Genomic DNA, 53,149 nt, shown 5'->3' on the forward strand with positions numbered 1-53,149 from the left:
CACCAGCCGGAAGGTCTGGAAGGCGTCGGCGCCAAGGTCCATCGACGCCTCGATCAGCGAGGGCGAAAGCCGGCGCAGGCGCGCCACCGCGTTGTTGTAGACGACGACGATGCAGAAGGTCGCGTGGCCGAGCACGATGGTCCAGAACGAGAAGGGAATCTCCATGAGGCCGAAGGCCTGGCGCAGCGCGATGCCGGTGACGATGCCGGGCAGCGCGATGGGCAGCACGAAGAGCAGCGAAATCGGCTCGCGCCCAAAGAACCTCGCCCGCGCCAGCGCGCCGGCCGCCAGCGTGCCGAGAACCAGGGCTAGAAGGGTGGCGATGGTCGCGACCTTCAGCGACAGCCCGACCGCCGCCCAGATGTCCGCCCGCTCCCACACCACGCCGAACCATTTCAGCGTGAAGCCCCGCGGGGGGAAGGCGTAGCTCTTCTCTTCCGTGGTGAAGCAGTAGAGCAGGATGAACAGCAGCGGCACATGCAGGAAGGCAAGCCCGCCAAGCGCTGCGACCTTGAGGGAGAGCGGCGCGCGGGTCATGGGGCGTGGCTCCCGTGTGGGAGAGAGGCAGATGACACCTTCGGCGGAGGCTCCCCTGGATCCCGGATCGGCGCCGCGCTGCGCGCAGCTTGTCCGGGAAACAGCGTGTCCCGGACAAGCGACACCGCAGGTGGAGCGCCGATCCGGGATCCAGCAACGACTCTTTTGCCGAATTCTTCCATCTCACAGCGCATCGAACGCCCCCGTCCGCTTGGCGAGCGTGAGGAACACCGCCATGACCAGGATCGGCACCAGCGAGAAGGCGGCGGCGAGCGGGATGTTACCGGCCGTGCCCTGCAGCGTGTAGACCGCCTGTCCCAGCACCAGCGCCGAGGTGCCGATGATCTGCGGCACGATGTAGTCGCCCAGCGTCAGCGAGAAGGTGAAGATCGCCCCCGCCACCACGCCCGGCATGGCGAGCGGCAGGATGATCGTGCGGAAGACGAGGCCGGGCGCGGCGCCCAGATCGCCCGCCGCCTCGATGAGATGCGGCGGCACCCGCTCCAGCGCCGCCTGGACGGGGAGGATCATGAAGGGCAGCCAGAGATAGGTGAAGGTCAGCACCATGCCGGTATAGCTGACCGAGAGCGAGGGGCCGCCCACCACCGGCAGGTCCAACCAGGCCTGCAGCACGCTGCCGAGGCCGAGCCTGTCGGCGAACCAGCCGATGGCGCCCTCCCGGGCGAGCAGCAGCTTCCAGCCATAGACCTTGACGAGGTAGCTCGACCACAGCGGCATCATCACCGCAAGGTAGAAGGCCGCCTTCACCTTCGGCCCGGCATAGCGGGCGGCGTAATAGGCGATGGGAAAGGCAAGGATGGCACAGAGCGCCGTCACCGCCGCCGCCACCCCGACCGTGCGCAGCACGATGTCGTAATTGGCCGGGCGGAACAGCTCCAGCAGCGTCGCGGTCGTCGGCTCGCGCACGATCGTGCCGGAGAACTCGTCGATCGAGAAGATCGACTGGCCGAGGAAGACGAACAGGCTGCCGAGATAGACGAGGCCGATCCACAGCAGCGGCGGCACCAGAAGCAGCAGCGTCAGCAGCCGCGCCCGCCGCACCAGAACGTCCGAGATCCGGCGCAGCACGCCCTCGCGTGGGGCGGGAAGGTCGAGCGTGGCGAGGCTCATCCCTCGCCCTCCATCGGCCGCACGGCGCCGCGCGGCACGGCGAGGCGCACGCTCTCGCCCGTGGCCACGGCACTGGCGCTGGCCGGCACCGCCACCGTGAGCTGGAGCCCGTCGGCCATCCGCGCAAAGATGCGGCGCACCGGCCCCTGATAGGACACCTCGGCGACGCTCGCCTCGACGACGATGCTGCCGTCCGGCGCCGGCCCGCTGGGCGGGAGCAGGAGGATCTTCTCCGGCCGCAGGCTCGAGGGCCGCACATCCCCGCCGAGGGCCGCCGCCTGGGCGGCGTCGAGCACATTGGCCGAGCCGACGAAGCGGGCGACGAAGCGCGTCGCGGGACGCTCATAGACGTCCTCGGGCGGCCCGACCTGCACGATCCGCCCGTCATTGAACACCGCCACCCGGTCGGCCATCGACAGCGCCTCGCCCTGGTCGTGGGTGACGAAGACGAAGGTGAGGCCGAGCGATCGCTGGAGCCCTTTCAGCTCGCTCTGCATCTCCTCGCGCAGCTTGAGGTCGAGCGCGCCGAGCGGCTCGTCGAGCAGCAGCACCTTGGGGCGCACCACCAGCGCGCGGGCGAGCGCCACGCGCTGGCGCTGGCCGCCGGAAAGCTGCGCCGGACGGCGCGTCTCCATGCCGGCAAGCTTGACCATGGCAAGCGCCTCGCGGGCCAGCCGGTCGCGCTCAGCGCGCCCCACGCCGCGCACCTTGAGGCCATAGGCGACATTGTCGCCGACCGAGAGATGGGGAAACAGCGCGTAGTCCTGGAAAACCGTGTTCACCGCCCGGCGATAGGGCGGCAGCCCTTCCACCGCCTCGCCGAAGATCTCGATGTGCCCGGCATCGGGCTGCTCGAAGCCGGCGATGAGGCGCAGGCAGGTCGTCTTGCCCGAGCCGGAGGGCCCCAGCATGGCGAAGAACTCGCCCGGCGCGATGGCGAGGTCGACGCCGTCCACCGCCCGCACCGCGCCGAAATGCCGGACAACACCGGCAAAGCGGACGGCGGGGGTGGCGGGCGGGGAAGCGGAGGCATGCATGAAACATCAATCCGAGGAAGGCGGCTTGAAAAGCGCAGGAATGAAGGACGCTGCGCGGAGTCGGCGCCGGGTCACTGATCGGCGCTGCGTTTCACGCAGCTTGTCCGGGAAACAGCGGGACTTAGTATCCCGGACAAGCGACGCCGCAGGCGGAGCGCCGATCCGGGACCCAGCGAACAGGTGCCGCCGAAGGCGGCGCAAAACCTCCCCCTCACTCAGGGAGGGGGAGGCGAGACGCCAGCCCTACCGCCCGCCGAGCACGGCGATGTAGTCGGACACCCAGCGGTAATAAGGCACGCAGCCTTCGGCCTGCGTGGCGCATTTGGCGACCGGCGTGCGCCAGAAATGGATCCGCTCGAACTCTTCCATGCCGTTGGTCTTGCAGCCCTCCGCGCCGAGCAGTTCATTGCCCTTGCAGGCTGCGGGCACCGCCGGAACCGAGCCGAACCAGGAAGCGAGATCGCCCTGCACCTTCGGGCTGATCGAATGCTCCATCCACATATAGGCGCAGTTCGGGTGAGCGGCGTCGACATGCATCATGGTAGTGTCGGCCCAGCCGGTGGCGCCCTCGGAAGGGATGGTCGAGGCGATCGGCTTCTTCTGGCTCTGCAGCAGGTTGACCTGGAACGGCCAGGAGGAGGAGGCGACGACGCCCTCATTGGTGAAGTCGTCGATCTGGATCATCGCGTCGTGCCAGTAGCGCTGGACGATCTTGCGCTGCTGGCGCAGCAGGTCGAGCGCTGCCTTGTACTGCGTCTCGGTCAGCTCATAGGGGTCCTTGATGCCGAGCTCGGGCTTGTGCGCCATCAGGTAGAGCGCGGCGTCGGCGATGTAGATCGGGCCGTCGAAAGCCTGGATGCGGCCCTTGTTCGACTTGCCGTCGGGCAGCGTCTGCTCCTCGAACACCACGTTCCAGCTCTTGGGCGTCTCGCCCTTGAAGGCTTCCGTGTTGTACATCAGCACGTTGGAGCCCCACTGGTAGGGCACGCCGTAATGCACGCCGTTCACCGTGTGCCACGGCGCGTTCTGCAGCCGCTCGTCCACCGTGCCCCAGCTCGGGATCAGCTTGGTGTTGACCGGGGCGACCTTCTTGCCGGCGATGAGGCGCAGCGAGGCGTCGCCGGAAGCGGTGACGAGGTCGAAGCCGCCCTCGTTCATCAGCGCGACCATCTCGTCCGACGTGCCGGCGGTCTTCACATTGACCTTGCAGCCGGTCTTCTTCTCGAAATCGCTGACCCAGTCATAGGCCTTGTCGGTATCGCCGCGCTCGATATAGCCGGCCCAGGCGACGATATCGACCTGACCCTCGCCCCTGCCGACCGCCGTCATCTCGGCGGCGAAGACCGGCTGGAAGGCGAGCGAGGCGCTGGCGGCGAGCGCCGGCAGACGCAGATAACGGGAAATGCGCGGCATGGTCTGTCCCTCTGTTCTGCGGGCGCTGTCGGCCCTTTGAGGGAAGTGTGCCGTTGCGTCGGGTCCCGCGCCACACCAAAGATCAGAAGTGAGATATCGGAAAAACCGATGAGTATCCGGTAGGCAGCGAGGTCAGCGCCCGCGTGGGCCGTGGCGGGTCGCGGCGATCGAGACGAAGCCGGCGGCGGCGGGCGACAGGGGCGAGCCGCGCCGCCAGGCGGTCGCGACCTCCACCGCCGGCACGTCGTCGATCAGCGTGCGCGCCTCGATCTTGTCGCCTTCCAGCGACCAGGGGCGATAGGTGAGGTCCGGCAGCACGGCGACCCCGGCCCCGGTGGCGACGAGCGAGCGCACCGCCTCGACCGAGCGGGTGCGGAACGCCACCGGCGGGCGGATGCCGAGCCGGCGCCAGACGATCTCGGAGGCCTCGGCGATCTCGTCGATGGTGAGCAGCACATGTGGCTCGCCGCTGAAATCGCGCAGGGAGACGCGCTCCTCCGCCAGCGCCGGATGGCCGAGCGGCATCCACACCCGATAGGGCGAGATTTCAACCGCTTCGGTCTGCAGCGCCGCCGATTGCCGGCCGGGCGGCAGCACCATGACGGCGACATCCAGTTCGCCGCCGACGAGAAGATGCTCGAGATAGTCGGCGGCGTCCTCCACCGCCTCGACCGCGATGCCGGGAAAGGCGCGGCGAAAGCGGGCGATGAGGTCGGAATAGATGTAGCCGGCGACCAGCGGCGTCACCCCGACCGCGAGCCTCCCCGTGAGCGCCGCCGTCTCCGGTCCCGCCAGGGCGCGCCGGGCATCGGCGACATCGCCGAGGATTTTTCGCGCGTGACGCAGGAAATGATGGCCCTTGAGCGTCAGGTCGGCGCCGCGCGCGTGCCGTTCCAGCAGCTTGAAGCCGAGATCGAGTTCCAGCTCGCGCAAAGCTTCGGTGACGGTCGACTGCGAGATGGACAGCGTATGCGCGGCCGAGGAGACGGAGCCGTTCTCCGCCACCGCGACGAAATACTGGAGCTGGCGCAGCGAGAAGGCCATCGGATTATCCGCGGTAAAGAGGATTTTCCGATGATAGCAGAAGTGGCGGCGCCGCGACATGGCGCGCGCGTCCGTCGTCGTCATCCCGGACGGTGCGCAGGCCCATCCGGGATCGCTCGACACGGACACGTGACCCCGGCTCTCCGCTGCGCCACGGCCGGGATGCTGACGAAGAACGCGGCGGCTCTACCGGCCCAGCAGGCTCTTCAGCTCGAAGCCTTCGTCGCCCGCCTGCTCCGGGGTCAGCGTCGGCGTGCCGGCGAGCAGCCGGCGGCCGAGCATGTGGTCGGCCGGGCGGTTGACGCTCTCGATGGCGGTCAGCACGCCGTCGCGGAAACGGAAGACCGAGAAGCGGCGCGAGGCCGGATCGCCGCGCAGCACGGCGTCGTCCGTCGGCCCGGCGAGACCGACCATCTGCAGCTTCAGGTCGGCCTGATCGCTCCAGAACCACGGCACCGCCTCGAAGGGCGCGACCTTGCCCGTCAGGCGATGGGCGAGGCAGCGCGCCTGGTCAGCGGCGTTCTGCACCGATTCGAGCCGCACCATCCCGCCGGCGAAGCGGCTGGGATAGGCCACCGCATCGCCGAGCCCCGAGATCGAAGGATCACGGGTCGCCAGGTGCGCGTCGACGACGATGCCGTTCGCCACCTCAAGCCCGGCTTCAGCGGCGAGTTCGACATTGGGCACCACGCCGATGCCGACGAGCACGAAATCGGCCGGGTGCACCGCCCCGTCCGTCGTCTCGACGCCGCTGACATGGCCGTCCTCGCCCGTGAGGCCGATGACGCCGGCCCCGAGCAGCAGCGTCGTGCCCATCGCCGCGTGCGCCTGCGTGAAAAAGGCCGACATTTCCGGCGAGACGGCACGGCCGAGCGGGCGGGCGGCAGCCTCGATCACCGTCACCTCATGGCCGAGCGCACGGGCGACCGCGGCGAATTCCAGCCCGATGAAGCCGGCGCCGATCACCACCACGCGGCGGGCCTCGGCAAGCCGCCCCTTCAGCGCGTCGGCGTCCGCGCGGGTGCGCAGGTAGAACACGCCGGCCAAATCGGCGCCCGGCACCGGCAGCGGCCGGTTGCGCGCTCCGGTGGCGAGGATGAGATGGCCATAGGGCAGCGCCGCGCCGTTCTCCAGCCGCAGCAGCTGCGCCGCGCGGTCTATGGCGACGGCGCGGCCGTTGATCAGTTCGATGCGGTGATCGGCATAGAAGGCGCCCGCGCGCAGTTCGATCTGCTCGACGCCGGCCTCGCCCTTCATATAGGCCTTGGAGAGCGGGGGGCGCTGATAGGGCAGGCCCGGCTCGTCGCCGACCAGCACCAGCCGGCCCTCATACCCCGCCTCGCGCAGTGACGCGGCGGCCTGGAAGCCGCCCTGCCCCGCACCGACGATCACGATGCCGGCGTCGCTTCCTGCGCTCATGCCGTGCTCTCCGCTTCGGCGACCAGACGGTCGCGCTCGTCATAGATCGCGTCGCTGATCCGCCGCATGAATTCAGCATCCGGCAGGCCGGCGGGAATGGGCGGCAGATAGGAGACGGTGATGGTGCCCGGACGGATGGCGAAGCTGCGCGCGGGCCAGAACAGGCCGGCATTGTTCACCATCGGCACCACCGGCAGGTTCAGCGCCTTGTAGAGCAGCAGCACGCCGCGATGGAAATCGGCGCGCTCGTCCACCGCCCGGCGGGTGCCTTCGGGAAAGATCAGCAGGTTGCGGCCCTGCGCGCTCGCCTCGCGCCCCTCGCGGAACATCTTCTTCATCGAAGAGGCGCCGCCGGCGCGGTCGATGGCGATCATCGGCGAGTTGCGCAGGAACCAGCCGAACACCGGGATGCGGTAGAGCTCTTCCTTGAGCACGATCGCCACGTCCGGCAGCAGCGCCGCCGCGGCGATGGTCTCGAAGGCGGACTGGTGATTGCCGACATAGAGCGCCGGCGCGGGCGGCCGGTTGGCCATGCCGACGGTGCGGTAGGAGAGGCCCACCAGCCGCAGGATGGCCAGCACGCCCCGCACCCAGAAGCGCGAGAAACGGCGGGTCGCCGGCGGCGCGCGGCGAAGCGCGTAATAGGGAATGGTCACGGCAAGCAGCAGCGTCCAGAAGACGAGCAGCAGCAGGAAGACGGACGAGCGCAGACGGGGCATCGGCGGCGAAATCTCGAAATGGGCGGGCCGGGTCTAGCAGATCGCGCCGGGCAAAGGGAGGGCCAGTCGCCGGCGGGCCGTCGTCCTCCCGGCCGAGCGCCGCAAGAGCCGGCACGACGATGGCGGCCTACCCCTCGATCAGCATGAAGGTGTTGACGTCGAACATGCCGAAATCGGTGATCTTCAGATGCGGGATCACCGGCAGCGGCAGGAAGGCGACCTGCAGGAACGGCTCGGGCAGGACGACGCCGAGCGCCTTCGCCGCCGCCCGCAGCGGGATCAGCGCGTCGTGCACCTCCTCGAAGGAGGTCGTCGCCATCAGCCCGGCGACCGGCAGCGCCAGCTCGGCCCGCACCTCGCCGCCCTGCACGACGACGAAGCCGCCCTTCAGCTCGACCAGCCGGTTCACCGCCACGGCCATGTCGGCGTCGTCCGCCCCGACGACGCAGATATTGTGGCTGTCATGGCCGACCGAGGAGGCGATGGCGCCGCGCTTCATGCCGAAGCCGTGCACGAAGCCGCGGCCGATATTGTCGTTGCGGCCATGACGGGCGACGACGCAGACCTTCACCGCGTCCTTGTCGAGATCGACCAGCTTCTCGCCGTCGACGACCGGCAGGTCGAGCGCCACGTCCTCGGTGATGATGCGCCCGGGCACCACGCCGATGACCCGCGTGGCGCTGCCGGTGGCGGGGATGCGGAAATCGGCGGCGGAGACCGTCGCGGCCTTCACCGAATCGAGCCCGACCGGCTCGACATGGCCGCGCGTGGCGAACAGTTCGGGCGTCACCAGCCGGCCGGCGCTGATGACGTGGCGCACCGAGCAGGCCTCGAGGTCGTCCAGCAGCACGATGTCGGCGCGCCGGCCCGGCGCGACGAGGCCGCGATCCCTCAGCCCGAAGGCGTTGGCCGCCGACCAGCTCGCCACCCGGTAGACATGGTGCAGCGGCGCGCCGCCGGCGATCGCCTCGCGGATCATGTAGTCGAGATGGCCCTGCTCGGCGATGTCGAGCGGGTTGCGGTCGTCGGTGCAGAAGGCGAGGAAGGCGGAGGTGTCGGCGGAAATCAGCGGGATCAGCGCGTGCAGGTCCTTCGACACCGACCCCTCGCGGATCAGCACCGTCATGCCCTTCATCAGCTTCTCGCGCGCCTCGGCGAGCGAGGTCGCCTCGTGCTCGGTGCGGATGCCGGCGGCAATGTAGCCGTTGAGGTCGCGCCCGCGCAGCAGCGGCGCGTGGCCGTCGATGTGACCGTCCGAGAACAGCGAGAGCTTGGCCAGGCATCCCTCGTCGCGGAACAGCACGCCGGGAAAATTCATGAACTCGGCGAGCCCGATGCCGCTGGCATGGCCGCGCAGCAGTGCGAGGTCCGCGGCGACGAGCTCGGCGCCGGCGGTCTCGAAGGTGGTCGCCGGCACGCAGGAGGAGAGCTGCACGCGCAGGTCCATGATGGTCCGCTCGGCGCAGAGCTGGAAATAGGCGATGCCCTCGGCGCCCAGCACGTTGGCGATCTCGTGCGGGTCGCAGATCGCCGTGGTCACGCCGTGCGGCAGCACGCAGCGGTCGAATTCGAGCGGCGTGACGAGGGAGGATTCGACATGCAGATGCGTGTCGATGAAGCCCGGCACCGCAAACAGGTCCGTGCCGTCGATCTCATGAGCGCCGTCATAGCTGTCATAGACGCCGACGATGCGGTCGCCGACGATCGCGATGTCGGTCTGCGTGATGGCGCCGGTGATCACGTCGAGCAGGCGGACGCCCTTGACGACGAGATCGGCCGGCGTGACGCCGCGCCCTGCATCGATGAAGCCGCCGATCTCGGCCGGTCCCCGCGTGATCATGGTCTCATTCCTTCCAGGCGCTGGCCTGATCGAGCCGGGCGATCTCCGCCCCGGTGAGCCGGAGCGCGGCGCTGGCGAGCAGTTCGCCGAGCTGCTCCACCTTCGAGGCGCTGGCGATGGGCGCGGTGACGCTGGGCCGCGCCATGATCCAGGCGAGCGCCACCTGGGTCGGGCTGGCGCCATGGGCGTCCGCCACCTGGTCGAGCGCGGCGAGAATGCGCAGGCCCCTGTCGTTGAGATATTTGTCGACCGCCCCGCGCCCCCGCACGCTCTTCTGCGCGTCGCCGGCACTGCGGTACTTGCCGGTGAGGAAGCCGGCGGCGAGCGCGAAATAGGTGATGACGCCGAGCCCGTTGGCGGCGCAGATCGGCTCCAGCTCGGCCTCGTAGCCGGCGCGCGCGCATAGATTGTATTCCGGCTGCAGGGTCTCGTAGCGCGGCAGTTTCTCGCGGCTCGCCACCGCCAGCGCCTCGAACAGCCGCGCCGGCGACAGGTTGGAGGCGCCGATGAGGCGCACCTTGCCGGCCTTGATCAGCTCCTCATAGGCGCCGAGCACATCCTCGAACGGCGTGTCGGGATCATCGTAATGCGACTGGCAGAGGTCCACATGGTCGGTCTGCAGTCGCGCCAGCGAGGCCTCGACGGCACTTTTGATGTAGTCCGGCCGCAGGCACACCTTGCCCAGGCCCATGTCGGCGCCGACCTTGGTGGCGATGACGAGCTTCGTGCGATTGCCGCGTGCCTTCATCCACTTGCCGATGATGGTCTCGGACTCGCCGCCGACATGCCCGTTCACCCAACGCGAATAGACATCGGCGGTGTCGATGAAGCCGAAGCCGGCGTCGAACAGCTGGTCCAGCAGGCGGAACGAGGTGGCTTCATCGGCGGTCCAGCCGAACACGTTGCCGCCCAGGCAGAGCGGCGGGACCAGAATGTCGGAGCGGCCGAGGCGGCGCAGTTCCATTCGTCTGTCCTCCGGCTTGTTCGCGGACGGCGAGTTTAGGGCAGGAGCGCGCGGGTGCTAAGCACCCCTGTGTTGCAATGGCGAGGCGTCAGAAAACGTCCTCGTCGAGGCTGCCGACCTCGATGAGTTCCACCTGGTCGCGCTGGCACACGGTACGCAGCTCGGGCGACGACACCGTGTCGGTGACGAAGGTGTCGACCTCCGACATGGCGCCGATACGCACCGGGGCGGTGCGCTCCAGCTTGGAGCGGTCGGCGACAAGGATGATCTGCCGGGCATTGTCGATGATGGCGCGGGCGACCTGCACCTCGCGATAGTCGAAGTCGAGCAGCGTGCCGTCCTCCTCGATGGCGGAGGCGCCGATCACGGCGTAGTCGACGCGGAACTGACGCACGAAATCGACCGCCGAGGAGCCGATCACCGCGCCGTCGGCGTGGCGCACCGGCCCGCCGGCCATGATCAGCTCGATCTTGGGGTGGCGGTAGAGCAGCGTCGCGACGTTGAGGTTGTTGGTGATGACCAGCAGGTCCTCATGGTCGGCCAGCGCCCGGGCGACCTCCTCGGTGGTGGTGCCGATATTGATGAACAGCGAGGCACGGTTGGGCACGATGGCCGCCGCCGCCTCGGCTATGGCGCGCTTGGCGCCCTGCGCCATGGCGCGGCGCGCCTCATAGGCGAGGTTCTCGACCCCGGAGGCGACCACGGCGCCGCCATGCACGCGCGACATCAGCCGGCGCACGCACAGATCGTTGAGATCCTTGCGTATGGTCTGCGGCGACACGACGAAGCGCGAAGCGAGGTCCTCGACGCTCACTCGCCCCTGCGCGCGCGCCAGCACGAGAATGTCCTGCTGGCGAGAGGAGATCGCGTTCATGCGGCCAAGCTGGTCCTGTCTCCCGGGAACGGACGCTCGTCTTCGAGGGACGATTCGTCACGCATCCTGCACAAAGCAGGGGGGCGCGGCAAACGGCGGATTAGACGCGTTGCAACATGAGCGCGCTGCCGAGCCCGCCGGCCGCCGCGATGGCCGCGAGGCCGCGCGCACCCGGCGCCCGCCCCTTCAGCTCGTGGAACAGCCGCACCGCGAGGATCGCTCCCGACGCGCCGATCGGGTGGCCGCGCGCCAGCGCCCCGCCGCCGACATTCACCCGCGCCGGGTCGAGGCCGAGCGCCGCGATATTGGCAAGCGCCTGCGCGGCGAAGGATTCCATCAACTCGACGCAGGCGAGATCGCGCCCATGGCGCTCCAGCAACCCCGCCGCCGCCGGCTCCAGCGCCCGGGCCGGCCGCTCCGGCGCGGCCCCGGCCGAGGCGCCGTCGAGAAAGGCGATGCCGCCCGCGCCGATGCAGGCAAGGCGCTCCGCCGAGACCACCAGCACCGCCGCCGCCGCATCCGCCTCCACCGCGACGCCGGCGGCATTGAGGGCGAACGCGCCCTCCCCGGCCAGAACCGGCGCGCGGGCGCAGAGCTTCGATGTCAGCGCGCGGGCGTAGGCGTCGTGCGCGAGGCCGGCGAGGGGAACGATCTCGGCGCCCGGTCGCCCGCGCGCCGCCCGCGCATGGCTCCCGACCGCGAAGGCGTCCTGCGCGGCGCGGGAAATCCCTGCCTCGCGGGCCAGCCCGGCCATGGCCGCGAGCAGGTCCGGGTCGCGCACCGGCCATGGCGCGAAGGGCGGACGCTCATAGAAGGCCGGCTCCTCGCCGGGCCCGGCCGGGCGGCGGGCGCGCAGCGGCGCGCGGCTCCAGCTCTCCACCCCGCCGGCGAGCACCGCCCCGGCCGCGCCGGCCGCGACCAGCCGCGCGGCGAGGATGACGGCGTCGAGGCCGGAACAGCATTGCGTGTCGAGCGTCATCGCCGGCACGCCGTCCGGCAGGCCGGCGGCGAGCGCGGCGAGGCGGGCGACATTGCCACCGCCGGAGAGCGCATTGCCGAGAATGACGTGATCGACCTCTGCGAGCGCGAGGCCGGCATCCGCCAGGCATGCCCGCAGCACCGGCGCGGCAAGGTCGTGCGCCTCCACCGCCTCGAAGGCGCCGCGGCGCGGCGCCACGGCGGTACGCCGCGCGGCAATGATGAAGGCCCCGCTCATCGCGCCAATCTCTCGGCGACGAGCGCTTGCAGCGCGCGCAGATCGGCCTTGCCGCCCGAGGTGCGCGGCCAGTCCTCCAGCACGAGGAAGCGGCGCGGCAGCTTGGCGGCCGGCAGCAGCGCCCGGCAGGCGGCGCGCAGGGCGGGCTCGTCGAAGGGCGCGTTCGTCCGAGGGCGCAGCATGGCGACCAGCTCGACGCCGCGCAGCGGGTCCGGCAGGCCGAACACCGCCGCCTCCTCGATGCCGGACAGGCTGGCCAGCACGGCTTCCACTTCCTCCGGGTAGACGTTGAGCCCGGAGGTGACGAGCATGCGCTTCTCGCGCCCGTGCAGATAGAGGAAGCCGGCCGCGTCGAGCCGGCCATGATCGCCTATGGTGAGAAAGCCGCCCTCGCGGCGCGTCTCGGGCGCGCTGCCGCAGGCATAGCCGTCGAACAGCATCGAGCTGCCGACCCAGATCGCCCCGGCCTCGCCCGCCGGCAGGGCGCGGCCGGCGGCGTCGCGGATGCGCAGGGCGACACCATGGGCGGCGCGGCCGACCGAGCCGGCCGGCACCGGCTCGAGAGGGTGGCCGATGGTGACGAAGCTCAGTTCCGAGGCGCCGTAGAACTCGGCGATGCCCGCCTTGGGGAACAGCGCCCGCGTCGCCGCGCGCGTCTCCGGCCGCCATTTGGCGCCGCTGATCATCAGGATGCGCAGCGTCGGAAAGCTCCCCCCCGCGCCCGCCTCCACCAGCATCTGCAACTGGGTGGGCGTGGCGTAGAGCGCGGTGACGCCATGCCGGGCGATGAGCCGCAGGGCGCGGCGCGGGTGGAACTGGCGCATCATCACCGCGGTGGCGCCGACATGCAGCGCATGGACGACACCGTAGAGGTGCAGCGAGGCGGCGAGCCCGCCCGGCGCCATGATCACGTCGCCCGCGCCGAGGCCGAACTCGGCGGCGCTCACCTCGAAGCTGTCGATCCAGGAGCGGTGATGGCGCCGATAGCCCTTGGGCACGCCGGTCGAACCGGAGGTGAAGCCGACATAGAAGGCCGACTGCGGCGCGGGCGGCGGGGGAAAGGGCGCCGGCGCGGCGAGCGGGGCTTCCTCCAGCGTGAGCGCCGGCGCCAGCGCGGCGTCGATGGCGGCGCGGTAGGGCGTGGGCCAGGCGGGATCGTAGACCAGCGCCTGCCGGCCGCTCACCGCGCAGGCGAGGAACGCCTCCACCAGCGACGGCGCATTGCCCATGGCCAGCGCCACCGCTGCGCCCGGCGCGGTGCGTTCCGCCAGAAAGGTCGCGATGCCGCCGATCCGGGCCGCCAGACCCGCCCGATCGCCGGTCTCGTCGTCGCAGACGAGAGCGGGACGCTCCGGCGCCTCCCGGGCAAGGGCCGGCAGATCGGCGCCGATCGTGTCCCTCATCGCCCTTACGCGCCGCGCGAGAGCAGCGCCTCCGGCATCCCCCGCGCCACCGTCTGGGCGATGAGCGCCACCAGCACCGCCTTGATGGCGTCGCCGGGGATGAAGACCAGGCACGCCTTGGTGGCATCGAGCACCGAAAGCCCGCCGACCAGCGCCATGCCGGCAATGCCGAAGGCATACATCACGACGATGCCGCCGATGACCGAGGCGATCAGCGCGGAGGGGAAGACCGGCGCCGTGCGCAGCGCCCGCATGATCCAGCCGGACACAAAAGCCACGGCGATCCAGCCGAAGATGAAGCCGACCGAGGGCGAGAAGAACACGCCGAGCCCGCCGCGCCCGCCGGCCAGCAGCGGCGCGCCGAGCGCCACGACGAACAGCAGCAGCACCATGGCGAGCGCCCCGCGCCAGGCGCCCAGCATCACGCCCGCCAGCATCGCGCCCATGCTCTGCGCGGTGATCGGCACGCCGCCGGCCACGGGAAGATCGAAGCGCGGCAGCAAGCCGAGCATGGCGAAGATCGCGGCATAGAGGGCGATCTGGACGAGGCTACGGTCCTTCATCGGAAGTCCTTCATCGGCGGTTTCGCGCGGGGGGCGCCGCCGCGCGCGGCCAGCGCCTCGGCGGTGTGATGGGACAATCTCACCGTCTGGATACAGAAAGGCGCGAGCAGGCGCCAGCCGCCGCGCCTGCCGGTGCGGGCGCGCCAGGATTCGTTGAGCGATTCCCACAGCGCGAAGAGCAGCGGCACGAAGCGGATCATCATCGCCACGGCGAGCGCCACCGCGCGCGGCGCCACGCCGAACCAGGCGAGCGGGCGCAGCAGCGGCTCGACCGCGTCCATCATCGCGTCCATGCGCGTGGTCATGGTCACGGCATTGGCCAGCAGCACCATGGCGAGGATGCGCAGGCAGACGACGAAGCCGAACACCAGGTCGCCGTTCCACCAGTGAAGCGCCACGAGGATGGCGAAGAGCGGCCACATCGGGCGCAGCAGGGCGATCTGTGCCAGCGCGGCGCGGCCGAGCGAGGCATAGAGCGCCAGCACCGCGACGACGAGACCGGCCATCAGCGCGAGGCTGTCGACGGGCGCGACGGCGAGGCTGACCAGCGCTAGCGCAAGGAGCTTCCAGCCGGCGGGCACACCATGCAGCCAGGTGCGCTCGGGCAGATAGAGCGAGATCACCGCGCCGCCTCCGCGAAGGCGCGGTAGGCCGCGATCACCTCGCCCGGCGCGCCGTCCATGCGCACCCGGCCCTCGTGCAGCCAGAGCACGCGGTCATAGGCGGCGAAGGCATCGAATTCGTGGGCGATCAGGATCACCTGCTGGTCGAGGCCGGCGATCAGCGCCTCCAGCCTCCGCCTTGTCGGCAGGTCGAGGCTGGAGAAGGGTTCGTCGAGCACGAGCACGGCCGGCTCCATCACCAGCACCGCGATGATGCACAGGAGCTGCTTCTCGCCCTCGGAAAGCGCGTGCACCGGTCGCTCGGCCCAGTGCGCGCGGCCGAAGCGCGCGAGGGCGGGAAGAGCCTCGCGCGCCGCCTCACGGCGGGGACGGCCGGCCTGTTCCAGGCTGAAGGCGACTTCCTCGGCGACGGTGGGGAAGATGATCTGATGGTCGGGATTCTGGAAGATGAAGCCGACCTTGCGCGGCAGCTCGGCCGCCTTCTCCTTCGCGTCGAGACCGTGCACCACGACGCGCCCCTCGTCGGCGCTCAGCAGCCCGTTGAACAGCCGCACCAGCGAGCTTTTGCCCGAGCCGTTATTGCCGATCAGGCCGATGCGGCGCTCGGAGAGCGCAAGCGACACGGCGTCGAGCACCACCCGTCCGCCGCGCGTGAGGGTGACGTGGTCGAGGCGGATCAGCGGGGCATTCGGCACGGGCGGGGTCCGGCGGTAGAAAATGAACAAGACGGGCGGCCACGGCTCGCCACGTCGCAGCTTATTGGTCGGGAATGGCGTGCTGTCGAGTGGGCGTTTCGTCGGCACCGCCCCTCGGCTCTCAGGCGCCGGCCGTGCCCGCCCCGCGCACCAGGGTCGCCAGCGTGAACTTGCGGAAGCGGGCGAAGGCCCCCGGCTTATCCCCGGCACGGGCCCGGATGACCGCCCCCTCATAAGCGTCGATCACATGGGCCGCCGCCTCGACGGGATCGAGCGCGGCGTCGACCTCGCCCGCCCGCTGGGCCTCGCCGATCAGGGCGGCGAGATCCTGTTGCCATGCGGCGAAAACCTCGTTCAGCTGCTCGCGGAGCGTGGCGCCGAGCCCGGGGGCGGCCTGCGCGAAGACGCCGTAGAGACAGCCCGTTGCGTCCGCTTCCGCCGCCGAATCGTGCTCGACTTGCGCGAGATGACGCTCGATCCGCTCCAGCGGACTCAACGTCGTGTTCGCGAACAGTTCCTGCCGCTGCTGGCGATACTGCCCGGCATAGGAGGCGAGGACCGCCGCCGCGAAATCCTCCTTGCTGGCGAAGAAGTGGTAGAAGGAGCCCTTGGGCACCGCGACCGACGCCAGGAGCGGACCGATGCCGGTGCCATCATAGCCCTGCTCCAGCATCGCCTTCCTGCCGGCCGCGACAATCCTGTCGCGTGTGGATGTTCTGCCTGCCATATCTAGACGACCGGTCTACTTATGCCTATCCTGTGGCGGATCGGAACACAGAGAGGCAGCCATGTCCATCGTACCCAGGCGTTCGGCCGGTCTCGTCATGGTGCTCGTCGCCACCCTGCTGTGGAGCCTCGTCGCTCTCTTCGTCCGCATGGCGGACCTCGATTCCTGGTCGATCATCCTCTGGCGCTCACTCTTCGCCGTGCTGGCCCTCGGCCCGTTCTGGCTGGTCGCCAGTCGCGACAAGGCGAACGCCCTCCGCGCGACCTTCTCGAAGGCCGGCCTTCTCACCGTCGCGTTCGCGGTGGCCGGCAACATCTCCTATGTCGCCGCCCTGCAGCTTACCTCGGTTGCGACGGTGATGATCATCTACGCCGCGCTGCCCTTCATCACCGCGGCCATGGGCTTCTTCCTTCTGCGCGAACCGCTGAACCGGCGTTTCGGCGCGGCGGCCGCTCTGGCGACGCTCGGCATCATCATCACCGCCGGCGCCGCGATGTCCGCGGCGGACGCCGCCGGCATCGCCGTCTCCTTCCTGATGACGCTGAGCTGGGCCGGACTTCTGGTGCAGGCGAAGAAGCATCCCACGCTCGACCTGACGCTGGTCAGTCTCGCATCCGTGGTCGGCGCGGGGCTCATCGCCCTGCCGCTCGTGCCGGCCGGCCTGCCCCCGCTCCACGCCCTGTGGGCCTGCGCCCTGATGGGGGTGCTGACCTGCGGCCTCGCCAATGTGATGACACTGATGGGCGGGCGCCACATACGCTCGGGCGAAACCGGCCTGCTGATGCTGCTCGACGTGGCGCTGTCGCCGCTCTGGGTCTGGCTCGCCTTCGACGAACAGGTCGGCACGCCGGCGCTCTTCGGCGGCGCCCTGGTGGTCACCGCCGTCGCCGGCTACCTGATCGTCGACGCCCCGCGCCGGACGGCGAGCTGCCCGGCAGCCTGAGCGGGCCGGGCGGCGACAGCCCGCCTCACAGCATCTCCAGCGAACTCTTGCGGCGCGGCGGCGGGAAGGCGCGGTCGAGCGCGGCAAGGTCCTCGGCGTCGAGCGCGATGTCGCGCGCGGCGGCGTTCTCGCGCATGTGCTCGGGGCGCGAGGCCTTGGGGATGACGATGTTGTTCGGGTTGCGCAGCACCCAGGCGAGCGCGACCTGGAAGGGCTTCGCCGTGTGCTTGGCGGCGATCTCGGCGAGTACGCCGGAGGTCTTGATGCGGCCCTGCTCGATCGGGCTGTAGGCCATCAGCGGCATCTCGTGCTCCTCCAGCCACGGCAGGAGGTCCCATTCCGGGCCGCGCCGGGTGAGATTGTAGAGCACCTGATTGACCGCGCAGCCCTCGCCGCCGGGGGTCTCGTACAGTTCGTTCATGTCGTCGGTGTCGAAATTCGAGACACCCCAATGGCGGATCTTGCCCTGGGTCTTGAGGTGCTCGAAGCCGATGATGGTCTCCGCCAGTGGCACGCCGCCGCGCCAGTGCAGGAGATAGAGGTCGAGATGGTCGGTCTCCAGCCGCTTCAGGCTGCGCTCGCAGGCGGCGATGACGCCGGCGCGGCTGGCATTGTGCGGGTAGACCTTGCTGACGAGGAACACCTTGTCGCGCAGGCCGGCCAGCGCCTCGCCGAGGAAACTCTCGCAGGCGCCCTCGCCATACATTTCGGCGGTGTCGACCAGCCGCAGGCCGAGCTCGACGCCGAGCCGGACCGATTCGGCCTCCTCCTTACGCGCCGCGGCGCGCTCGCCCATCATCCAGGTGCCGATGCCGAGCGCCGGGACCTTTTCACCGCCGGGAAGAACCACCTTGCCGCTCATCGCGCGCCTCCATTCGATCCTCAGCCGGAGTGCCACTCCGGCGCGGCCGGCGCAAGCGGTTCGGGCGCAGGCGTGCTATCTTGAGGCACGCGCGGATAGGCGCGCCTACCGACGAATGCCGACTGCCCGGAACCCGATGCCTGCGACGCCGCCGCCCCACACGACCACCGACTCCGGCCGCGCCGACGCCCTTGAGCCCGGCCTCGCCATCGGCCTGTCGGCGGTGATCGTCACCGTCACCGGCGACGATCCCAAGGTGCTGACGATCCGTCACGGCGACGGACGCGATTCGTTGCCCTCCGGCCCGCTTGAGCGCGGCCACCGCACGCTGGAAGTGGGCCTGCGCTCCTGGGTGGAGCGGCAGACGCTGCAGGAGCTCGGCTATGTCGAGCAGCTCTACACCTTCGGCGACCGCGACCGCGGCGAGGACGGCGCGCGCGCTCTCTCCCTCGCCTATCTCGCCCTGGTGCGCGAGGCGCGCCCGGCCGGCGACGCGGATGCCGCCTGGCAGAGCTGGTACCGCTATTTCCCCTGGGAGGACTGGCGCGGCGGACGCCCCGCCGTGCTCGATAGCCTGGAGCACGGCCTGCGCCGCTGGGCGGCGGGCGCCGCCAGCTCGCGCATGGGCGAGATGCGCGCCGAGCGCGTGGCGCTGTGCTTCGGCGCCGGCTCGAGCTGGAACGAGGAGCGCGTGCTGGAACGCTACGAACTGCTGTACGAGGCCGGCCTCGTCGCCGAGGCGCTGCGCGAGCGCGGCTCCGAGCGGATCGCCGCCGGCCCTTCCGGCACCGAGATGCGCGAGGACCATCGCCGCATGCTGGCGCTCGCCATCGCCCGGCTGCGCGGCAAGATCAAATACCGCCCGGTGGTGTTCGAGCTGATGCCGCCGAGCTTCTCGCTCGGCCAGTTGCAGCAGGCGGTGGAGGCTTTGTCCGGCTCACGTCTGCACAAGCAGAATTTCCGCCGGCTGATCGAGCAGCAGCGCCTCGTCGAGGAAACCGGCGAGACCACCAGCGAAACCGGCGGCCGCCCGGCCCGGCTGGTGCGCTTCCGCCGCGAGGTGCTACTGGAGCGCCCCACCCCCGGCGTGCGCCTGACCGGCGGCTTCGGACGGCGGTGATTGCCTGTTCCATCCCGCTCGCAAGGGAGAAGTCGCCATGGCTCGCTTCACTCATAAACGTGTCCTCATCACCGGTGGCAGCAGCGGCATGGGGCTGGCTGGCGCCCGCCGTCTCAGCGCCGAGGGAGGCCTCGTAGCCGTGACCGGCCGCGACCCGAGTCGTCTCGACGCGGCGCGACGCGCCCTGCCGGCCGGAAGTCTGGTTCTCGCCAACAACGCATCCGATCCCGCCGCGGCCGATGCGCTGGCGGAGGAAATCGCACGCTTCGGCGGCCTCGACGGGCTGTGGCTCAACGCCGCCTATGCAGAGATCGGTGCACTGGAGACCGTCACTGCCGACGCCTTCGATGCGATGATGGCCGCCAATGTGCGCGGGCCGATGCTTCAGCTCGCCAAACTGTCGCCGCTGCTGCGACCTGGGGCGTCGGTGGTGATCACCTCGTCGAGTTCGGCTTACGAGGGCGCGGCGTTGACCGGCCTCTATGCGGCGACCAAGGGTGCGGTAATCGCGATGGCACGCAGTTGGGCGACGGCCCTTGCCGCGCGGAATATCCGGGTCAACACCCTGGTGCCGGGACCGATCGAAACCAATTTCCGGCACTTCCTGCCCGACGACGCCCGCAGCGCCTTCGAGGATTTCGTTGTCGGACAGGTGCCGCTGCGCCGGGCCGGCACAGCGGATGAAGCTGCGGCGGTGGCGCTGTTCCTGCTATCGGACGACGCCTCCTATGTCACGGGAAGTCAATATGCGGTCGATGGCGGGCTCATCATGCAATGAGACCTGTCATGCCCGCCCGTCGATCCATTTCGACATGACCACGCGCGGGGCGACCTCGAAGCCGAGCTTCTCGTAGAAGGCGACGACCGCCGTATTCGTCTCGCGCACCAGGAGCTGCACCTTCGGCACGCCGTGCGTCTGCAGCCACGCCTCCGCTGCGGCCACGATCTCCGCGCCGACGCCCTGGCGCTGCAGCATCGGGTCGACCGCGACGTAGTAGATCCAGCCCCGATGTCCGTCATGGCCGACCATCGCCGTCGCGCCGACTCGGCCGCATTCCAGGCGCGCCACCAGCACCTCCGAACTCGCGCCGCCGCGCGCGAAACGGAAATCCGACGCCGGGTCGTTATAGGGAACGGTGAGCCCGCAGGCCTGCCAGAGATGGACCACCGCGCGCTCGTCGCCCTCATGGGCGGGCTCGATCTTCAATGTCATCGTCACGACTCCCCGGCGGACTGCCGCATCCACCGATCAAAAAGCCATATGGCCCGATTTGTGACGAAGTGTTGACAGCGACTTATACTCAGTCCTAGCATAACATCCGATCTGCCGGGCACGTTTGCCCGGTCTTCTTTGGCCTGAGTTATACTCATAACGAGCATAAGGGAGGATGCGATGCTGGATCTCAACGTCGCCGCCCGTGCCGAAAATACCGAGGAATTCGCCTACGCCGCGCGCGGCCTGCCCGCCGCCCCGGCCGGCAGGACTCCGTCGGAGAGGACGCCCGCCGAGCCCGCTCCGGCGATGCCGCTGGCGCACCTCTATGCGCGCGTGTCGAAGCATGTGACGCCGGCCGAGTGGCCGCTGATCGCCCGCGACGTCGAGGCGATCGAGAAGCTGAAGCGCGAGCGCAACGCCGTCGTGCTCGGCCACAACTACCAGGCGCCGGAAATCTTCAACACGGTGGCCGACATCGTCGGGGATTCGCTCGCGCTCGCCCGCGAGGCGGTGACGGTCGATGCCGACGTCATCGTCATGGCCGGCGTGCACTTCATGGCCGAGACGGCCAAGCTGCTGAACCCTTCCAAGACCGTGCTGATGCCGGACATGGCGGCCGGCTGCTCGCTGGCCGACAGCATCACCGCCGCCGACATCCGCCTGCTGCGCCAGCATTATCCGGGCGTGCCGGTCGTCACCTATGTCAACACCTCGGCCGAGGTGAAGGCCGAGAGCGACTATTGCTGCACCTCCGGCAACGCCGCGAAGGTGGTGCGCGCGGTGGCGAAGGAATGGGGTGTCGACCGCATCCTCATGCTGCCGGACGAGTATCTCGCCCGCAACGTGCAGAAGGACGTCCCGGAGATCGAGCTGATCGCCTGGAAGGGCCATTGCGAGGTGCATGAGCGCTTCACCCCGCAGGACATTCGCGATCTGCGGGAGAACCATCCCGGCGTCGTCGTGCTGGCGCACCCCGAATGCCCGCCGGACGTGGTGGCGGCGGCCGACTATGCCGGCTCCACCGCCGGCATGGCCGACTATGTGCGCGACGAGAAGCCGGCCCGCGTGGTGCTGATCACCGAATGCTCGATGGCCGACAATGTCGCGGTGAATCACCCGGACATCGAGTTCGTGCGGCCGTGCAATCTGTGCCCGCACATGCGGCGCATCACGCTGCCGAACATCCGCCGCGCGCTGGAGACGATGACCCACCAGGTCGAGATCGACCCGGCCATCGCCGACCGCGCCCGGCTTGCCGTCGAGCGCATGCTCGCCATCCGCTGAGGACATGCCCGGAGGGCCTTGCCTTGAGCCATTCGCCTGAGAGCATCGTCGTGGTCGGCGGCGGGGTCGCCGGCCTCGCCACCGCGCTGCGGCTCGCCCCGCTCCCCGTGACGCTCGTCGTCGCCTCGCCGCTCGGCAACGAGGCGGCGACCGGCTGGGCGCAGGGCGGCATCGCCGCCGCCCTCGGCGCCGACGACCGGCCGGACTTCCACGCCATCGACACGCTGAGCGCCGGCGCCGGGCTTTCCGAGCCGCATGTGGCGCGCCGCGTGGCGGGCGCGGCGCCGCGTGCCATCGACTGGCTGGTCGGGCTCGGCACGCCCTTCGACCGCAACCCCAATGGCAGCCTCGCCCTCGGGCTGGAGGCCGCGCATTCGCGCCGGCGCATCGTCCATGCCGATGGCGACGGCACCGGACGGGTGGTGCTGGAGACGCTGGCCAAGGCCGCGCGGGCCTGCCCGAGCCTGCATGTGATGGAAGGCTGGCGGGCCACCGAACTGCTGACCGACGACACCGGACGGGTCGCCGGCCTCGCCGCGCGCGATCGCGACGGACGCACCGTGACGCTGGTCGCCCGCGCCGTGGTGCTGGCCACCGGCGGGCTCGGCGGCCTCTACGCCTCCACCACCAACCCGCTCGGCGCGGTGGGCTCGGGGCTTGCGCTGGCGGCGCGCGCGGGCGCGCGGCTGCGCGACATGGAGTTCGTGCAGTTTCACCCCACCGCCATGGCGGTCGGCGGCGATCCCGAAAGGGCCGCTCTGGCGGGTGGCCCGGCGCCCATGCCGCTCGCCACCGAGGCGCTGCGCGGCGAAGGCGCGACGCTGCTCAACGAGCGCGGCGAACGTTTCATGGCCGAGGTGCCGGGGCAGGAGCTGGCACCGCGCGACGTGGTCGCCCGCGCCATCTTCGCCGAGCTTGCAGAGGGCCGGAAAGTCGTGCTCGACGCGCGGCTGAAGGGCATCGAGCGGCGCTTCCCCGGCGTCGTCGCGCTGTGCCGCGCCAACGGGCTCGACCCGGCGCGCGCGCCGATCCCGGTACGGCCGGCGGCGCATTACCACATGGGCGGCATCACGGTGGACGATGCGGGCCGCTCCAGCGTGCCGGGGCTGTGGGCCTGCGGCGAGGTCGCCTCGACCGGGCTGCACGGCGCCAACCGGCTCGCCAGCAATTCGCTGCTGGAAGCCCTCGCCTACGCGCAGTGGATCGCCGACGACATCGCCGGGCAGGACGCCGGCGCCCGCGCGCCGCTGCCGGCGGGCGCTCCTCGCCCGCTCTCGCCGGCCCGCGCGGAGATCCGCGCGCTGATGGACCGGCAGGTCGGCGTGGTGCGCGACGCGCAGGGTCTGGAAGCCGCCGCCCGGCGCCTCGGCGAACTCGCCGACGCGACCGGCGACGACTTCTCGCTGGTGGCGCTGACGATCGCGGAAGCCGCGCTGCGGCGGATCGAGAGCCGGGGCGGGCATTTCCGCGCCGACCACCCGACGCCGGCCGCGCACGCCCGTCATTCCGAGACGCGATTCGCCGAGACAAGGCTGGCTGACAACCGGCTGGCGGACGCGAGGGCGGCCGATGCCCTGGAAACCCGGCAGGTGGCGTGAGGAGAGCCGACGTCCGCCTTATCGCCCGCACCATGTCATCCTGAGGCGCCCGGCATCGCCGGGCCTCGGGCTTGCCGGAGGCAAGACCCGGGGGGCGCACCCAAGGATGACGTCGCCCCCAACCGGATGAGTTGACCATGCCCCTCCCCCCCCTTCCCCGCCTGCTGGTCGAGCCGCTCATTCGCGCCGCGCTGCTGGAGGACCTCGGCCGCGCCGGCGACGTGACCACCGATTCCGTCATCCCCGCCGAGGCCCGCTTCGAGGCGGTGATCGCCTCGCGCCAGCACGGCGTGATCGCCGGCATCGACGCCGCGGTGATCGCTTTTGATCTTATAGACCAGAGGCTTAGTGTAGACGTCGAGCGCGGCGACGGCAGCGTCGTCGCGCCCGGCGACGTGGTGCTGCGGCTCGAAGGCTCCGCCCGGTCGATCCTCACCGCCGAGCGGGTGGCGCTGAATGTCGCGTGCCGCATGTCCGGCATCGCCACCGCCACGGCGGGGCTGGTCGCGATCGCCCGCGAGCACGGCAAGGCGCACATCGTCTGCACCCGCAAGACCACGCCGGGCCTCAGGGCGCTGGAAAAGCACGCGGTGCGCGCGGGCGGCGGCTCCAACCACCGCTTCGGCCTCGACGACGCGGTGCTGATCAAGGACAACCACATCGCCGTGGCGGGCGGCGTGGTGCCGGCGATCCGTGCGGCGAAAGCCCATGCCGGCCATATGGTTAAGATCGAGGTCGAGGTCGACACGCTGGCCCAGCTCGACGCCGCCATGGCCGAGGGGGTCGACGCGGTGCTGCTCGACAACATGACGCCGGCCATGCTGGCCGACGCCGTCGCGCTGGTCGGCGGGCGGGCGCTCACCGAGGCGTCGGGCCGGGTCTCGCGCGAGACGGTGGGCGCGATCGCGGCGAGCGGCGTGGACCTGATCTCGGTCGGCTGGATCACCCATTCCGCCCCGATCCTCGACCTCGGCCTCGACGCGGCGGGAGTGTGATCCGCCGCCATGGCCGACTGCCGGCGCTGCTGCCATCTCAAGCTGCCGCTTCGGACTGCACGCTGCGGCTTGCCCCCACAGGCTGCGGCACGGGCATCCCATGGGTTCCCCCGCCCCCTCCCCCCACCAAGGTCGCAGCCTCAACACCGCGCGAGCACGCCCGCCTGCCCTTGAATGAGGCATGCTTTTGTGCGATGCATATAGCCGTCTGCTAATGGTTATGCGGGAGAGATCGACAGTCCTCCCGGACAGGTGTCGACGCCGACGGAGCAACCCCCCAGGAAACTCTCAGGCATCACGGACCGCATAATCAGGACAATCTGGAGAGAGGCGTCGGCGCCGGTCATTCGGTGTCAGGACGTCCACCGAAGGGGAAGCCCGGGATGGTCTGACGGCGTCGCCGTCTGTCTCGGGGCGAGCTCTCAGGTACCGCGACAGATTGGGGACCGTCGGCTGGAACGCCAGGTGGAAGTACCACGCGTTCGAGTCTCGTCGTCCTCAAGCGCGGGAGCTCCCCATGCGCCAGATCGCCGTTATCGGTGCCGGCATCACCGGAATCACCACTGCCTACGCCCTCAACGAGAAGGGCTACGACGTCACCGTCATCGACCGCCAGCGTTACGCCGCGATGGAGACCTCCTTCGCCAATGGCGGCCAGCTCTCCGCCTCCAATGCCGAGGTGTGGAACTCCTGGGAGACCGTGCTCAAGGGCATCAAGTGGATGTTCACGCCGGACGCCCCGCTGCTGATGAACCCCAAGCCCTCCTGGCACAAATATTCCTGGATGGCCGAGTTCCTCGCCAACATCCCGAACTACAAGGCCAACACGGTCGAGACCACCCGCCTCGCCATCCAGGCGCGCAACGTCATGTTCGAGATCGCCGCGCGCGAGGGCATCGACTTCAACCTCGAAAAGCGCGGCATCCTGCACGTCTACCGCGACAAGGCGGCCCAGGACCATGCGCGCATGGTCTCCGGCCTCTACGCGCAGGGCGGGCTGGAGCGCCGCGAGGTGACGCCGGCCGAGATCCGCGCCCTTGAGCCGACCCTGCAGGGCGACTTCTATGGCGGCTTCTTCACCCCGTCGGATTCCACCGGCGACATCCACAAATTCACCTTCGGCCTGGCCGAAGTCTGCCGCCGCAAGGGCGTGCGCTTCGTCAGCGAGGCGCGCGTGGACGGCGTGACGCACACCGGCAAGGGGCCGGAGGGCACGGGCGTCGAGATCGCCTTCACCATCGCCCCCGACGCCGAGGACGCCACTCCCGTCCGTGAGACGCTGCGCTTCGACGGCGTGGTGGTGTGCGCCGGCATCGGCTCGCGCGCCATCGCCTCGCGCCTCGGCGACCGGGTGAACATCTACCCGGTGAAGGGCTACTCGATCACGGTCATGCTCGACGACGAGCAGAGCCAGAATTCGGCGCCCTGGGTGAGCCTGCTGGACGACAAGACCAAGATCGTCACCTCGCGCCTCGGCAAGGACCGCTTCCGCGTCGCCGGCACCGCCGAGTTCAACGGCGAGAACCGCGATATCCGCGAGGATCGCATCCGTCCGCTGGTCGACTGGACCCGCAAGCTGTTCCCCGGCGTCTCCACCGAGCGCGTCGTGCCGTGGGCGGGCCTCAGGCCGATGCTGCCCGACATGATGCCGCGCGTCGCCGCCGGCAAGCGGCCGGGCGTGTTCTACAACACCGGCCACGGCCATCTCGGCTGGACGCTCTCCTGCGCCACCGCGCAGATCATCGCCGAGAAGGTGGCCGATGCGATGCCGGTCGCGCCGCTGGCCCCCATGCTGCGCATGGCGGCCGAGTGATCTTAGCCGCGTGATCGTGGCCGCGTAGAGCTTCACGAACCCCGCCCCGGGCCGGCTTGCCGGTCCGGGTGTCTCGGAGCCGATCCCTTCCGGCTCCCGCCCCGCCTCCGGAGAATATCCGGGGGCGGGGTTTTTTCATGGGGCGCTCAGAACACCAGCGAGCGGTGAATCTGCATCCCGGCCCACGCGCCATCGGCGACGGTGAGCGAGACGGAATGCGGTATCCGCGCGGCATCGCCGCAGGCGAAGGCGCCGGGGATGCTGGTTTCCTTCGTGTCGTCGGTGCGCAACTGCGTGCCGAAGGGTGTTTCCTCCAGCGCGCAGCCAAGGTTTTCGGCCACCGGGGAGGCCGGCTTGTTGCGCGGGGCGGTGAACAGACCGGCGAAAGCGAGCCGGCGGCCATCGGCAAGCACGACCTCCGCATGCCCCTCCAGCCGCGCCACCGGCGTTTCCTCCAGCGTGATGGCATGGGCCGCGAGTTCGGCCCGCGTCGCCTCGTCCGGCGCGAAGGTCGCGTTGGTGAACAGCGTCACCGTGCCCCACTCATTCACCATCCGCGCCTGGTGCACCGACAGCGGCCCGGTGGCGAGGACGCCAATGGCCCCGCGATCGAGTTCGTAGCCATCGCAATAGGGGCAATGGAACACGCCGCGCCCCCAGCGCTCGGCCAGCCCCTCGATGGCGGGGAGTTCATCGCTGACCCCCAGCGCGAACAGCAGGCGTCGGCCGCGATGGAGAGCGCCGGCCGCCGTGGTGACGGCGAAACCGTCCTTCTCGCCGGCCGCGCTGTGCGCCTCGCCCTCGATCCATTCGAGCGTGGGATAGGCTTCCAGCTGGCGCCGCGCGGTGCGGGCGATCTCGCCCGGATCCACCCCGTCCTGTCCGAGAAAGCCATGCGCCGCGCGGGAGAAGCGGTTGCGGCGCAGGCCGGAATCGATGACCAGAACCCGTCGCCGGGCGCGCAGAAGCTGGAGGGCGGCGGCCATGCCGGCATAGCTGCCGCCGACAACGATGACATCATGCATGTCAGGCATTCCTTTCGCGCCAGGCGGCGTGCCGGCGGCTGAAATCGGCGGCGAGATCCGCCAGTGTGATCTGACCGAAACGTTCGAGAAGCAGCGCCTCGGCCTCCGTGAAGGCGCCGTCGAGCGCGGCGTTGACCGATTGTTCGACGAGGCAGGCCGGTGTCTCCTGCCGGTTGCCGATGGCGAAGATCGCCGGCTCGCCCAGCGTCTCATGCAGCTGGCGCAGGGTGATCTGCGCGAGGTCGGCGCTGATCCGCCAGCCGCCCTGCGGGCCCCGCGCCGAGCGCACCAGGCCCACCTCGCGCAGCATTCCCATAGTGCGGCGCATGACCACCGGATGGGTGCGCATGCAGGCGGCGAGTTCTTCCGATGTCATCGGCCCCTCGCGCTCCGCCATGTGCAGGAGAGCGTGAAGAACCGAGGAGAGGCGGCTGTCTCTTTTCATGTAACTTCGATTATTACGATTTAGCCGGCACCGCAAGGGCGGCTGCCCGGCGCGGCGGCTTCGCGCCGCAAGTCCGGGGAACGCCCCTCGTGTCCCGGACAAGCGCAGGCACAGCCGGAGCACAGAGCCGGGACCCAGCGAAGACTCTTCGGCAACTCCTCGCGCGACGGGAGGGACAAGGCGGCGCTCCTCGTCCCCCTGGGCCCCGGATCGGCGCGACGCTGCGCGTCGCTTGTCCGGGGACGGCTTCGGCAACCGGCGACTGGGTCCCCGGGTCAAGCCCCGGGGATGAGGGCGGCGTGATTTCAGCGATGCCCTACAGCTTCATCGCCCGCAGCCGCAGCGCGTTGCTGATGACGCTGACCGAGGACAGCGCCATGGCCAACGCCGCCACCATCGGCGAGAGCAGCAGGCCGAAGACCGGGTAGAGCACGCCCGCCGCGATCGGCACGCCGGCGCCGTTGTAGAGGAAGGCGAAGAACAGGTTCTGCCGGATGTTGCGCATCGTCGCCTGCGACAGCCGGCGGGCATGGACGATGCCGCCGAGATCGCCGCGCAGCAAGGTGAGCCCGGCGCTCTCGATGGCGACGTCCGTGCCCGAGCCCATGGCGATGCCGACATCGGCGCTGGCCAGCGCCGGCGCATCGTTCACCCCGTCGCCGGCCATGGCGACGACGCGGCCCTCGCGCTTGAGCTTCTCCACCACCGCCGCCTTGTGCTCGGGCGCCACCTCGGCCTCGACCTCGGCGATGCCGAGCCGGCGGGCAACCGCCTCGGCGGTGGTGCGGTTGTCGCCGGTGAGCATGACGACGCGGATGCCGGCGGCGGCGAGGTCGCGGAGCGCCTGCGGCGTCGTCGCCTTGATCGGGTCGGCGATGGCGATGGCCGCCGCCACCTGGCCGTTGATGGCGACGAGGATGGCGCTGGCGCCCTCGCGCCGCAGGTCGTCCGCCGGCCCGGCGAGGGGCGCGGCATCGATGCCCAGTTCCTTGAGGAAGGCGGCGCTGCCGAGCACCACGCGCTTGCCGTCGACGAGGCCATAGGCGCCCTTGCCGACGGGGCTGTCGAAGCCGCGCACCTTGGGAATGTCCAGCTCGCGCTCCTGCGCCGCGGCGACGATGGCGCGCGCCAGCGGATGCTCCGAGGGCCGTTCGACGGCGGCCGCATAACGCAGCACCTCGGCCTCCGCGACGCCTTCCGCCGTGACGATGGCGGTGACGGTGGGCCGCCCTTCGGTGAGCGTGCCGGTCTTGTCGACCACCAGCGTGTCGACCTTCTCCATGCGCTCCAGCGCCTCGGCGTTCTTCACCAGCACACCCATCTGGGCGCCGCGCCCGACGCCGACCATGATCGACATCGGCGTGGCGAGGCCGAGCGCGCAGGGGCAGGCGATGATCAGCACCGCCACGGCGGCGATCAGCGCATGGGCGAAGCGCGGCTCCGGCCCGAAGCTGGCCCAGGCGAGGAAGGCGAGGATCGCACAGGCGACCACCGCCGGCACGAACCAGCCGGCGACCTGATCGGCGAGGCGCTGGATCGGCGCGCGCGAGCGCTGCGCTTCCGACACCATCTGCACGATGCGCGCCAGCATGGTGTCGCGCCCGACCTTCTCCGCCTCGATCACCAGACCGCCGGAGCTGTTGAGCGTGCCGCCGATCACATGGTCGCCCTGCGTCTTGGTGACGGGCATGGATTCGCCGGTGACGAGCGATTCGTCGAGCGCCGAGCGGCCCTCGACGACCTTGCCGTCGACCGGCACCTTCTCGCCGGGGCGCACGCGCAGATGGTCGCCGACCGCGACCTGGTCGAGCGGGATCTCCTCCTCGCTCTCATCGGCATTGATGCGCAGCGCGGTCTTCGGCGTGAGGTCGAGCAGCGCCTTGATGGCGCCCGAGGTGCGCTCGCGGGCGCGCAGCTCCAGCACCTGCCCGAGCAGCACCAGCACGGTGATCACCGCCGCCGCCTCGAAATACACCGCGACCGTGCCGTCCGCCGCGCGGAAGGCCGGCGGGAACAGGCCGGGCGCCAGCACGGCGACGAGGCTGTAGAGATAGGCGACGCCGGTGCCGATGGCGATCAGCGTGAACATGTTGAGGTTGCGCGTCGCCACCGACTGCCAGCCGCGCACGAAGAACGGCCACCCCGCCCACAGCACGACGGGCGTCGCCAGCGCGAGCTGGATCCAGTTCGAGGCATCGGGCGGCACGACATCGTGCAGGCCGGGGATGAGATGCGCGCCCATCTCCAGCACGAAGACCGGCACGGTCAGCGCGAGGCCGATCCAGAACCGGCGCGTCATGTCGATGAGTTCGTGATTGGGCCCGCCGTCGAGGCTCACCAGCATCGGCTCCAGCGCCATGCCGCAGATCGGGCAGGTGCCGGGACCGACCTGCACGACCTCCGGGTGCATCGGGCAGGTATATTCCGTGCCCTCGGGCACCGGCTCGGCGCTCGCGCGGCCTTCCAGATACTTGCCCGGATCGGCGACGAACTTGGCGCGGCAGCCATCGCAGCAGAAATAAAACGTCCGCCCGCCATGCTCGGCCTTGTGCCGGGCGGTGTGCGGATCGACGTCCATGCCGCACACGGGATCCTTCGCCATATGCGCGCCCGCCGCATCGGCCTGTGCGTGCTCGTGCGGATGGCGGTGCGCCGGCGCGCGGTCATGATGGGCGTGGTCGTGATGAGCGTGGTCGTGCGCGCCCGTCGGCGTCGCGCCGGCTCCGTGCCCGCCGCAGCAGGAACCGCCGGAAGAACCGCCCACCGGACCGCCCTTTTGCTTCGCCTCGTGCTCGTGCTCCGCCATGGCCACCTCCCATTGCATACCCCATGAGGGTATTGGACACTTGCGATATATACCCCATGCGGGTATATGGCAAGCATGCAGAACGATACGCGCAACGCCTGTCTGAAACGCCTGAGCCGCATCGAGGGCCAGGTGCGCGGCCTCTCCCGCATGGTCGAGGATAACCGCTATTGCATCGACATCGTCACACAGGTGGCGGCGGTGCGGGCGGCGCTGAAGAAGGTGGAGGAGGAAGTGCTGCGCGACCACGTCGCCCATTGCGTCGAGCACGCGATCGCCTCCGGCGACGCCGACGAGCAGCGCACCAAGGTGGCGGAGCTGATCGCGGTGCTCGGCAAACTGCGGGGGTGAGCGGGGGCGCTCAGTTGCGCTGCAGCGCCAAATGCGCGCCGAGCCCCACCAGCACCGCCCCACCGGCGCGACGCATCATCTGCTGCGCGCGGCCCGAACGGCGCAGCCGCTCGACCAGTGCCCCCGCCACCATGACGCAGGCCAGATCGGTGGAGGTGAACATGATGTTCACCAGCGTGCCGAGGATGAGGAACTGCGTCCAGACCGGCAGGCTCGCCGCCGGGTCGATGAACTGCGGCAGCAGCGCCACGAAGAACAGCGCCGTCTTCGGGTTCAGCACCTCGACTGCCACGCTCTCCACGAAGGCGCGGCGGGAGGATTTCCGCCCGAGCGCCGGGAGGCCCGCCGCCCCGCCCTTCGCCCGGGCGCGGAACATGCCGAGGCCGAGCCAGATCAGATAGGCCGCGCCGGCCAGCTTCACCGCCATGTAGAGCAGCGGCACGGCGTGGAAGAGAACGGAGAGTCCGGCCGCGGCGGCGATGACGTGGACATAGCAGCCCAGATGCAGCCCGAGCACCGCCATCAGGCCGGAAAGCCGACCGCGCGCCAGCGTCTGCGCCGCCGTGTAGAGCATGGCGGGGCCGGGAATGCAGGCGAACAGCCCGGCAGTGGCGAGGAAGGCCAGAAAAAGCTCGGTGCGCGGCATGGCGGTTCCGGAGTCGGCATCAAGGCGCGAACGACCGGTTCCTAGCACGGCACGGCGTTTCCGTCGTGTCCCGGCCGTCATGCCCCGGCCGTCGCCTCACCCCCCGTACAGTCCCCTGTACTGCTCGCGCAGCAGGTTCTTCTGCACCTTGCCCATGGTGTTGCGCGGCAGGTCGTCGACGAAGATCACCCGCTTGGGGAGCTTGTAGCGGGCGAGCCGGCCCTCCAGCGCGTCGATGACGGATGCCTCGTCCAGCGTCGCCTCGGGGCGGGCGACCACCACCGCCGTCACTCCCTCGCCGAAATCGGGATGGGGAATCCCGATCACCGCACTCTCGATGATTCCGGGCAGCGCGTCGATCTCGCCCTCGATCTCCTTGGGGTAGACGTTGTAGCCGCCCGAGATGACGAGGTCCTTGCCGCGCCCGACGATCTGCACATATCCGTCCGACCCGATGAGGCCGAGATCGCCGGTGACGAACCAGCCGTCGTGGAACTCGGCCGCCGTCTTCTCCGGCAGGCGCCAGTAGCCCCTAAAGACGTTCGGGCCCTTCACCTCGATCATGCCGATCTCGCCGGCGCCGAGCGCCTCCCCGCTCTCGGGGGAGACGACGCGCAGTTCCACCCCCGGCAGGGGAAAGCCCACCGTGCCGGCGATCCGCTCGCCGTCATAGGGGTTGGAGGTGTTCATGCCGGTCTCGGTCATGCCGTAGCGCTCGAGGATGGCGTGGGACGTCGCCGCGCGCCATTCGCGGTGCGTCTCGGCCAGCAGCGGCGCCGAGCCGGAGATGAACAGCCGCATGCCGGCCGCCGCCTCGGGCGTGAGGTTCGGCGATTTCAGCAGCCGGACATAGAAGGTCGGCACGCCCATCAGGACGCTCGCCCGGTCCATCAGGCCGAGGATCAGTTCCGGGTCGAATTTCGGCAGGAAGATCATCGACGAGCCCGCCGCCAGCGTGACGTTGATGGCGACGAACAGGCCGTGCGTGTGGAAGATCGGCAGCGCATGGATCAGCACGTCGTCGGGCGTGAAGCGCCAGGTATCGACCAGCGCCAGCGCGTTGGAGACGAGATTGCCGTGGGTGAGCATCGCCCCCTTGGAGCGGCCGGTGGTGCCCGAGGTGTAGAGCAGCGCGGCGAGGTCGTCCGGCCCGCGCGGCACGTCGGCGAAGCTGGTCGACGCCGCGTCGGCCGCCGCGCTCAGCGTGCCCTTGCCGGCGGCGTCGAGGGTGAGGAGGCGGGCGACGCCCTGCGCCTCGGCGATGGGCCGCAACGCCGCTTCAGTGGACGGGTCGCAGACGAAGATCGCCGGCTGCGCGTCGCCGAGGAAATACTCCACCTCCGGCGCCGTATAGGCGGTGTTGAGCGGCAGGAACACGCCGCCGGCGCGCACCGTGCCGAGATAGGCGAACACCGCCTCGACGCTCTTCTCCACCTGCAGCGCCACCCGGTCGCCGGGCCTGAGGCCCATCGCCACCAGCGCGTCGGCGTACTGCGCCGACCGCCGCTCGGCATCCGCATAGGTGAGGACGGCGCCGTCCGGCGTCTCGATGAACACGCGGCCGCCATCCGGCTGGCGGGCGCGGAAAGTGTCGAACAGATGGTTGGTCATGGAGTCTCGGTCACGGGCAGGAAGCGGCGGGCGTCGCCGCGCCGGCGGGCGGCTCGGCCGAAACCGGCGCGGCGGAGGCGAGCCGGGGACAGGTCGCCGTCAGGCCGAGCGAGGCGACATAGCTGGCGCGGATGGTGGTGTTGGCGAAGCGCGCCTTGTCGATGTAGTCGCGCAGCGTGGCGACGACCGCCTCGCGCGGGGGCTTCTCCATCGCCTCCCACTGGCTCTTCGGCACGCTGCCGAAGAGCGCGATGGCGTCCCAGCCCTGCGGGCGGGTGATGGAGGAGACGGTCGAGGGCGTGTCGAGGTTCTTGTAGGTCCAGAAGCTCCAGCCGAGGCCGAGGCGCTCGTTCAGCGCGCGGAACCTGGCGTTCCAGTCGTCGTTCAGCTCACCGGTCTCGCCGATGAAGATCGGCACCTGCCAGCGATTGGCGAAGTTGACGTATTTCTGGATCGAGCTGCGCTGCGGGGCGGCCCAGAACATGTGGTAGGTGTAGCCGAGATTGTCGGCGAAGGGCGGGCCGAACACGTCGAAATTCGTGCTCCACTGCGCCCCGGCCAGCATGATCGGGTGGTTGGGGTCGACCTCGCGGATCGCCGCCACCAGCTCCGCGTAGAAGGGCTCCAGCCGCGAATTCAGGAAGTCGGTGTCGTGATAGGGCGTGATCGGCTCGTTGAGCAGGTCGTAGCCCAGCACCGCCGTCTCGTCCTTGTAGCGTTCGGCGATGGCGCGCCACAGGGTGATGGTGCGGCGCCTGTATTCCGGCACGTAGAAGGTGAGCGGGTAGCCGACGCCGTCGTCGTGGTTCACCCCGGTCTGCCCGCCGGGGGCGGCGTGGATGTCGAGGATCAGCTTGATGCCGTGCGTCCTCGCCCAGCCGACGAGCCGGTCGATCAGCGTCCAGCCTTCCCCGTCGGGGTCGACGCGCGCGGGGTCGTTGCGGTCGAGGAAGAATTTCCAGTGCAGCGGCACGCGCACCGTGGTGAAGCCGGACGCCGCGAGGAAGGCGACGTCGGCCTCCTGGATGTAGGTCTCGCGAAATTCCTTCCAGAAGCGCGCCGCCTCCTGCGGGCCGGCGAGGTATTCGATCACGTCCTCGATATCCTGCGGCGAGCGCTGGACCGTGAACTTGAACATGTAGCCTTCCGGCAGCAGCCAGTTGCCGAAGCTCATGCCCTTGATGAAGAAGGTCGAGCCGTCCGGATTGACGAAGCGCGGCCCCTCGGCGCGCACGAAGCCGGGCGCGATGTTTTCAGGCGCGGCGGCCGGCGCCACGGGGGCGTCGGTCAGCGCGAGCGCCGGCGCGGCAGCGAGGATGAGGGCGGTGGCGAGGGGAAGAGCGCAGCGGATCATGGGCGGCAACCTAGTAAAGCCCGCGCGCGGCGGCAATGGCGTCGAGGAAGCGGAGCGCGGGCACGACAGGCAAAGAGGGCGCTGCGGGTCACGAGGCCCGCGCCGGGGTCGATTTTCGACATCCGTTGAGCCCGATCAAGCGCCCCTCGCCCGCATGGCCTAGGCTGCCGGCTGGAGGAGTGTCACGATGAACAGGCGGCACATGCTTATCGCCGGAGCCGGCGGCGTGGCGGCGGCGGCTACCGGGGGATGGCTGGGATGGCGCGGGGCGGTCGGCAGCGCCAGCGCCTATGAACGCTACAGCGCGGAGCTGCGGGCGCCGCTGCCGGAGGACCCACCTGTTCTCGACCTCATCCGCACCGCCACGCTCGCCGCCAGCGGCCACAACACCCAGCCCTGGCGCTTCCGGCTCGGGGCGGGCACGATCGACCTGCTGCCGGATCTCACCCGGGCGACGCCGGTGGTCGACCCCGACGATCACCATCTGTTCGTCAGCCTGGGCTGCGCCGCCGAGACGCTCGCCATCGCCGGGGCCGCCACCGGCCGGCCGGGCGCGTTCAGCACCGCGCCGGAGGGCAGCCTGCGCTACAGCTTCGCCCCCGCGCCGCCGCGACCGGACCCGCTCTTTCCCGCCATCGCCCGGCGCCAGAGCACGCGCGCGCTCTATGACGGGCGCCCCGTGCCGAATGAGGTGCTGGCGACGCTGCAGCAAGCGGGCGAGCGCGAGGGCGTGCGCTGCGTGCTGCTCACAGAGCGCAGCCGCCTCGACCAGCTCCGCGACCTGACGATTGCGGGAAACGAGGCGCAGATGCGCGACCCCGCTTTTCTCGCCGAGCTGAAGCACTGGCTGCGCTTCAACCCGGCCAGCGCCATGCGCCATGGCGACGGGCTCTATGCGGCGGCGAGCGGCAGCCCGACGCTGCCGGACTGGTTGGGGGCGCGCGCTTTCGACCTGTTCGTCACGCCGGCCGCCGAGAACGACAAATATGCAAGGCAGATCGATTCCTCGCCCGGCGTCGCCGTCTTCCTCGCCGCGCAGGCCGACCGCGCCCACTGGATCGAGGTCGGCCGTGCCTGCCAGCGCTTCGCCCTCGCCGCCACCGCGCTGGAGCTGAAGCTGGCCTGCATCAACCAGGCGGTGGAAGTGGCCCGGCTGCGCCCCGCACTGGCCGCGCTCGCCGGCGAGAAGGGGCTGCGGCCGGACATGGTGATGCGCTTCGGCTATGGGCCGACGCTGCCCTTCTCGCCCCGCCGCCCGGTGGCGGCGGTGCTGGCGTGAGGCGCGCGCGCCGGCGGGAGAGCGGGACGCGGGCGGGGGGTAACGGGTGCCGCTTCGTCACGTCGCGACGATCATCCTTCTCGCCACGGTGACAGCGCACGCCGGGCGGGCTAAGCGTGAAGCCTGCCTCTGCCGCCGCTTTCCCTCCGTCCCGTGTTCCCCGCCCCATGTCCTTCCTCACCTACGCCGCCATCTTCGTCGCCGTCGTGGCCGTCTTCGCGCTGGTCACCGCGCGTGGCAGGGTCCATCCCTTCATCGCCCTGGTGCTGGCTGCCTTCGCCTTCAATCAGGGGGTGGGCTGGTCGCTCAGCTTCGTGGTCAAGTCGTTCAGCACCGGCTTCGGCCAGTCGCTGGCGGCGCTCGGCCTCGTCGTGGTGGCGGCGGCGCTGATGGCCGAGATCGCCGACGGCACCGGCGCCACGGCGCGGCTGCAGCAGACGGCGCGCGGCTGGCGCACCCGCTCGGCCCCGCTCGCCGTGCTCGGCCTCATCGGCGGCATGTGCTCGACGCCGGCAGCGGCCTTCGCGGTGCTGAACCCGCTGCGGCGCGGCATCGGCCGCGACAGCCCGCGCTCGGCGCTGACGCTGGGCCTGTCGCTTTCGGCGGGCCATGGCCTGCTGATCCCCGCCCCCGTCGTGCTGGCGAGCCTGACCATCCTCAGGGCGGACTGGGCACTGGCGGTCGCCGTCGGCGTGCCGGTGGCGGTGCTTGCCGTCATCCTCGGCGTGCTTTTCGCCCGCGCCACCACCCGCGGCCTGCCGAACCCGGTCGACACCGCCGCCGGCATCGGCGGGGCGACGCTGCACGCGCCCCGGCGCGGCGCGTTCGCGCTGGTGCTCACCAGCCTCGTGCTGGTGGCGATGCTGATCGTGCAGTCGCTCGGCGACATCGCCTCCGAGCCGTTCGGCGGCGGCAATGACCGCCATTTCATCCTCGCCCTCGGCAACCCGGCGCTGCTCCTCCTGGTCGGCGTCGTGCTGCTGCTGCTGCTGAGCTGGAGCTGGGAGCGCGGCGGCCTGAGCGAGACCGGCTGGGCCGGGCGGGCGCTGGCCAAGGCCGCGCCGCTGCTGCTCATCGTCGGCGCGGCGGGCGGCCTGTCGAAGGTGGCGCAGGATGTCGGCATGGCGGAGATGACCGCCGAATACCTCATCGCCTACGCCCCGGCATCGGGCGCGCTGGTGCTGGTGCTGCCCTTCGCGCTCGCCGCCGTGATCAAGACGCTGCAGGGCTCCTCGCTGGTCGCCTCGATCACCGCCGCCGGCATGATGATGGAGCTGGCCGCCCCGCTCGGCATCGGCGACCCGATGGGCCGCACCCTCGCCGCGCTGGCGGTGGGCGCGGGCGCCATGACCGTGCCGCAGATCAATGACGGATTCTTCTGGCTGGTGACACGGGCGGGGCGCTTCTCCCCGCCGGCGGCGCTCGCCCGCCTGTCGGGCGGCGTGCTTGTGCAGGGCGGCCTGATCCTGCTCTGCCTCATCGCCGTCCGGCTCGCCATCGCCTGAGGGTTCGAGAGAGATTTTGCCGATGCTCCGACGCCGTGACTTCCTCGCCGCCGCCGCAGCCGCCGCCGCCATGCCCGCCCTGCCCTCGTCCGGGCGGGCGCAGGAGGGCGCGGTGCCGCCGCTGGAGCCCGCCGGCACGCCCCGGCTGCCGCCCGGCTTCCTCTGGGGCGCCTCGACCTCGGCCTACCAGATCGAAGGCGCGGTGAAGGAAGGCGGCCGCCGGCCCTCGATCTGGGACACCTTCTCCCACACGCCGGGCAAGATCGCCGACGGCACCACTGGCGACGTCGCCTGCGACCACTACAACCGCTACGCCGACGACGTGGAGCTGATGGCGCGCCTCGGCTTCCAGGCCTATCGCTTCTCCATCGCCTGGCCGCGTGTGATGCCCGAGGGCACCGGGCCGGTGAACGCCGCCGGGCTCGATTTCTACGACCGGCTGGTGGACAAGCTGCTGGCGCGCAACATCCTGCCCATGGCCTGCCTCTACCACTGGGACCTGCCGCAGGCGCTGCAGGACCGCGGCGGCTGGCACAATCGCGACATCGCCGGCTGGTTCGCCGACTATGCCCGTGCCGCCGTCGGCCGGCTCGGCGACCGGGTGAAGCCGTGGGCCATGCTCAACGAGCCCTCGGTACACGCCATCTTCGGCCACGGCTTCGGCAGTCAGGCGCCGGGCCTGACCGGCTGGCCGAGCTATGTGATGGCGCAGCACCACCAGAACCTCGCCCAGGGCACCGGCATGACGGCGGTGCGCGCGCTGCGCTCCGACCTCAAGGTCGGCACGGTATTCTCGCTGCAGCCGATCTTCCCGGCCTCGCAGCAGCCGGCGGACATCGCCGCCGCGCAGCGCTTCGATGCCTGCTGGAACACCATCAATCTCGATCCGCTGTTCCACGGCCGCTACCCCGCGCCGTTCGACAGCGTGTTCGCGCAACTGGTGAAGAACGGCGACATGGAGGCGATCCGCGTGCCGGTCGACTTCCTCGGGGTGAACTATTACGGGCCGGCCTACATCAAGCACGACCCCGCCATGTTCCTCGCCCAGGCCGGCTATGGCGCCGTGCCCGAGGGCATGCCGCGCACGCTGCTGGGCTGGCCGATCAGCGCGCAGGGGCTCGTCGAGGTGCTCACGCGGCTGCGCGACGACTACGGCAACCCGCCGGTGTTCGTCACCGAGAACGGCGCCTGCTACCAGGACCCGGCCCCCGTCAGCGGCGTGATCCAGGACCCGCAGCGCACCGAATATATCCGCGCCCATCTGGTGGCGGCGGGCGAGGCGATCGCCCAGGGCTGCGCGCTCAACGGCTATTTCGCCTGGTCGCTGCTCGACAATTTCGAATGGGCGGAAGGCGAGCGCCGGCGCTTCGGCGTGGTCGGCGTCGACTTCGCCACCCAGCAGCGCACGCCCAAGGCCTCGGCGCTGTTTCTCTCCCAGCTCATGCGGGCGCACCGCGCCGGCGGCAAGCCCTGAGGAGACGCCCGCCGCCCTCCCGATGGGGACAGTGACATGCGCCGGACACATATGTCGGTCATTTGACGCTGCTGCCCGAACCGCCCTTCTATGTGGTACCTAACGTCCTACTCCGGCTACACGCCGACGCACGAGACAGAGCAGACGCATGCAGACAGACGATCCCGCCATCGCCGAAATCGTCGAATTCATCTCCGGCGAGGTCGGGGTCGATTCGGCCCTGCTCACGCCGGACACGCCGGTCGCGGAGCTCGGCATCTCCTCGCTCGACCTCATCGAGACGATCTTCAAGCTGGAGAGCCGCTTCGGCATCGAGATCCCCAATGACGGCCCGCTGAACGGCAATGACGTCACGGTCGGCACGCTGGTCGACCATGTCGCCGAGCTGCTCGCCGCGCAGAAGGCCAAGTCGGCCTGATGGCGGCGCGCGTTGCCATCACCGGGCTAGGTTCGCTCTCCGCGCTCGGCAACGATGTGGAGGCGCATCTCGCCGGGCTCCGGGCCGGCACGGTTGGCATAGGCGAGACGCAGGGCGTCGACGTCTCCTCGATGAAGACGAAGATCTCCGCCGAAGTGCGCGGCTTCGTGCCGGAGGAGCATTTCGAGCCGCGCCAGCTCGGCCTGCTCGACCGCACCTCGCAATTCGCCGTCGTCGTCGCCCGCCAGGCGCTGGCCGATGCCGGTCCGGCGCTGGAGGGTCTGGCGCGCCACCGCGCCGGCGCCATCTTCGCCGCCTCCGTCGGCTTCCACGCCGTCGACGACAGCTACCGCAAGCTCTATGTCGACAAGGCGCCGCGCCCGCACCCCTTCACCGTGCCGCGCGCCATGCCGAGCGGGCAGGTGAGCCACATCACCATGGATCTCGGCATTCACGGCCCGGCCTTCTCCATCGCCTCGGCCTGCTCCTCGGCGGCGCATTCCATCGGCACGGCGTTCCACATGGTGCGCTCGGGCATGCTGGATGTCGCGGTCGCCGGCGGAGCGGAATCGCAGATCACCTACGGCATGCTGAAGAGCTGGGAAGCGCTGCGGGTGCTGGCCGCCGACGGCTGCCACCCGTTCTCGAAGGACCGGGGCGGCCTCGTCATCGGCGAGGGCGGCGGCGCCGTGGTGCTGGAGAACATGGACCGCGCCATCGCCCGCGGCGCCACCATCCATGGCGAGATGATCGGCTTCGGCATGAGCGCCGACGGCATGGACATCACCGCCCCCGACATGGCCAGCGCGGCGGCTTCCATGCATTTCGCGCTGGAGGATGCCGGCCTCGCGCCCGATCAGGTCGACTATGTCAGCGCCCACGGCACCGCCACGGTGCTGAACGACAAGACCGAGACGGCGGCGCTGCGCCAGGTGTTCGGCGCCCATCTCGCCCGGCTGCCGGTCTCGTCCTCGAAGTCGCAATACGGCCACACGATGAACGCCTCGGGCGCGCTCGACTTCGTGACCACGGTGCTGGCCCTGCGCGAGGGTTTCCTGCCGCCGACCATGGGCTTCAACGAATTCGACCCCGACTGCGACCTCGACTGCGTGCCGAACGCCGCGCGCAACGCGCCGATCGAACACGCAATCTCCTCGTCCTTCGCCTTTGGCGGGCTCAACGCCGTTCTGGCGCTCAAGCGCTACGAGGTGAATGAAGACATTTGAATCTGCAGAGCCGGGATTTGACGGGATTCGGCGGGAACTGGCGGGACAAACCGTTACGACGTCGGCGTTGGGGGGGCATCGGCGGTGGTCTCGGACCATGGTCGGCGGTTTTGCAGAAGGTGGAAAGGAACGGCGGGCGAGACAGTTGATCTTGCAGAAGGTCCGTCCGGCGCGGGCGGCGTGTCAGAGGCTCTCAACAGTCGCGTAAGAGCCTCTTAAAGGAGCGGCTCGGCGGTGGCATCGAGTCCCTTTGCGGCGGGCCGGCTTACGCTCTCATCGATCTTGCCGCCCGCCAGGATGCGTCGGCCGATGTGGTGAGCGTCGTTGCGGGCAATCGCGATTTGATCAGCCGTCAGCAACCCGCAGTTGACCCGCATGTTCTCAAGGTCGGTCTCCTGGAGCCCCGCCGGCTTGAGCGCTGCAATGGCCATGTGCCACGCGCACCCCGCCTGCCACTGTGCCGGCACAATGGAGGTGCCGCGCCAAAGAGCACGCGCGACGGCGCGCTGCGCGCGAAGGTCGTTGCGGTACGCGGCCTTGTACAGTCGGCGGAACTCGGCGCGCTGCTGCTCGCAGTTGGCAACGTCCTGACCACAGATAAGGACCATGTATTGATCTGCCTCATGAGCCGAGGCCGAAAAGGGTACGGCGGCTAGAAGAGCAGCGATCAGAAAACGTCGCACGATCAATCACCTACAGTTCGCGAGCACCCCAGCAGATGCGACCGATAATCCGAAAGGGTTCGCCGTGGGGAACCGGTCGGGCCGGGAAATGCTCGGCATTGTCGGATACCATCATCAGCTGGCCGGGCTCCCGCCGCAACCGCTTGATGAACGCCTCGTCGCCGATGGTGAAGGCATAAATGGCGTCATCGGCGATGCGCTCGCGCGCCGTCGGCGAGATGTCGACGAGAAGCGGGTCTCCGTCATGAATGGTCGGCGTCATTGAACTGCCGACCGCGTCCAGCATCCGCGCATGCTCGGGGCGCAAGTGAAGTCGCTGGAGCAGAGCCTTCGGAACCGGCACCGTGCCGGCCCCCTCCTCGATCACGAGTGATCCGGCGCCCGCCGAGCCCGCAAAGGCCAGCCTCTCAATGTTCGCGATGCTATCGACAAGCACCGCAAGCTCGCCCCCGGCCTTGGATACAAGTTCATCGCCAGCCTGCAGCAGGCCGCTCTCGCTGGGATGGGGTGCGATCGAGAGCAGCCAGTCGACGGAATAGCCCGTCGCGGCGGAGATCTTCGCCAGAGCCGATGCCTTGGGCTCGTTCACCCCCCGCAGATAGTTGTTCAACGTGCCAAGCGGAACACCGCTCTTAGCGGCAACCGCCTGATTGCCCCCCGCCGCATCGACCGAGTGCCGCAGGCGGCGAACGAATTCGGACTTCGCCGACCCAACTCCGAAATCGGCGTCGGGATCGGAATATTCGTTTCGGAGTTCTACTTTCGCCATTGCCGCCAAGCTCTTAGGCCGTTTGCTCGTCCAAAATCGCTGTTTCGGAACTGCGAAGCGAAATTGGACTGGATATGAATTCCGAATCTGCTATTTTAATTCCGCAACGTGACTAATCTGCACCGCGTTTCGATACCGGAATGCGGCTGTAGCGCCCCACGGATTCGGAACCTGACAAGTGCAGAACCAGAAGCGAATAGCACAGGACTGGCACGCGGAGCAGGTAAAGGCGTCCGTCCGCATGCGTGGAGTTACGCTGAGACAGCTTGCTGAGAGCCACGGGTACGAAGCGTCGGCGATACGCAAAGCGCTGACCAAGCCGTGGCCGGCCGTCGAGACCATCATCGCACGATTCCTCGACTCTCGCCCCCAAGACATCTGGCCCTCCCGCTACGACCGCGCCGGCAACCCGGTACGGCGAAAAGCTAGGCGGGAGCGGGCTACCCGTCTCCGTCAAAACGACAAGGCCGCCTAGACATGCGCGTGACGCAGCTCATCCCGCTCGCCGACATCATTGTTACCGACCGCCTGCGCAAGGTGGACCGCGATCAGGCCCTCTTCATCGCGGTCAGCATGAAGGAGAACGGCCTCGATACCCCGATCGAGGTGCGGCCGGCGCCGAAGAAGCCGGGCAAGTTCATCCTCGTAAAGGGCGGGCACCGTTGTGCCGCGGCGACTCTGTTGGAGTGGGCCGAGATCGAGGCCTATGTGCTCGACCTCACCGCCGATCAGGCGCGGATGCGGGAGATCGATGAGAACCTGTACCGGGTCGACCTGACCGAACTCGACCGCGCCGTGTTCCTCAGCGAGAAAAAGCGGCTGTGGGAGAAGCTTCACCCGGCGGCGAAGCATGGCGGCGACAGGAAGTCGGATCAAGCCGCCATTTTTGGCGACTTGATCCCCCGCTTCACCGAGGAGGTGGCGGACCGGCTCGGCCTCTCAGAACGCACGTTGCAGCGGACCCTTGCCCGCGCGGCGCTCCCGGCCGACGTGCGCGCCCGGATCGCCGGCACGCCGATGGCGGACAAGGGCTCGGACCTCGACGCTTTGCTCAAGCTGTCGCCCGAGCAGCGCATGCCGGCTCTCGACCTTCTGTTCGGTGAGGCCGACGACGCCCCCCGAACCCTCGGCGAGGCCGTACAGCGCCTTAGCGGCGCTCGGCCCGCCGCGCAGTCGGCCGACGACGCCCAGCTCGACGCGCTCATGAAGGCTTGGCGCCGGGCCGGCGCCGGTGCGCGCCAGCGCTTCGCCGCCTTCCTCGACGAGCAGTCGGAGGAAGCGTGATGGCGAAGCGGGGAGCAAAGAAGCCGTTGCGGAAGCAGCTGGTCGCAGCGCTGCAGTGGCTGCTCGACGACATGCACGATGCCGGCGAGACCCATGACAATGTTCGCGGTGACATCTTCGACAGCGTCGAGGAGGCCGCCGCTACCTTGGTAGAGGCCGGCGGCAACCTCAATTGGTACAGCACAGCCGACGCGCAGGCTTACCGCCAGCGCGAGGCGGAGGGGCTCTGAATGTCCCGCCGCCCGCGCCATCCTGATCAGCTCGATTTGCTCGGCTGGGCGCCGTCCGAGCCGGTGGTCGCCTTCGACCCCTGCACGGTGCGGGCGGCGAGCCTCGCGGCCTCAATCTCGAAGGCGGTATCGCAGTCGCTCAAATCCTGCGGCCGGCCGCGCGAGCAGGTCGCCGAGCGCATGAGCGCCTATCTCGACGAGCAGGTGAGCAAGCACATGCTCGACGCCTATGCCGCCGAGGCGCGGGGCGAGCACATCATCAACATCGTGCGGTTCGTGGCTCTGATCGAGGCGACCGGCGATCGCCGGTTGCTCGAACTCATTGCCGCGCTGTTCGATTGGACGGTGATCGAGCGGCGTTACCTGCCGGCCATCGAACTGGCCGAGCGGATGGAAAAGCGCGCCGAGATGGATCGCGAGATTGAGGCCACGCGCCGGCTCCTGAAGAAGGAGCGCGTGCTGTGAAGGAGTTCTTTTCTCCGGCCGACCTCGTCGCGTTGAAGCTGCCGGATATGCCGTCTACCGAGCGTGCCATCCAGCTGATGGCCGACCGCGCAGGCTGGCGCGAAGCGGCTCGCGAGTGGACGCCGGAGCGTACGGACGGAATCTGGCGCCGCCGATCCGGTCGGGGCGGTGGCTACGAGTACCGCTACGACATCCTGCCGGCGCGCGCGAAGCGCAAGCTGCTGCTGGCGCAGCGCCGCGAAGGCGCACAGGACGCCCGCGCCATAAAGAAGGTGGGGCTCCAGCGCGACGCCTTGTGGGACTGGTTCGAACGCCTGCCCGCCGCGCGGCAGGAGAAGGCACGCGATCGCCTTGCCGCGCTGGAGGCGGTGGCCGATCTCGTCGCGGCGGGGCGGCAACGCGACGTCGCGATGATGCACATCGCCGCCGAAAAGAGGGTCGCCCTGCGCACCCTATACAACTGGGCCGAGCTGGTGGCCGGCGTCGCCCGCGTCGACTGGCTGCCACACCTTCAGCCGCGCCATGCCGGCCGGCTGGCCACCGCCGCCTATTCGGAGGAGGCGTGGGACTGGTTTCGGGACAATTACCTGACGCAGTCCGAGCGCTCCGCCGCCTATGTCTATCGCGACCTGCAGAAGATAGCCGCGGCGCAGGGGTGGACAATCCCGAGCTGCAAGACGCTGGAGCGGCGGGCTGCCAAGATCGACGAGGCGCAGCGCATCTATATGCGCAAGGGCCCGGAGGCGTTGAAGAAGCTCTATCCGGCGCAGGAGCGCGACCGTAGCGCGCTGCAAGCGTTGGAGGCCGTGAATTCTGACGGCCATGTCGTGGATGTATTCGTGCGGTGGCTCAATGGCACCGTGTGCCGTCCGGTGCTGATCGGCTGGCAGGACATCTACAGCGGCAAGGTGCTGTCGTGGCGGCTCGACGTCGCGGAAACGTGGGAAGGCGTGCGGCTCGCCTTCTGCGACATGGTCGAGACCTTTGGTGTGCCTGAGCGCGTGCTGCTCGACAACGGTCGCGCCTTCGCCTCGAAGAAGCTGACCGGCGGGACGCCGAACCGCTACCGCTTCAAGGTGAAGCCGGAAGAACCGGAAGGTGTCATTACCTCGCTCGGCTGCAAGATCCACTGGGCGACGCCCTATCACGGCCAGTCCAAGCCGATCGAGCGCGCCTGGCGCGATCTCGCCCATGCCATCGGCCGCGACGTCCGCTGCGAAGGCGCGTTCACCGGCAACAACGTCAACGCCAAGCCGGAGAATTACGGGTCGCGCGCGGTGCCGTACGAACTGTTCCTGCAGGTCGTCGCCGAACGAATCCTGGAGCACAACGCCCGTGTCGGCCGACGGTCGAAGGTCTGCGGCGGCAAGTTCTCCTTCGACCAGGTGTTCGCGGCGTCCTATGAGACCGCGATCATCACCCGGCCGCATGACGCGCATCTGCGCATGCTGCTGCTGTCATCCGAGCTGAAGTCAGTTCGCGATGACGGCAGCGTCGAGCTGGCGGGCAACCGCTACTGGTCCGAGTTCTTGCTCGCCGAGCGCGGCCGCAAGGTGACGCTGCGCTTCGATCCCGAGGCGTTGCAGGAGCCGATCCACGTTTATCGGCCGAACAACGCCTATCTCGGCGCGGCGCCTTGTATTGAAGCGGCGGGCTTCTTCGACATGGACGCCGCGCGCTCCCATGCCCGTATTCGCAACGAGTTTGCGAAGGCCACCAAGGCGGCGGCGCTCGCCGCGCAGAAGCTCACCCTGGCCGAACAAGCGGCGCTGCTCCCGAAGATCGACATGCCGGAGACGCCGGACGCCAAGGTGATCCGGCCCTTCATCACCACGCGCGGCAATGCCGCCGTGGCCCTTACCCCCGCTAATTCAGTCGATCCGGAAGAAAGCTTCTGGACCGACTTCAACCGCTCGGCCGCGCCGCTCCTGCGGATGGTCCGAAACGAAGACGGCGCCGACGATTGAGCCCGCCAGCGCCGTCGATAGTCCAAAGCAAGAGGTGAATATCATGCTCGACATAACGAAGGAAAGCCCGGCCCCCCAGCACGCCCCTGTGCGCGAAGAGGTGAAGGCTATCAAAGAGGCCGAGACCCTGTCGTGGGAGGCGCTTGGCCGGGAAAGCGGTGTCGCGGCCAGCACGCTCGCCGCGTTCGTCGCCGGAACGTACAAGGGCGACAATGGCCGCGTCGCCGCCGACCTGCAGCGTTGGCTGGAGACGCGGCGTCAGCGCGAGCGTGTGACGGCCGAACTGCCGGCACCGCCCGCCTTCCTGATGACCCCCACGGCGCAGGACATCTTCTCCTCGCTGTCCTTCGCGCAGGCCGCCCCGGACTTCGCGGTGCTGGTCGGCGGCGCCGGCATCGGCAAGACGACCGCGCTCGACGAGTACCGGAAGCGCGGCTCCAATGTGTGGGTGCTCACAGCCGACCCCTCGATCGCGAAGGCGGCGAACGTCCTGTCGATCCTTGCCGAGCAGCTCGGCGTGTCGGAGCGGCGCAACGCCTTCATTGCCCGCGCCATCTCGGCGCATGTGCGGGGCAAGAACGGCCTCATCATCGTCGACGACGCCCAGCAGCTCGAAGCGAAGGCATTCGACCAACTTCGCACGACGGTGCTCGATCTCGGCGGCTGCGGCATCGCCGTGTTTGGCAATGAGAGCATGCTGACGGCCCTACAGGGCTCGGCCGATCGCCGGACGCAGGCCTTTGCACAGCTGCATTCCCGCGTCGGCGTGCGCAAGGTGCAGCACGCCGCCCGCGCGGCCGACGTCTGCATGGTGCTGGAGGCGTGGGGCATCACGGCGCCCCCCGTGTTGCAGGTGTTGAAGCAGATCGCGCGCAAGGCCGGCGCCATCAGGATCATGAACAAGGTGATCCGGCTGGCCGCCTTCGGTGCGGGCTGCACGGTCGTGAGCCTGACCGTCGCTCATATCGAGCGCGCCTGGGCGCAGCTCTCCTCTCAGACCATCGAATCGTGAGGGGGCGACCATGCACATGGATCCACGCATTGCTGACGTTCGCAGCCGGCTTCAGCCGATCCGGACGTTTCTGGAAGGACACTTTTACGACGGCGCCCACCTGTTGCCGGAAGCCTGCGTAGAGCTTTGGAACGTGCTGACGCTGATCCACGATGATCTCGGCGCGATCGGCCTCGACCACGGCGCGCTCGCCCGCGCCAACAAGCAGCTGCATGCCATCGCGCGCGATCTCGACCCCGCCCGCATAAGCGACGAGGCGCCGGAGCCGCACGGACAGGCGGGCGGCAAGCCCGCCAAGGTGCTCGCCTTCCGGCGCCCCTCGCCGCCGCCGCGCCCGCTCTATGAGCCCGCAGGGCCGGGAGGTGCGGCATGAGCGATGTCATCGACCGCGAATTCGCCGCGCCGGCCTCCATGATCACCGTGCGCCAGATCCTGCTCACGGTCGGCGAGCACTATGGCGTCCATCCCGAAGACATCCGCTCGCACCGGCTCGGCCGCCATCTTGTGTGGCCCCGCCATGTGTCCTGCGGGCTGGCGGTGCGCCTCACGGACTACAGCTACCCACGCATCGGCCGCTTCATAGGGGGACGCAACCACGCCTCCATCATGTACGCCCGCCGCATCTTCGAGCGGCGGGTGGCATCCGATGCGGAGGCTGCGGACCATGTGGACCGCATCGAACGCCGGCTGCGCGCGGGCGAAGCGCCGCTGCCGGGTGAGCTGGCCGCCGTGGAACGGGAGATCGAGGGACGTCTCCAGGAACTCAAGCGGGTCGATGCCATGTTCGCCGCCGGCGAACGGAGGCTTGCGGGTGTCACGGGCAGCTTCGCCATGATCGCCGCCGCGCGCCGGCTGGCGCGGGCGGAGGCGCAGTTGCGCGCCACGCTCTGGACGGGCGCCGAGCGCGATAATCGCGCGAAGCGTGATCGCCTTCTGGATCAGCTCGTGCGCGCGGTGGAGGCGGCTCATGTCTGAGGCGCCCAAGCACGCGCCGCTGCCCGAGGTGCTCGCCACGGCCCGCGCCATTGTCAATCACAAGACCAGCCGTGGCGCGATCGGCGTCCCGGTCACGCACATCACCGGCATGGCGCATGCGCTATGTGCGCTCGCCGACGTCGCGACGTCGGCGGCGGAGTACTTCGCCGCCCGCGAGCGGATGTTCGCGGCCGGCGCCGCCGGAGACCCGGCCGCTGAAAGCGCCGCCGATGACGAACTCGAACAGATCGACGCCGACCTTACCGGGAGCCTGCTGGCGCTCGGCTTCCTTACCCTCGCTCCTCAGGAAACAAATGATGAACGCACAAGCTGAATCCACTGCGGCGGCGCCCGCCGCCGCTTCGCCGCCTGGCACCATTGAAGTCGCGGGCAAGCACTACGTCTACGACGCGAAGGGCCACCTCGTGCCCGTCGAGAGCGTCGGGGCCGAGGACAAGCTTGAGGATGAAACTGTCCGCAAGATCTTCTCCTATGCCGAGCCGCTCGCGGCCGAGATCGCCCGTTTCAAGGCGCACACCTTTGCCGACGTGAAGGCCTACCAGGCGCTGCTCGCGCAGGAATATGGCGCCACGGCCGGCGGCGAGAAGGGCAATGTCACCCTCAATTCGCTCGATGGCCTGCTCAAGGTGCAGGTCGCGATCGCCGACCTGATCGAGTTCGGCGCGCAGCTGCAGACGGCGAAGGTGCTCGTCGACGAATGCCTGCGCGAATGGTCGGCCGACAGCCGCTCCGAGATCCGCGCCATCATCACCCGCGCCTTCTCGGTCGACCAGGCCGGCAAGGTGAAGCGCGCCGAACTGCTCTCTCTGCTCCGGCTCAACATCGAGGACCAGCGCTGGCTTGAAGCCATGCGCGCGATCCGGAACTCGATGAAGCCGGTCGGCACGAAGGAATATGTCCGCTTCTACCGCCGCGCCACGCGCGAGGCGGCGTGGGAAGCGGTGAAGATCGATCTGGCGGCGGCGTAGGGGAGCGCTCATGACCACGCTCCTCCACCGCCAGCGCATCCACAAGCTCACCGACGCCATGCTGACCGGGCTCGATCTGCTGATCCATCGCGGCAGCGCCATGCGCTACCGCACCGGCTGGGGCTTCGGCTCGCTCGACGGGCCGATCATCGCCCCCGCCACCATGGACGCGCTGTTCGAGCGCGGCTTCGCCCAGCGCCGGCATTCCGGCGCCGAGGTGACGAAGGCCGGCCGCGAGGCCCATGCCGAGATCACGAGGGCGGTGGCATGAGCAAGCGCGCCCTCGACCTCGACAATTTGCGCCGCCTCGTCCGCGTCGTGGCCGCAGTCCTCGACGGCCTGCCGGCGGTCGATCACAACCGCTACGCCAGCCATGCCGAGCACCGGAGGGCGGCGGAAGCCGCCCTCGACGGCCTTGTCCGCAGAGAGGGCGCACGCTGGCACGACAGTGGGGCGAACCTCACCGTGATGCTCGGTGGCATTCGGGCGTCCTCGACGATGGGCGCGGCGGCGGCGCTGCGCAACTGGCGCACCTCGGCGCACCAGAAGATCGGGGGAGCGGCATGAGCACGGCCCTCCGCAGTATCGAGCGGCCGGAAGATGCCGCTAGTCGTGCCGGTCGCCGGGAGGGGGCCGGTCCGGCTCCGCAACTCGCGTGGCTTGACATTTCAAGCCTCGTCGTCGATCCCGCCTATCAGCGGCCTATAACGCGGGCCGGTCAGGCGAACATCAGCAAGATCGCGGACGAGTTCCGGTGGTCTCGCTTCAGCCCGGTGATCGTCGCGCCCATCGAGGGCGGGCGCTACGCGATCATCGACGGCCAGCACCGCGTCACAGCGGCGGTATCGATCGGCATCGAAAGCGTGCCGTGCCAAATCGTGCTCGCCACGCCAGACGAGCAGGCCGAATCCTTCTCGGCGATCAACGGCGCGATCACACGGGTCTCCGCGTTGGCCTTGCACCGCGCCGCGGTAGCGGCCGGTGATCCCTCCGCTGTCGCCGTCGCCAATGTGGCCGAGCGGGCCGGCGTCCAAATCCTCGCCTATCCGGTTCCGACGTTGGAACAGGCGCCGGGCCAAACCATGGCAATCGGCGCCATCCGTTCCTCCGTCGCCCGCCATGGCGCGGCGGTCGCCATCCTTGCGCTGCGCTGCATTGTCGAGACCCCTCGCAACAACGTCCGTGGCGGCGTGTTGGCGTCGATTGTGACGGCTGCCGCTCAGGTGGTGCACGAGCTGCGCGCGGACGGCTGTGACGATGCCGAGATCATCGGAATGTTCAATCGCGTGCTGCTGATCCGCGAGATGGACAAGGCCCGGCTCGCGCGCGAACCGGGCGTGCCCATCCACACGACACTTACACAGCGGCTTCGCACGGCTTTCGGCAGGAAGGGAGATCGGCCATGAGCGCGCGCCCCTCATCGACTGACTTCCCCGACGATTTCGAGAACGACTTCGACGAGGACGACTTCGATCCCGGCGAGGAATGCGGTCGCTGGGGCAGCGACGGCAAGCCCGGCCTTGGCCGCTACTGCACCAAGGCCGGCACCGAGTTCTGCGACTGGGACTGCCCCCTCAACGGCGGCGGCGACTGATGCCCCGCCGCCCGGCCGCCCCGCTCTCGCTGCTGATGTGGCCCGAGCTGCAGCGACTGGGGGAGCTGGCCGGCCGGCGCGAGGCTCTCGCCGCCCGCATGCACCGCATGCCCCCGCGCAGCCGCCGCCGGCGGCTCGCCGAATCCGAAATCGCCGCGCTCACGCGGCAGATGCTCACCCTTGAAATGGAACTGCGGAGGCTCCCGTGACCGCCGTGACCGCCCCACAGATCGGCGCCATTCATGCGCTTCGCGCCCGCGCCAAGCTCGACGACGACAGCTATCGCGACCTGCTTGCCCGCGAGACCGGCCGGCGCTCCGCGAAGGAGCTGACAGCCGACCAGGCCGGCCGCGTCATCGAGCGGCTCAAGCTGCTCTCAGGAGGCTCTCCGAGCCCCGTAAGAGCCGCCGAAAAGCCGCTCGCCGAGGGCGCGCTCCGGCTCGAAGGCCCGTTCGTCGCCCAATGCCGCACCCTCTGGATTGCCGGCTATAACCTCGGCGTCGTCGACAACCGGACGGATCGCGCCCTGGTCGAGTTTGTTGCGCGACAGACAAACATCGCCTCGCTGTCCTGGCTGCGCGATCCGGCGGACGCCCGCAAGGTGATCGAGGCGCTGAAGGCGTGGATCAACCGCGTGGCGCCGGTGGTGTGGGACGCCGAGGCCCGTGCGCTGCGCGTCCGCGGCATCTCCGCCGGACGCTGGCGCAAGCTCGCCGTCGTGCTCGCCCAGTGCCGCGTGCTGGCCGAGGACGCGCCCGCTGACCTCTACGCGCAATCCGACGCCCAGCTGCAGACGCTTCAGAGCGCGCTCGGCCGGCGTATCCGGCGCCAGAAGGACCGGAGGGCGCGCCGGTGACCGCGAAGCGAACCCGCCGAAAGGCTCCCGTTGTCCAGCTCGACGCGCTGCTCGCCGCCTCGACGCGGCTTGCCTTCATGCACGAGAGCCTGACCGCACAGGGCTACGATTGCTCGGGCGGCCGGCTTTCCCGACGAAAGGACGGTACGTGGTCGGCCCGGCTCGTCTGGCGCAACCGCCCGGCCCGCCTGTGCGTGTCGTTCTCCGCTGATGGGCTGGTGCTGCGCCCATGACGCTGCCGCGACCCATAGGCGCGATCGCCCGCTTAGCGCAGCTGCTCGGCCCGGAGGTGGCATTCCGCCTCGCCGAGCAGCGTGGCGGCACGCGGCTCTATGTGCCGCACCGGCCGGCCGGCACGGAACTGGCGCGCCTCGTCGGCGAGGACGGAGCCGCGCGGATGTCCGAACGCTGGCCCGGCGAGCAGATCAAAGTGCCTGTTGCGCGTGAATGGCGGGTCGTCGCATATAGGTGCGCTCGTCACTCCTATGACGATATCGCGGTTCGGCTGGGCATCGACATCGCGACCGTGCACCGCATCCTGCAGCGTCAGGATATGACGGCCCGTCAGCTCGACTTCTTCGAAAACTAGACCGCGCCTGCGGTCATGAACGCAGGCGCGCGCGCGCGGCACTGTCGGCTCCTCATCAATGGAGCCGATCCATGTCCCTCCTCACATCCATCCTCGTGATCGGCGCGGGCGCCATGCTCGGGTCGGCGCTTTACCTCATTTCCGGTCTGCGCGCGCCGGACAGCCCGCGCGCCGCCAGAAGGGCTGCGATCGCCGCTGGCGTGATCGGCGCGCTGCTCCTGGTGCTCGTCATCGCGACGCTGGCGGGGGGCTAAGCCGATGGTTTCCGCGCTCCTCATCCTGCGCCAGCTCGCGCCGAACGCGGCGCCCGCCCTCGTCGCCGCCTTCGCCCGCTCATCGGATCTCGCCGCCGCCGACATCACCACGCCGCTCCGGCTGGCGCATTGCATGGCGCAGATCGCCGTCGAGACGGATGGCTTTCGCCGGCTCCGGGAGAGCGGCAAGTACTCAGCCAAGCGCATCGCCGAGGTTTTCGGCGTCGGCAAACACTCTGCGGCCGTCACGCCCGCCGAAGCAGCGAAGCTCGCCGGCAACGAGCACGCGCTGTTCGAGCGGGTTTACGGCCTCGGCAATCCCCGCAAGGCGAAGGAACTGGGCAATGTCTGGGCCGGCGACGGCTTCGCGTTCCGGGGCGGTGGAGCGATGCACAGCACCGGCCGGGCTGCCTATGCCCGCCTCGGTCTCGACGAGAACCCGGACCTGATCGAAACGGCCGAGCATTGCCTTCGCGGCGCGCTCGACCACTGGACCCGCACGGGCTGCAACGCCCTCGCCGACGTCAATGACATCCGGGCGATCACCCGCAAGGTGAACGGCGGGTACAACGGCTACGACGCGCGTGTCGCCTGGTTCAACAAGATCTGGCCGCTCCTGCGCGGCGAGGGCTCGGCGCCGGAATCGTGGAAGGCGGCCCAGCCGTCCGAGGTGACGCGCCATCTGCAGGCGCAACTGCGCCAGCTCGGCTACGACATCAAGGCCGATGGCCTGTACGGCCCGGCCACCCGCGACGCCGTCGTGGCCTTCCAGCGCACGAACGGATTGCGGGCGGACGGCATCGCCGGCGATCTGACCACGGCGGCCATCGCCTCCCGCCTCGCGGGCACAGCGCCCTTGACCGGCACCACCACGGTGAACGATCCGCCGCCCGTGGCGCCGCCGGCCGCGGCCGGGCTCGGTGCCATCGGTCTCGCCGAGGCGGGCCAGCAGATCACCCAACAGGCCGACGTGCTGAATGCCTATGCGGGCCTCATCGAGTGGGTCGGCTACGGCGCCGCCGGCCTGACGGCGATCGGCGTCACCATCATCGCGGTGGGCATCATCCGCACCTACGTCATCCCGGCCATCTGGCCCGCCAGGGCGCCGGTGCCGGCATGATCGAGCGCATCCGCGAGGCGCTGGTCTATGGCATCGGCTGGGAATGGTTCCCAGTGCTCTCGATTCCGGCCGTGGTCGCGGCCGTCGTCATCCTGGCGCGCGTCGTCGGGCTCAAGCGCGCACTCCAGATCGGCGCCGGCCTCGGCGCCATCCTCGGCTTCCTCTCGCTGCAGCGCCGCGCCCGCC

General features: G+C 69.7%; 60 protein-coding genes and 2 riboswitches (2 of these 62 running past the window's edge). Of the genes, 34 read left to right on the forward strand and 26 right to left on the reverse strand.

The genetic code is table 11. The features are described from left to right. From AC1PZ7_RS20195 to AC1PZ7_RS20270, 16 genes are all read right to left on the reverse strand, one after another. A protein-coding gene (locus AC1PZ7_RS20195) for an ABC transporter permease (protein WP_482356971.1) crosses the window boundary here: on the reverse strand, positions 1-537 show its 5' portion. 264 nt of this gene lie to the left of the window's left edge; 537 of the gene's 801 nt are visible here — the first part of the coding sequence; the start codon lies at positions 535-537; the stop codon falls past the left edge of the window. A 183-nt stretch (positions 538-720) separates the two neighbouring features. Then, the gene (locus AC1PZ7_RS20200) at positions 721-1,668 is read right to left on the reverse strand and encodes an ABC transporter permease (protein ID WP_482356972.1); all 948 of its coding nucleotides are present in this window, start codon (positions 1,666-1,668) and stop codon (positions 721-723) included. After that, positions 1,665-2,705 (reverse strand): ABC transporter ATP-binding protein, encoded by a 1,041-nt coding sequence (locus AC1PZ7_RS20205; RefSeq protein WP_482356973.1) that lies wholly within the window; start codon positions 2,703-2,705, stop codon positions 1,665-1,667. Before AC1PZ7_RS20205 ends, AC1PZ7_RS20200 begins: the two co-directional genes overlap by 4 nt. A gap of 243 nt (positions 2,706-2,948) precedes the next feature. Then, the gene (locus tag AC1PZ7_RS20210; RefSeq protein ID WP_482356974.1) at positions 2,949-4,118 is read right to left on the reverse strand and encodes an ABC transporter substrate-binding protein; all 1,170 of its coding nucleotides are present in this window, start codon (positions 4,116-4,118) and stop codon (positions 2,949-2,951) included. A 132-nt stretch (positions 4,119-4,250) separates the two neighbouring features. Continuing rightward, on the reverse strand, positions 4,251-5,162 hold the full coding sequence (locus AC1PZ7_RS20215) for a LysR family transcriptional regulator (RefSeq protein WP_482356975.1): 912 nt from the start codon (positions 5,160-5,162) through the stop codon (positions 4,251-4,253). 186 nt (positions 5,163-5,348) lie between these two features. After that, entirely contained in the window at positions 5,349-6,581 is a 1,233-nt protein-coding gene (locus tag AC1PZ7_RS20220; protein ID WP_482356976.1) for an NAD(P)/FAD-dependent oxidoreductase, read from the reverse strand. Then, positions 6,578-7,300, reverse strand: a complete 723-nt coding sequence (locus AC1PZ7_RS20225; protein ID WP_482356977.1) for a lysophospholipid acyltransferase family protein — start codon at positions 7,298-7,300, stop codon at positions 6,578-6,580. Before AC1PZ7_RS20225 ends, AC1PZ7_RS20220 begins: the two co-directional genes overlap by 4 nt. A gap of 127 nt (positions 7,301-7,427) precedes the next feature. Next, the gene (ade, locus tag AC1PZ7_RS20230; RefSeq protein ID WP_482356978.1) at positions 7,428-9,140 is read right to left on the reverse strand and encodes an adenine deaminase; all 1,713 of its coding nucleotides are present in this window, start codon (positions 9,138-9,140) and stop codon (positions 7,428-7,430) included. 4 nt (positions 9,141-9,144) lie between these two features. Continuing rightward, positions 9,145-10,104: an aldo/keto reductase gene (locus tag AC1PZ7_RS20235; protein ID WP_482356979.1), complete on the reverse strand. Its 960-nt coding sequence runs from the start codon at positions 10,102-10,104 to the stop codon at positions 9,145-9,147. Positions 10,105-10,192: 88 nt separating this feature from the next. Then, positions 10,193-10,978, reverse strand: a complete 786-nt coding sequence (locus tag AC1PZ7_RS20240) for a DeoR/GlpR family DNA-binding transcription regulator (protein WP_482356980.1) — start codon at positions 10,976-10,978, stop codon at positions 10,193-10,195. A gap of 100 nt (positions 10,979-11,078) precedes the next feature. Continuing rightward, positions 11,079-12,194 carry a thiolase family protein gene (locus AC1PZ7_RS20245; protein ID WP_482356981.1) on the reverse strand — a complete coding sequence of 372 codons (1,116 nt, stop codon included), beginning with the start codon at positions 12,192-12,194 and terminating at the stop codon, positions 11,079-11,081. Next, on the reverse strand, positions 12,191-13,597 hold the full coding sequence (locus AC1PZ7_RS20250; protein WP_482356982.1) for a class I adenylate-forming enzyme family protein: 1,407 nt from the start codon (positions 13,595-13,597) through the stop codon (positions 12,191-12,193). The genes AC1PZ7_RS20245 and AC1PZ7_RS20250 overlap by 4 nt, the downstream gene beginning before the upstream one ends. Before the next feature lie 5 nt (positions 13,598-13,602). Next, positions 13,603-14,160 (reverse strand): biotin transporter BioY, encoded by a 558-nt coding sequence (locus tag AC1PZ7_RS20255; protein WP_482356983.1) that lies wholly within the window; start codon positions 14,158-14,160, stop codon positions 13,603-13,605. Then, positions 14,157-14,783: an energy-coupling factor transporter transmembrane component T family protein gene (locus tag AC1PZ7_RS20260; protein WP_482356984.1), complete on the reverse strand. Its 627-nt coding sequence runs from the start codon at positions 14,781-14,783 to the stop codon at positions 14,157-14,159. Before AC1PZ7_RS20260 ends, AC1PZ7_RS20255 begins: the two co-directional genes overlap by 4 nt. Further along, positions 14,780-15,478 carry an energy-coupling factor ABC transporter ATP-binding protein gene (locus AC1PZ7_RS20265; protein WP_482356985.1) on the reverse strand — a complete coding sequence of 233 codons (699 nt, stop codon included), beginning with the start codon at positions 15,476-15,478 and terminating at the stop codon, positions 14,780-14,782. Before AC1PZ7_RS20265 ends, AC1PZ7_RS20260 begins: the two co-directional genes overlap by 4 nt. Positions 15,479-15,599: 121 nt before the next feature. Further along, positions 15,600-16,205, reverse strand: a complete 606-nt coding sequence (locus AC1PZ7_RS20270) for a TetR/AcrR family transcriptional regulator (RefSeq protein WP_482356986.1) — start codon at positions 16,203-16,205, stop codon at positions 15,600-15,602. Positions 16,206-16,266: 61 nt separating this feature from the next. Between AC1PZ7_RS20270 and AC1PZ7_RS20275 the strand changes: the two genes are divergently transcribed. Beyond that, positions 16,267-17,148 (forward strand): DMT family transporter, encoded by an 882-nt coding sequence (locus AC1PZ7_RS20275; RefSeq protein ID WP_482356987.1) that lies wholly within the window; start codon positions 16,267-16,269, stop codon positions 17,146-17,148. A gap of 25 nt (positions 17,149-17,173) precedes the next feature. Here the strand turns inward: AC1PZ7_RS20275 and AC1PZ7_RS20280 are convergent, their stop codons facing one another. Beyond that, positions 17,174-18,010: an aldo/keto reductase gene (locus AC1PZ7_RS20280; protein WP_482356988.1), complete on the reverse strand. Its 837-nt coding sequence runs from the start codon at positions 18,008-18,010 to the stop codon at positions 17,174-17,176. Positions 18,011-18,146: 136 nt separating this feature from the next. Here AC1PZ7_RS20280 and AC1PZ7_RS20285 point away from each other — a divergent pair, with 136 nt between their 5' ends. Next, on the forward strand, positions 18,147-19,130 hold the full coding sequence (locus tag AC1PZ7_RS20285; protein ID WP_482356989.1) for an NUDIX hydrolase: 984 nt from the start codon (positions 18,147-18,149) through the stop codon (positions 19,128-19,130). Between the two features lie 37 nt (positions 19,131-19,167). Then, positions 19,168-19,908, forward strand: coding sequence for an SDR family oxidoreductase (locus AC1PZ7_RS20290; RefSeq protein WP_482356990.1), 741 nt, complete (start codon positions 19,168-19,170; stop codon positions 19,906-19,908). Positions 19,909-19,914: 6 nt separating this feature from the next. Here AC1PZ7_RS20290 and AC1PZ7_RS20295 read toward each other — a convergent pair whose 3' ends face one another. Further along, a complete protein-coding gene (locus tag AC1PZ7_RS20295; RefSeq protein WP_482356991.1) occupies positions 19,915-20,343 on the reverse strand; it encodes a GNAT family acetyltransferase in 429 nt (142 codons plus the stop codon). Between the two features lie 180 nt (positions 20,344-20,523). Here AC1PZ7_RS20295 and nadA point away from each other — a divergent pair, with 180 nt between their 5' ends. The 4 genes from nadA to AC1PZ7_RS20315 all read left to right on the forward strand — a co-directional run bounded on the left by nadA (position 20,524) and on the right by AC1PZ7_RS20315 (position 26,036). Further along, a complete protein-coding gene (gene nadA / locus AC1PZ7_RS20300; RefSeq protein ID WP_482356992.1) occupies positions 20,524-21,630 on the forward strand; it encodes a quinolinate synthase NadA in 1,107 nt (368 codons plus the stop codon). 23 nt (positions 21,631-21,653) lie between these two features. Then, on the forward strand, positions 21,654-23,228 hold the full coding sequence (locus AC1PZ7_RS20305; protein ID WP_482356993.1) for an L-aspartate oxidase: 1,575 nt from the start codon (positions 21,654-21,656) through the stop codon (positions 23,226-23,228). A 137-nt stretch (positions 23,229-23,365) separates the two neighbouring features. Then, a complete protein-coding gene (gene nadC / locus AC1PZ7_RS20310; protein ID WP_482356994.1) occupies positions 23,366-24,223 on the forward strand; it encodes a carboxylating nicotinate-nucleotide diphosphorylase in 858 nt (285 codons plus the stop codon). Between the two features lie 213 nt (positions 24,224-24,436). Beyond that, positions 24,437-24,538, forward strand: a riboswitch (glycine riboswitch). A 1-nt stretch (position 24,539) separates the two neighbouring features. Continuing rightward, positions 24,540-24,665, forward strand: a riboswitch (glycine riboswitch). Positions 24,666-24,740: 75 nt separating this feature from the next. Next, positions 24,741-26,036 carry a D-amino acid dehydrogenase gene (locus AC1PZ7_RS20315; RefSeq protein WP_482356995.1) on the forward strand — a complete coding sequence of 432 codons (1,296 nt, stop codon included), beginning with the start codon at positions 24,741-24,743 and terminating at the stop codon, positions 26,034-26,036. A gap of 146 nt (positions 26,037-26,182) precedes the next feature. Here AC1PZ7_RS20315 and AC1PZ7_RS20320 read toward each other — a convergent pair whose 3' ends face one another. The 3 genes from AC1PZ7_RS20320 to AC1PZ7_RS20330 form a co-directional block, all read right to left on the reverse strand. After that, positions 26,183-27,061, reverse strand: coding sequence for an NAD(P)/FAD-dependent oxidoreductase (locus tag AC1PZ7_RS20320; protein WP_482356996.1), 879 nt, complete (start codon positions 27,059-27,061; stop codon positions 26,183-26,185). Position 27,062: 1 nt separating this feature from the next. Then, positions 27,063-27,506: an Rrf2 family transcriptional regulator gene (locus AC1PZ7_RS20325; RefSeq protein WP_482356997.1), complete on the reverse strand. Its 444-nt coding sequence runs from the start codon at positions 27,504-27,506 to the stop codon at positions 27,063-27,065. A 316-nt stretch (positions 27,507-27,822) separates the two neighbouring features. Further along, positions 27,823-30,312: a heavy metal translocating P-type ATPase gene (locus AC1PZ7_RS20330; RefSeq protein WP_482356998.1), complete on the reverse strand. Its 2,490-nt coding sequence runs from the start codon at positions 30,310-30,312 to the stop codon at positions 27,823-27,825. Positions 30,313-30,387: 75 nt separating this feature from the next. On the opposite strand from AC1PZ7_RS20330, the gene AC1PZ7_RS20335 reads away from it, so the two are divergent. Beyond that, complete coding sequence (locus AC1PZ7_RS20335) at positions 30,388-30,663, forward strand: metal-sensitive transcriptional regulator (protein ID WP_482356999.1); 276 nt, start codon at positions 30,388-30,390, stop codon at positions 30,661-30,663. 10 nt (positions 30,664-30,673) lie between these two features. Here AC1PZ7_RS20335 and AC1PZ7_RS20340 read toward each other — a convergent pair whose 3' ends face one another. From AC1PZ7_RS20340 to AC1PZ7_RS20350, 3 genes are all read right to left on the reverse strand, one after another. Further along, positions 30,674-31,309 (reverse strand): LysE family translocator, encoded by a 636-nt coding sequence (locus tag AC1PZ7_RS20340; protein WP_482357000.1) that lies wholly within the window; start codon positions 31,307-31,309, stop codon positions 30,674-30,676. Between the two features lie 96 nt (positions 31,310-31,405). Further along, positions 31,406-32,920, reverse strand: a complete 1,515-nt coding sequence (locus AC1PZ7_RS20345; RefSeq protein ID WP_482357001.1) for a malonate--CoA ligase — start codon at positions 32,918-32,920, stop codon at positions 31,406-31,408. Between the two features lie 10 nt (positions 32,921-32,930). After that, the gene (locus AC1PZ7_RS20350) at positions 32,931-34,274 is read right to left on the reverse strand and encodes a glycoside hydrolase family 5 protein (protein WP_482357002.1); all 1,344 of its coding nucleotides are present in this window, start codon (positions 34,272-34,274) and stop codon (positions 32,931-32,933) included. A 187-nt stretch (positions 34,275-34,461) separates the two neighbouring features. Here AC1PZ7_RS20350 and AC1PZ7_RS20355 point away from each other — a divergent pair, with 187 nt between their 5' ends. The 5 genes from AC1PZ7_RS20355 to AC1PZ7_RS20375 all read left to right on the forward strand — a co-directional run bounded on the left by AC1PZ7_RS20355 (position 34,462) and on the right by AC1PZ7_RS20375 (position 40,176). After that, positions 34,462-35,553 (forward strand): Acg family FMN-binding oxidoreductase, encoded by a 1,092-nt coding sequence (locus tag AC1PZ7_RS20355; RefSeq protein WP_482357003.1) that lies wholly within the window; start codon positions 34,462-34,464, stop codon positions 35,551-35,553. 167 nt (positions 35,554-35,720) lie between these two features. Next, the gene (locus AC1PZ7_RS20360) at positions 35,721-37,058 is read left to right on the forward strand and encodes a GntT/GntP/DsdX family permease (protein ID WP_482357004.1); all 1,338 of its coding nucleotides are present in this window, start codon (positions 35,721-35,723) and stop codon (positions 37,056-37,058) included. A gap of 22 nt (positions 37,059-37,080) precedes the next feature. Beyond that, positions 37,081-38,532 carry a GH1 family beta-glucosidase gene (locus tag AC1PZ7_RS20365; protein ID WP_482357005.1) on the forward strand — a complete coding sequence of 484 codons (1,452 nt, stop codon included), beginning with the start codon at positions 37,081-37,083 and terminating at the stop codon, positions 38,530-38,532. Between the two features lie 148 nt (positions 38,533-38,680). After that, positions 38,681-38,950: an acyl carrier protein gene (locus tag AC1PZ7_RS20370; RefSeq protein ID WP_482357006.1), complete on the forward strand. Its 270-nt coding sequence runs from the start codon at positions 38,681-38,683 to the stop codon at positions 38,948-38,950. After that, the gene (locus AC1PZ7_RS20375) at positions 38,950-40,176 is read left to right on the forward strand and encodes a beta-ketoacyl-[acyl-carrier-protein] synthase family protein (protein WP_482357007.1); all 1,227 of its coding nucleotides are present in this window, start codon (positions 38,950-38,952) and stop codon (positions 40,174-40,176) included. The genes AC1PZ7_RS20370 and AC1PZ7_RS20375 overlap by 1 nt, the downstream gene beginning before the upstream one ends. Positions 40,177-40,391: 215 nt before the next feature. On the opposite strand, the gene AC1PZ7_RS20380 is transcribed toward AC1PZ7_RS20375, so the two are convergent. Together AC1PZ7_RS20380 and AC1PZ7_RS20385 are read right to left on the reverse strand one after the other, a co-directional pair. Further along, positions 40,392-40,859, reverse strand: coding sequence for a hypothetical protein (locus AC1PZ7_RS20380; protein WP_482357008.1), 468 nt, complete (start codon positions 40,857-40,859; stop codon positions 40,392-40,394). Positions 40,860-40,869: 10 nt separating this feature from the next. Next, positions 40,870-41,628, reverse strand: coding sequence for a helix-turn-helix domain-containing protein (locus tag AC1PZ7_RS20385; RefSeq protein ID WP_482357009.1), 759 nt, complete (start codon positions 41,626-41,628; stop codon positions 40,870-40,872). 178 nt (positions 41,629-41,806) lie between these two features. Here AC1PZ7_RS20385 and AC1PZ7_RS20390 point away from each other — a divergent pair, with 178 nt between their 5' ends. The 21 genes from AC1PZ7_RS20390 to AC1PZ7_RS20490 all read left to right on the forward strand — a co-directional run. Next, on the forward strand, positions 41,807-42,103 hold the full coding sequence (locus AC1PZ7_RS20390) for a helix-turn-helix domain-containing protein (RefSeq protein ID WP_482357010.1): 297 nt from the start codon (positions 41,807-41,809) through the stop codon (positions 42,101-42,103). Between the two features lie 8 nt (positions 42,104-42,111). Continuing rightward, positions 42,112-42,912 carry a ParB N-terminal domain-containing protein gene (locus tag AC1PZ7_RS20395; protein WP_482357011.1) on the forward strand — a complete coding sequence of 267 codons (801 nt, stop codon included), beginning with the start codon at positions 42,112-42,114 and terminating at the stop codon, positions 42,910-42,912. Continuing rightward, the gene (locus AC1PZ7_RS20400; RefSeq protein ID WP_482357012.1) at positions 42,912-43,142 is read left to right on the forward strand and encodes a hypothetical protein; all 231 of its coding nucleotides are present in this window, start codon (positions 42,912-42,914) and stop codon (positions 43,140-43,142) included. Before AC1PZ7_RS20395 ends, AC1PZ7_RS20400 begins: the two co-directional genes overlap by 1 nt. After that, positions 43,143-43,607 carry a DNA transposition protein gene (locus tag AC1PZ7_RS20405; protein WP_482357013.1) on the forward strand — a complete coding sequence of 155 codons (465 nt, stop codon included), beginning with the start codon at positions 43,143-43,145 and terminating at the stop codon, positions 43,605-43,607. Continuing rightward, positions 43,604-45,574: a transposase domain-containing protein gene (locus AC1PZ7_RS20410; protein ID WP_482357014.1), complete on the forward strand. Its 1,971-nt coding sequence runs from the start codon at positions 43,604-43,606 to the stop codon at positions 45,572-45,574. The genes AC1PZ7_RS20405 and AC1PZ7_RS20410 overlap by 4 nt, the downstream gene beginning before the upstream one ends. A gap of 43 nt (positions 45,575-45,617) precedes the next feature. Continuing rightward, the gene (locus tag AC1PZ7_RS20415) at positions 45,618-46,586 is read left to right on the forward strand and encodes an AAA family ATPase (RefSeq protein WP_482357015.1); all 969 of its coding nucleotides are present in this window, start codon (positions 45,618-45,620) and stop codon (positions 46,584-46,586) included. Positions 46,587-46,719: 133 nt separating this feature from the next. Further along, positions 46,720-46,959, forward strand: coding sequence for a hypothetical protein (locus AC1PZ7_RS20420; RefSeq protein ID WP_482357016.1), 240 nt, complete (start codon positions 46,720-46,722; stop codon positions 46,957-46,959). Further along, a complete protein-coding gene (locus tag AC1PZ7_RS20425; RefSeq protein ID WP_482357017.1) occupies positions 46,956-47,561 on the forward strand; it encodes a helix-turn-helix domain-containing protein in 606 nt (201 codons plus the stop codon). Before AC1PZ7_RS20420 ends, AC1PZ7_RS20425 begins: the two co-directional genes overlap by 4 nt. After that, a complete protein-coding gene (locus tag AC1PZ7_RS20430; protein ID WP_482357018.1) occupies positions 47,554-47,895 on the forward strand; it encodes a hypothetical protein in 342 nt (113 codons plus the stop codon). The genes AC1PZ7_RS20425 and AC1PZ7_RS20430 overlap by 8 nt, the downstream gene beginning before the upstream one ends. Continuing rightward, a complete protein-coding gene (locus AC1PZ7_RS20435; RefSeq protein ID WP_482357019.1) occupies positions 47,879-48,550 on the forward strand; it encodes a DUF3164 family protein in 672 nt (223 codons plus the stop codon). The genes AC1PZ7_RS20430 and AC1PZ7_RS20435 overlap by 17 nt, the downstream gene beginning before the upstream one ends. A 10-nt stretch (positions 48,551-48,560) precedes the next feature. Further along, the gene (locus AC1PZ7_RS20440; protein WP_482357020.1) at positions 48,561-48,821 is read left to right on the forward strand and encodes a hypothetical protein; all 261 of its coding nucleotides are present in this window, start codon (positions 48,561-48,563) and stop codon (positions 48,819-48,821) included. After that, positions 48,818-49,117, forward strand: coding sequence for a hypothetical protein (locus tag AC1PZ7_RS20445; RefSeq protein WP_482357021.1), 300 nt, complete (start codon positions 48,818-48,820; stop codon positions 49,115-49,117). Before AC1PZ7_RS20440 ends, AC1PZ7_RS20445 begins: the two co-directional genes overlap by 4 nt. Next, positions 49,114-49,956, forward strand: a complete 843-nt coding sequence (locus AC1PZ7_RS20450; protein ID WP_482357022.1) for a DUF6551 family protein — start codon at positions 49,114-49,116, stop codon at positions 49,954-49,956. The genes AC1PZ7_RS20445 and AC1PZ7_RS20450 overlap by 4 nt, the downstream gene beginning before the upstream one ends. Then, entirely contained in the window at positions 49,953-50,144 is a 192-nt protein-coding gene (locus AC1PZ7_RS20455) for a hypothetical protein (RefSeq protein ID WP_482357023.1), read from the forward strand. The genes AC1PZ7_RS20450 and AC1PZ7_RS20455 overlap by 4 nt, the downstream gene beginning before the upstream one ends. Beyond that, positions 50,144-50,353, forward strand: coding sequence for a hypothetical protein (locus AC1PZ7_RS20460; protein WP_482357024.1), 210 nt, complete (start codon positions 50,144-50,146; stop codon positions 50,351-50,353). The genes AC1PZ7_RS20455 and AC1PZ7_RS20460 overlap by 1 nt, the downstream gene beginning before the upstream one ends. Continuing rightward, positions 50,350-51,000: a regulatory protein GemA gene (locus AC1PZ7_RS20465; RefSeq protein WP_482357025.1), complete on the forward strand. Its 651-nt coding sequence runs from the start codon at positions 50,350-50,352 to the stop codon at positions 50,998-51,000. Before AC1PZ7_RS20460 ends, AC1PZ7_RS20465 begins: the two co-directional genes overlap by 4 nt. Then, positions 50,997-51,233, forward strand: coding sequence for a hypothetical protein (locus tag AC1PZ7_RS20470; protein ID WP_482357026.1), 237 nt, complete (start codon positions 50,997-50,999; stop codon positions 51,231-51,233). Before AC1PZ7_RS20465 ends, AC1PZ7_RS20470 begins: the two co-directional genes overlap by 4 nt. Further along, complete coding sequence (locus tag AC1PZ7_RS20475) at positions 51,230-51,589, forward strand: hypothetical protein (protein WP_482357027.1); 360 nt, start codon at positions 51,230-51,232, stop codon at positions 51,587-51,589. The genes AC1PZ7_RS20470 and AC1PZ7_RS20475 overlap by 4 nt, the downstream gene beginning before the upstream one ends. A gap of 71 nt (positions 51,590-51,660) precedes the next feature. After that, on the forward strand, positions 51,661-51,843 hold the full coding sequence (locus tag AC1PZ7_RS20480; protein WP_482357028.1) for a hypothetical protein: 183 nt from the start codon (positions 51,661-51,663) through the stop codon (positions 51,841-51,843). Positions 51,844-51,847: 4 nt separating this feature from the next. Beyond that, a complete protein-coding gene (locus AC1PZ7_RS20485; RefSeq protein ID WP_482357029.1) occupies positions 51,848-52,963 on the forward strand; it encodes a peptidoglycan-binding protein in 1,116 nt (371 codons plus the stop codon). Further along, positions 52,960-53,149 carry the 5' portion of a hypothetical protein gene (locus tag AC1PZ7_RS20490; protein ID WP_482357030.1) on the forward strand. Its footprint extends 164 nt past the window's final position, so the window shows 190 of its 354 coding nt (coding positions 1-190); the start codon lies at positions 52,960-52,962; its stop codon lies beyond the right edge, outside the window. Before AC1PZ7_RS20485 ends, AC1PZ7_RS20490 begins: the two co-directional genes overlap by 4 nt.

The organism is Ancylobacter sp. TW_SC_1, assembly GCF_056836805.1.

What these genes read in the sequence shown, in the direction of transcription:
- AC1PZ7_RS20220 (WP_482356976.1), bottom strand. Translation starts at nt 6,581, where the DNA reads ATGAGCGCAGGAAGCGACGCCGGCATCGTGATCGTCGGTGCGGGGCAG.
- AC1PZ7_RS20340 (WP_482357000.1), bottom strand. Translation starts at nt 31,309, where the DNA reads ATGCCGCGCACCGAGCTTTTTCTGGCCTTCCTCGCCACTGCCGGGCTG.
- AC1PZ7_RS20330 (WP_482356998.1), bottom strand. Translation starts at nt 30,312, where the DNA reads ATGGCGGAGCACGAGCACGAGGCGAAGCAAAAGGGCGGTCCGGTGGGC.
- AC1PZ7_RS20400 (WP_482357012.1), top strand. Translation starts at nt 42,912, where the DNA reads ATGGCGAAGCGGGGAGCAAAGAAGCCGTTGCGGAAGCAGCTGGTCGCA.
- AC1PZ7_RS20415 (WP_482357015.1), top strand. Translation starts at nt 45,618, where the DNA reads ATGCTCGACATAACGAAGGAAAGCCCGGCCCCCCAGCACGCCCCTGTG.
- AC1PZ7_RS20315 (WP_482356995.1), top strand. Translation starts at nt 24,741, where the DNA reads ATGCGCCAGATCGCCGTTATCGGTGCCGGCATCACCGGAATCACCACT.
- AC1PZ7_RS20285 (WP_482356989.1), top strand. Translation starts at nt 18,147, where the DNA reads ATGCCTGCGACGCCGCCGCCCCACACGACCACCGACTCCGGCCGCGCC.
- nadC (WP_482356994.1), top strand. Translation starts at nt 23,366, where the DNA reads ATGCCCCTCCCCCCCCTTCCCCGCCTGCTGGTCGAGCCGCTCATTCGC.
- AC1PZ7_RS20245 (WP_482356981.1), bottom strand. Translation starts at nt 12,194, where the DNA reads ATGAGCGGGGCCTTCATCATTGCCGCGCGGCGTACCGCCGTGGCGCCG.
- AC1PZ7_RS20280 (WP_482356988.1), bottom strand. Translation starts at nt 18,010, where the DNA reads ATGAGCGGCAAGGTGGTTCTTCCCGGCGGTGAAAAGGTCCCGGCGCTC.
- AC1PZ7_RS20295 (WP_482356991.1), bottom strand. Translation starts at nt 20,343, where the DNA reads ATGACATTGAAGATCGAGCCCGCCCATGAGGGCGACGAGCGCGCGGTG.
- AC1PZ7_RS20360 (WP_482357004.1), top strand. Translation starts at nt 35,721, where the DNA reads ATGTCCTTCCTCACCTACGCCGCCATCTTCGTCGCCGTCGTGGCCGTC.
- AC1PZ7_RS20485 (WP_482357029.1), top strand. Translation starts at nt 51,848, where the DNA reads ATGGTTTCCGCGCTCCTCATCCTGCGCCAGCTCGCGCCGAACGCGGCG.
- AC1PZ7_RS20290 (WP_482356990.1), top strand. Translation starts at nt 19,168, where the DNA reads ATGGCTCGCTTCACTCATAAACGTGTCCTCATCACCGGTGGCAGCAGC.
- AC1PZ7_RS20215 (WP_482356975.1), bottom strand. Translation starts at nt 5,162, where the DNA reads ATGGCCTTCTCGCTGCGCCAGCTCCAGTATTTCGTCGCGGTGGCGGAG.
- AC1PZ7_RS20370 (WP_482357006.1), top strand. Translation starts at nt 38,681, where the DNA reads ATGCAGACAGACGATCCCGCCATCGCCGAAATCGTCGAATTCATCTCC.
- AC1PZ7_RS20250 (WP_482356982.1), bottom strand. Translation starts at nt 13,597, where the DNA reads ATGAGGGACACGATCGGCGCCGATCTGCCGGCCCTTGCCCGGGAGGCG.
- AC1PZ7_RS20320 (WP_482356996.1), bottom strand. Translation starts at nt 27,061, where the DNA reads ATGCATGATGTCATCGTTGTCGGCGGCAGCTATGCCGGCATGGCCGCC.
- ade (WP_482356978.1), bottom strand. Translation starts at nt 9,140, where the DNA reads ATGATCACGCGGGGACCGGCCGAGATCGGCGGCTTCATCGATGCAGGG.
- AC1PZ7_RS20440 (WP_482357020.1), top strand. Translation starts at nt 48,561, where the DNA reads ATGACCACGCTCCTCCACCGCCAGCGCATCCACAAGCTCACCGACGCC.
- nadA (WP_482356992.1), top strand. Translation starts at nt 20,524, where the DNA reads ATGCTGGATCTCAACGTCGCCGCCCGTGCCGAAAATACCGAGGAATTC.
- AC1PZ7_RS20460 (WP_482357024.1), top strand. Translation starts at nt 50,144, where the DNA reads ATGCCCCGCCGCCCGGCCGCCCCGCTCTCGCTGCTGATGTGGCCCGAG.
- AC1PZ7_RS20475 (WP_482357027.1), top strand. Translation starts at nt 51,230, where the DNA reads ATGACGCTGCCGCGACCCATAGGCGCGATCGCCCGCTTAGCGCAGCTG.
- AC1PZ7_RS20425 (WP_482357017.1), top strand. Translation starts at nt 46,956, where the DNA reads ATGAGCGATGTCATCGACCGCGAATTCGCCGCGCCGGCCTCCATGATC.
- AC1PZ7_RS20480 (WP_482357028.1), top strand. Translation starts at nt 51,661, where the DNA reads ATGTCCCTCCTCACATCCATCCTCGTGATCGGCGCGGGCGCCATGCTC.
- AC1PZ7_RS20200 (WP_482356972.1), bottom strand. Translation starts at nt 1,668, where the DNA reads ATGAGCCTCGCCACGCTCGACCTTCCCGCCCCACGCGAGGGCGTGCTG.
- AC1PZ7_RS20235 (WP_482356979.1), bottom strand. Translation starts at nt 10,104, where the DNA reads ATGGAACTGCGCCGCCTCGGCCGCTCCGACATTCTGGTCCCGCCGCTC.
- AC1PZ7_RS20270 (WP_482356986.1), bottom strand. Translation starts at nt 16,205, where the DNA reads ATGGCAGGCAGAACATCCACACGCGACAGGATTGTCGCGGCCGGCAGG.
- AC1PZ7_RS20405 (WP_482357013.1), top strand. Translation starts at nt 43,143, where the DNA reads ATGTCCCGCCGCCCGCGCCATCCTGATCAGCTCGATTTGCTCGGCTGG.
- AC1PZ7_RS20255 (WP_482356983.1), bottom strand. Translation starts at nt 14,160, where the DNA reads ATGAAGGACCGTAGCCTCGTCCAGATCGCCCTCTATGCCGCGATCTTC.
- AC1PZ7_RS20455 (WP_482357023.1), top strand. Translation starts at nt 49,953, where the DNA reads ATGAGCGCGCGCCCCTCATCGACTGACTTCCCCGACGATTTCGAGAAC.
- AC1PZ7_RS20350 (WP_482357002.1), bottom strand. Translation starts at nt 34,274, where the DNA reads ATGATCCGCTGCGCTCTTCCCCTCGCCACCGCCCTCATCCTCGCTGCC.
- AC1PZ7_RS20275 (WP_482356987.1), top strand. Translation starts at nt 16,267, where the DNA reads ATGTCCATCGTACCCAGGCGTTCGGCCGGTCTCGTCATGGTGCTCGTC.
- AC1PZ7_RS20345 (WP_482357001.1), bottom strand. Translation starts at nt 32,920, where the DNA reads ATGACCAACCATCTGTTCGACACTTTCCGCGCCCGCCAGCCGGATGGC.
- AC1PZ7_RS20335 (WP_482356999.1), top strand. Translation starts at nt 30,388, where the DNA reads ATGCAGAACGATACGCGCAACGCCTGTCTGAAACGCCTGAGCCGCATC.
- AC1PZ7_RS20450 (WP_482357022.1), top strand. Translation starts at nt 49,114, where the DNA reads ATGAGCACGGCCCTCCGCAGTATCGAGCGGCCGGAAGATGCCGCTAGT.
- AC1PZ7_RS20445 (WP_482357021.1), top strand. Translation starts at nt 48,818, where the DNA reads ATGAGCAAGCGCGCCCTCGACCTCGACAATTTGCGCCGCCTCGTCCGC.
- AC1PZ7_RS20435 (WP_482357019.1), top strand. Translation starts at nt 47,879, where the DNA reads ATGAACGCACAAGCTGAATCCACTGCGGCGGCGCCCGCCGCCGCTTCG.
- AC1PZ7_RS20205 (WP_482356973.1), bottom strand. Translation starts at nt 2,705, where the DNA reads ATGCATGCCTCCGCTTCCCCGCCCGCCACCCCCGCCGTCCGCTTTGCC.
- AC1PZ7_RS20430 (WP_482357018.1), top strand. Translation starts at nt 47,554, where the DNA reads ATGTCTGAGGCGCCCAAGCACGCGCCGCTGCCCGAGGTGCTCGCCACG.
- AC1PZ7_RS20325 (WP_482356997.1), bottom strand. Translation starts at nt 27,506, where the DNA reads ATGAAAAGAGACAGCCGCCTCTCCTCGGTTCTTCACGCTCTCCTGCAC.
- AC1PZ7_RS20240 (WP_482356980.1), bottom strand. Translation starts at nt 10,978, where the DNA reads ATGAACGCGATCTCCTCTCGCCAGCAGGACATTCTCGTGCTGGCGCGC.
- AC1PZ7_RS20385 (WP_482357009.1), bottom strand. Translation starts at nt 41,628, where the DNA reads ATGGCGAAAGTAGAACTCCGAAACGAATATTCCGATCCCGACGCCGAT.
- AC1PZ7_RS20225 (WP_482356977.1), bottom strand. Translation starts at nt 7,300, where the DNA reads ATGCCCCGTCTGCGCTCGTCCGTCTTCCTGCTGCTGCTCGTCTTCTGG.
- AC1PZ7_RS20355 (WP_482357003.1), top strand. Translation starts at nt 34,462, where the DNA reads ATGAACAGGCGGCACATGCTTATCGCCGGAGCCGGCGGCGTGGCGGCG.
- AC1PZ7_RS20210 (WP_482356974.1), bottom strand. Translation starts at nt 4,118, where the DNA reads ATGCCGCGCATTTCCCGTTATCTGCGTCTGCCGGCGCTCGCCGCCAGC.
- AC1PZ7_RS20375 (WP_482357007.1), top strand. Translation starts at nt 38,950, where the DNA reads ATGGCGGCGCGCGTTGCCATCACCGGGCTAGGTTCGCTCTCCGCGCTC.
- AC1PZ7_RS20365 (WP_482357005.1), top strand. Translation starts at nt 37,081, where the DNA reads ATGCTCCGACGCCGTGACTTCCTCGCCGCCGCCGCAGCCGCCGCCGCC.